This window comes from Bacillus cereus group sp. BfR-BA-01441 (genome assembly GCF_022663075.1).
Taxonomy (GTDB): domain Bacteria; phylum Bacillota; class Bacilli; order Bacillales; family Bacillaceae_G; genus Bacillus_A; species Bacillus_A cereus.
Genome location: NZ_JAKUEU010000022.1, coordinates 1 through 57671 on the forward strand (window position 1 = coordinate 1; position 57671 = coordinate 57671).

The following is a 57671-nucleotide window of genomic DNA, read 5'->3' on the forward strand; positions in this document are numbered from 1 at the left end:
TCAAATTATTTTTAAATGGCTTAATCAACGGATTTTTAAAATATTTACGTACATTCTTTTAAGTTGTACAGGGGGTTATCTTCTTATTGAAAGTTTGAACTTGTTATAGAAGATGCTTTAGATTGCGCCATAACAGATATGTTCAAACAAAATTATTGCTGTATTTTCCGGCAGGGTATTCCATATCAAAACTTAAATAACTTTATTGACAGTTTACAATTAGCAATAATCTTTCTTTCATAAGATAAACATTTCAAATCAAATACTAAATAAAACGATAAAAAGCGGCTATTATGCCGCTTTTACTTACTATTGGCATTTCATTCTCATTTTCTATCACTTTTGTAAAAAATTATTAATTTTTATTTCTATGTATATGATAACAAACAAAATACCTAAGTTCAGAAAGAATAAACAACTTTCTGGCCTTAGGTATTTCTCCTTCCCAAAAAGACAAACCTACATCACAGGTTTGCCTCTTTACTCACTTCTTATTTAATCCTTTTTCACTTAAGAACTCTTTCATATGCATTCTTTTTTCTTTAGACATAAACGAACTCATTGATTCCGTCCATGTTACGTTTTTCTTGTTTGATGATCTTTCTTTATAATACGCGTTCATCGTTTCATCATATTCGTTTAGTAATTCATCATATTTTTGTTCATCATATCCATTTTCATGAAGAACTGCTGCTACCGGTAAACGTGGTTTCACTCCATGATCTTCATCTGGTACGCCGACTGTCATTCCGAATACAGGATATACTTTATCAGGTAAATGAAGCAGTTCACTCACTTCTCTCGGATTATTACGAATACCACCAATATAACAAATACCGTATCCTAACGATTCTGCTGCTAGCGCTAAGTTTTGCGCAAAAAGTGAAGCATCTACTGTCGCAACGATAAAATCTTCTACTCCTTCATGCTTTATCTCGGTACCATGTTTTTCACATGCCATTTCAAGTCGTTTTAAATCTGCACAACAAACAAAGAATGCTGCACAGTCTTTCACGTGACGATTTCCGGATAGCTCTGCTAGTTTAATCTTTAGGTCTTGATCTGTTACATATATAACAGAATAAGCCTGTACAAAATGCGAGGACGCAGCATGCTGCGCAGCTTGCACCATTCTTTCTACTACATCTTTCGGAATAGGTTCTTCTTTATATTTACGAACTGAAACGTGTTGCTCCATTTTATGTATCATCTCATTCATGAAAATCACTCCTTTTTCTCTTCCTAATGAAAAATTAACATATCTTTTTCAATATTCACAACTTATAAGCACAAAAAGAGCAATTCTTTTTGAATTGCTCTTTTTAAAACGTTTATTAATACGGTAAATGAAATTATACCGACAGATTTACATCATATTATTTCTTATCTTATTACGCCGTTTTCAAAACTTTAATACCTTTTACGATATTCCAAATGAAGTAGTAAATTCCTACAAGAATGAACACTGCATATGTGATCATCATTCCAATTCCAGCACCGTCAGATTGATTGAAACCTAAACCGTACATACCTGATACTGCTAGTCCTCCAAATAAGATTGCGTATGGGAAAACATGTGACCAAAATGCTTTTTTCGCGTGATACTTCACTTCATCTTCTGCAACAAAGTACACGATAATTGGTAGTAAAAATGGTGCAAAAAAGATACTAAAGTAACATAACGAAGATAAAATATTATTTCCTTTCATCCGATTCACCTCTAAATAGTTTTTGTTACCTTCATTATGTCAGGAAATCATTCTAGAAACTATCGCTTTACCTTTCACGAACGTGACATATTTGTAAGATTTTCCTCAAACTAAATCCCGCCTGAAGTTTCAGCCGGGATCACTTTCACTATATTCGATTCATAAACCAGTACTGTGTGATTGCTAAATATTCTCGTACATTCGATGGAATGATGATTGGTTTCGGTGTTTTTGCCGGAAGACCTTCTAATTGTAAACCTTGTTTTGCCGCTATTTTTTTCGCTCTAAACATGTGAAAATCGTTTGTTACAATCATACCTTTTTTCATATCGGCTGGAATTAACGGTTTTGAGAATGTAATATTCTCATCTGTACTCGTAGATTTGTCCTCCATTATAATGCGGTCTTCTGCGATATTTTGTTTTATTAGTCCTTGTTTCATTGCTAATGCTTCTGAAATGTCTTCGCCTTTTCCTTGTCCTCCAGATACGATAGCGATTGTTTTCTCATGTGATTTTAAATATTCAGCTGCTTTATCAATACGATATTGCAATGAATAAGATGGTTTCGTCCCATTTACTTTCGATCCTAGTACAATTATGTAATCAGCATCGTAGGTTGCATTCATATGCCCATGCTTATAAATGTGATATTGTAAAAACCCCGCATACACGGCGCAAATCATTATAACAACTAAAATGCCCTTCATTATTTTCTTCTTTCTCATATTCATATACTCCTATTTTCTTTTACTTCCTTCATGATAATATCCATTTATTTGTTTGTATACAGACAGATTCCAATAAACCCTAATTTATCCTCTGAAAGGTAATATTTATATTACTTTCGGGAATAGTAAGTACAACTTTACACGAAGGAGTGTCTCTATTGCTTCTCTTTTTATGTAACGTGTCGTTCTTTTTTATCTTATTTTTACTATCGCTTAAGTTACTCGGTAAATCCGCGTTAGCACAACTAACTCCTCATGATTTTGGGGCTATAATCTTTTTATCTTATTTAGCTTTCCAGGCCATACCCGTCTCTGGTGCTTTACAAGCATTTCTCGGTATGGTTGTTATCACATGTTTACATTTACTCCTTACAAAATTAAGCCTATTCAACAAACTAAATCGTTTTATTCTTGGACACCCTATCATTTTAATTAAACATGGTGATATTATTTTTGAGAACTTACAAAAAAGTAGATACCCCATTGCAGAACTACTTTCTAATCTTCGCGTTGCAGGATATCCAAGTGTTCATGAAATTGAATACGCTATTTTAGAAGCGAACGGCGCTATTAGTATTTTACCAAAAAGAGAACTTGTACCATTAACTCCAAAAGATTTAAACATAGAAGTTAAGTATGCTGGATTACCAATTGCACTTATCGTCGATTCACAAATTCAATATGATAACTTAAAGTTAATACATAAAGATGAAAAATGGTTATATAAAGAATTAAAGGAAAAAGGAATTACAAATATTAAAAACGTTGCCTTTGCTTCTGTTCAAGAAACGGATGGATCTTTTGCGATTAGTTTAAAGGAATAAAAAAATCCCCTTAATTGCTTAAGGGGATTTTCTTCATCATATCGCTTCTTTCTCTCCTGCCATATTTAATGGAACAGGATGTTTCATACGATTCATCGTAAATACGATAATCGCTGTCATTACTTCTGCAACTGGCATAACGAGCCAAATTCCGTTTATCCCAAATAATTTCGGCATAATCCATAACAATGGAATAATAAATAGTAATCCTCTGCTCATTATAATAAGTACTGATTTCTTCGTTTGTCGCACTGATTGGAAATACTCTCCATACACAATGTTATAACCTAAAAATACGTATTGGATAAAGAATAAGCTAATACCTGTTAAGGTTAACTCCAATAATTCTGGAGATTGAACATCAAATAAACCAATGATATATTTCCCGAAGAATAATCCGACAATTATCGCAATGCCTCCGAGGACAACTGCAATTTTCACAGCAAACTTCAATCCTTCACGAAGTCTCTCTGATAAATTTGCCCCATAATGGAAACTAGCAATTGGCTGTAATGCTGCTCCAACACCAAAGAATAATAGTAATGTCATTGCATGAATACTATTCACCATCGCATAGGAAGCTACTCCTACTTCTCCTGCATATTGGACGAATGCGATATTAAAACCAATCGTTACGATTGCAACCGTACTTTCTGCTGTAAAACTTGGGAAACCAATCACCATAATTTGTTTGACAGTATCCCATTCAAAATGGAATTTCGTCCACTTTAAAATACTACTTTTTCTAAAGAAATGAGTTAATAATACAAGGAAACCAATCGCTGCCGAAAGAATAGTCGCTGAAGCAGCACCTGTTACGCCCCATCCAAAGATAAAAATAAAGATATAGTCAAACACTATATTTAATACAGCTGTTACAACAAGACCAGCCATTGCTAAATTAGGATTTCCATCATTTCGTATGAATGTACTTAAAATATTTTCTAAAACGTATATCATTCCAAATGTTAATAATACGTGTAAATAGTCTAACGCATATGGTAGAATCACTTCATTTGCACCAAATAAGTATGCTAAATCTTCTATTCTCCATAAGCAAATCGCTGCTAAAATCCCTACGATAACAACTGCTACCGTCATGGATTGAGTAAAAATAGACCTTGCTCTTTCTCGTTTATTTTCGCCTAATGCAATGGAGTATAACGTTGCCCCGCCCATTCCGATCCATAATGAAATAGAGAAGAAAATCGAAAATGCTGGAATAGCCACGTTCACTCCTGCTAAACCGTTCGCCCCAACTCCTCTACTAATCATGACCGCGTCAATTACAATATTCACTGACATTAATACCATTCCAAGAACGGCTGGTATTAAATAAGAAATAAATAAGCTTTTTATCGGTTTTTCTCTTAATTTTTCTGTTGCTTCCATACTCTAATATGCTCCTTTTTTTCAACTCTCTTTTCTTAGTTTAAACCTTCAAGTAACTTGAAGGTCAAGAGAGAATTAAAAAAACAGGTAACTGACTTATACTAATGAATGTAAATTTGTAATCAATTCAAAGGTGTTCATCTTATTTTTTCACTACAGGAATTTGAATTTCTGTTACTTGCTCCTCTGGATTTTCTGTTACAGACCAATCAATCAATCCAATCTCAATCGAATCTCCATGTACTTCGTAACCTGCTTTATCAATGTATGTAAGTAACTCCTTGTACGTTGCATCTGTTTCTTCATACGGTCCATGATGATAAGAGCAAGCATATAAACCTTCTTTAATTTCATCTGAAGTATGCACTTCATACGGCATATAATCCAAAAGAATAAATACACTGCTATATGCTTGAAACTCATTTTGCATTAATCCTTTTTTCGCAACAGTTACACCAATATCCCCAGAAAATAAACTATCATCCATTTGCCTCATATTTTTTTGTAACGAATGAATGTAGTACTCAAACATATCATCCGTCGTATTTGGAGCAACCGCAATTGCTGTAATTTTTCGCTGCGGAATCTCTTTAATTACCATTTGTTCAGCTTTTGCTTTTGTTGCTTTCTTAATTAAATGAATTCTATGCTCCATTTTCGCCAAAGCATACTCAATTTCTCTTTGTTTCTTCAGCATCATCTCTTGTTGTTTTTCCAGTAAATTGAGTGCGTATGCTGGATTTCTTTCATCAATATATTTCTTAATTTCCTTTAACGGAATATTTAACTGGCGTAAAAATTTAATCGTATCTAACAGTGAAAATTGATCGATTGTATAATAACGATAATTCGTTTGAGGATCCACAATGGACGGATGAAAAATTCCTTTTTCATCATAATACCTTAATGTAGATTCTGCGATATTATGCATTTTCGCCATTTCTCCAATTGTAAAACGTTTATTTAATAACATCTTTTATTTCCTTCCATTTCTATTTATTTCATTATATGTTCATTCTCTCTTCAAAACAAAAAAGAATTCCCATACGAGAATTCTTTTTTACTATTAAACCTCTATTATTATAGGAAGAATCATCGGCTTTCGTTTTGTATTTGTATATATATACTTCCCTAATGCTTCTCTTACCTCCCTTTTCAAAATACCCCAGCTATTCACATTCTCTTTCTTTAAATTATTAATCGTAATAACAGCTAATTTATTTAATTCTCTTAGAAATTCTTCTGAATCACGGACATAGACAAATCCACGAGAAATAATATCTGGACCTGAAATTATTTCTCCATCCACTTTATTAAAAGTAATAACTATAACGAGCATTCCATCTTCTGAAAGTTGTTTACGATCACGTAATAATGCATTTCCAACATCTCCAATTCCTAATCCATCTACATATATATTTCCTGCCTGTATTCTTCTAGATTGAATTGCCACTTCATTACTTATATCTACAACATCTCCATTACGTACAATAAAGATATTTCCCTTTTCAATACCAATTGATTCTGCTAACAAACTATGGTGGTGTAGCATTCTAAACTCTCCATGAATTGGAATAAAATATTTTGGCTTCATTAATGTAAGCATTAACTTCAACTCTTCTTGATATGCATGACCGGATACATGCACTCCAGTAGAACTACCTGATCCGTAAATCACCTTTGCTCCTAATGCAAATAAATTATCGATAATTCGAGAAACGTTACGTTCATTTCCTGGGATAGGGGTCGCGGCTATAATAACCGTATCTTCTGGTAAAATATCCACTTGTCTATAGTTTCCACTAGCTAAACGCGCTAAAGCTGCCATTGGTTCTCCTTGACTTCCTGTACAAAGTATTGCAACCTGCTTTGGATCTAAACGATTTACCTCATTTGCTTCAATCAACATACCTTCTGGAATATGTAAATAACCTTTCTCTAGAGCAACCTCTACTACATTTACCATACTTCTCCCTAGCAAAGCTAGTTTTCGATTTGTTTTTATACATGCTTCAACTATTTGCTGAACACGATTCACATTAGAAGCAAACGTAGAAATAATTACTTTTCTATTTGCTTTCATAAATATTTCCTCTATCCGTTCTCCTACTGACCTTTCTGATGGAGTAAAACCTGGGCGTTCTGCATTTGTACTTTCAGATAATAAAGCTAGTACACCTTCACTTCCTATTTTAGCCATTTTATGAATATCAGGATGTTGATTATTTACTGGTGTTAAATCAAATTTAAAATCACCTGTATGTACTACAGTACCTTCTGGTGTATGAAAAACAATACCGAGACAATCCGGAATACTGTGGTTCGTTTTAAAAAAAGTTGCCTTAATAGAACCACAATCAATTTCTGATTCTGAATGAATAACGATTAATTCCGTATCATTTTGAAGATTGTGTTCCTTTAATTTAATTTCAATTAAACCTAACGTTAACTTTGTTGCATAGATTGGTACATTTAGTTGTTTTAAAAAATATGGTATTCCGCCAATATGGTCCTCATGCCCGTGCGTTACTATTAAACCGCGAATTTTTTCTTTATTTTCTTGCAAATATGTGACGTCTGGAATTATTAAATCAATCCCTAATAAACTTTCATCTGGAAATTTAGATCCACAATCAATGACGACAATATCATTTTCATATTGGATAGCATACATATTTTTTCCTATTTCATTTACTCCACCTAAAGCAACAATAGACAAGTTATTTTTTAATGCCTTCAAATTATAAATCCTCCCTTTCACAGTTATAGTTCGTAAAATAGTATGTAGAATTTATTATTTGTAATGGAAAAGGACTTCATACTATTTTATACATATAAAATTCACACACTACTCTTACATCTATATCCCAATAAGACAGCTTCTTCCTCAAAAAGCTCCCATTTTTTCATTGATTTTTTATAAAATCTATTATATATTAATTACAGGTTCAAATTACGAGTTCAAAAGAACTTGTAATCAGACCCTTTTGTTTAATGGGTTTTACATATTTTCATTAGGCAAATTCCGAGAAATCGTATGATAAAATTAAAAATGACGAGGAGAGGATCAGATGGAATTCGAATTTTTCTTTCAAATTGCACTTATTTTATTAAGTACAAAGCTTGCTGGTGATCTTAGTGTTAGATTAGGTCAACCTTCTGTACTAGGTAAATTAATTGTCGGTATCGTTATCGGTCCAGCTGTATTAGGTTGGATTGAAAATTCAGAGCTTCTAACTCAATTAAGTAATGTCGGGGTTATTCTTTTAATGTTTATGGCTGGACTTGAAACAGACTTAGAAGAATTAAACGCAAATCGTAATTCTTCTTTAGCAGTTGCACTCGGAGGTATCATTCTTCCATTCGTAGGTGGTTACGTTTCCGGTCTTGTGATGGGAATGGAACAAGGAAACGCTGTATTCTTAGGATTACTTCTATGTGCGACAAGTGTTAGTATTTCCGTACAAACACTTCGTGATTTAGGTAAAATGAAAACACGTGAAAGTACGACGATGCTTGGAGCCGCTGTATTTGATGATATTCTTGTTGTTATTTTATTAGCATTTGCAATGAGCTTCTTAGGTACTGATGATGTTAACTTAACAATGGTTATCTTGAAGAAAGTAGTATTCTTCGCTTCTATTATTTTAATCGGATGGAAAGGTGTTCCTGCGATTATGCGCTGGTTATCACCACTGCGCGTATCTGAGTCTATCGTGAGCGCGGCTCTTATCATCTGTTTCTCATTCGCATATTTCGGCGAATTATTAGGAATTGCTGGTATTATCGGTGCTTTCGCTGCTGGTATTGCAATTTCTCAAACAAACTACAAACATGAAGTAGAAAAGAAAGTAGAACCAATTGCTTACGCTATGTTCGTTCCCGTATTCTTCGTTAGTATCGGTATGAATATTACATTTGACGGTATCGGCAATCAAATTTGGTTCATCTTAGCATTAACCGTTATCGCTGTATTAACGAAATTAATCGGCTGTGGATTCGGTGCACGAATGACTGGATTTGACGCTAAGTCTTCTGCAATTATCGGTGCTGGAATGGTTTCTCGTGGTGAAGTTGCACTTATCATCGCAGGAACAGGACTTTCTTCAGGTCTATTGGCACAAGATTACTTTACAGCAATCGTTATTGTCGTTATTTTAACTACAATGATTACACCACCAATGTTAAAATACACTTTTGGTGCAAAAGATAAAGCAATGAAAGCAAGTAAATAAATTTACTATAATAAAAGGAGATTGCTATTTTATAAGATAGCAATCTCCTTTTTGTTTTATCTTTAAACAATCCCGTTCTTTTTTAACCATTTTTCAAAAATAATTCGTGCTTCATCATCATTAATATCATTACTAAATGAATACACCTTAATACCATAATCATCTATATATTCACCCAATTTCATTTCCTCCACTTTCTTATAAAAATCGTCTGCCTCATAGTGCGGAATATAAGCATCCCAAACTGGTTCATTTATTCTTTTGTACGCCGTCACTTCTAAATCATATCCGTCTTCATAATATCCGATGTGATAATGTTTGTTAGGATCATATTTCTCCATTAAAAGTCCCCTCCTACTAAACAAGAGCGAGCCTTATATTACAGCTCGCTCCTCTCTCTATTTATTAAATACGCTCCATCGCTGTCTTCAACGTTCCAACAACGAAAGCAATCTCTTCACTTGAAATAACAAGAGGCGGCGCTAATGTTAAAACGTTATTATATCCTGCTGTTGTCATACCGTTTCGTCCTATAATTAAGCCCTTTTCTTTACAAGCATTTACAACACTTGCTATTTTATCATTATCAATTGGCTCTTTCGTCTCTTTATCATTTACTAATTCAATCCCAACTAATAGACCTTTTCCTCTAATATTCCCAACAAGTGGATGTTCCCCAATTTCATCTTTTAGTTGCTCTAATAAAAGGGAACCCATTTGTGCAGATCGCTCAATTAAATTTTCATTTTCCATAATCTCTAAATTTTTAAGTGCTAATGCACAAGCTGCTGGATTTCCACCAAATGTATTAATATGGCGGAAAAATTCATATTCTCCTTTACCTTTAAAAGCCTCATATATTTCTTTTTTCACAGCTGTTGCAGATAATGGTAAATATGCGCTCGTAATACCTTTTGCCATTGTAATAATATCTGGCTTCACATCATAATTCATAAATCCGAATGCTTTTCCTGTACGTCCAAAACCGCAAATCACTTCATCACTAATAAGCAAGGCACCGTGTTTTTGACACGTCTCATGAACAGCTTTCATATAGTCTTGTGGTGGCATTAATATGCCCCCGCCTGTAATAATAGGTTCCATAATAAACGCAGCAATTGTTTCACTTAATTCCCACGTCATAACACGATCGACTTCTTTCACACATTCTACATCATAAATATGCTGCCCTTCAATTTCAGGCATACGGTAACAATCCGGTGGTGTTACATGTAAAAAACCTGAAGCAAACGGCTCATATTGATATCTACGCTGCGCTTGTCCCGTCGCTGCCATTGTCGCCATTGTATTCCCGTGATACCCACGGTAACGTGACATAAATTTATAACGATGTGGTTCACCTTTTTGAGCATAGTATTGTCTTGCTATTTTAAAAGCTGTTTCGTTCGCTTCTGAACCACTATTTGAGAAGAAAATAACATACTCTCCCCCAAGCCACTCATTTAACTTTTCAGCAAGCTTTATAGCTGGCTCATGGGATTGTGACATTGGAAAGTATGATAATGTTTGTAATTGCTTATAAGCCGCTTCTGCGAGCTCTTTTCTTCCATATCCACTATTGACACACCAAAGGCCACTCATACCATCTAAATATCTTTTTCCTTGTATATCTTCAACCCAGCACCCTTCAGCTTTTGCCCCTACCATTGTACTATTTGGACTAAAGGGACGCATTCCGTGCCAAACATATTGCTCATCTTTTGCTAATAATTCATCAGTTTGCTTCGTTTTCATCATTACTTCCACCTTCCATAACAACTTATTTTTCACAAAAGCTGCGCTGGTACCATGATGACTTAAATTTCTCCCTGCTATTTTCATTCCACAAAATTAAGACAAATCCTACTTACAAATCAGTAATATTTACAAGAAAATGACAAAAGAAAAAAGAGCTTTTCTTATCTATCGAAAAGCTCCTCTTTTATTTAATGTGAAGACGCATCGCTAATACCGTGACCAGTATTAGATTTCACGAGAATTTCATCAAATTTCGCTGCATCTTCTTTCTTACTAGATAAAACAGTTCCTAAATATGCTGCAAGAAATCCGAGCGGAATTGAAATAATTCCTGGTGTCGTATATGGGAATAACGCTTCCCCAACAAAAATAGCTTTTCCAGCTACAGGGTTCCAAACATTCGGACTCAACGCTACGAGAACAATAGCTGATACGAGACCTACAATCATACCAGAAATAGCACCCGTTGTATTAAAACGCTTCCAATATATTGTAAATAAAATCACTGGTAGATTTGCACTCGCTGCAACTGCAAATGCTAATGATACTAAAAATGCTACGTTTAATGTTTGGGCAAATAATGCAAGTATGATAGATAGTATCGCTACTCCAATAGATGCATAACGAGCCATGGATACTTGCTCTTTTTCCGTTGATTTTCCTTTACGAATGATTTCATTATAAAAATCATGAGCGAATGCTGATGCTGCTGTTAATACAAGACCTGCCACTACAGCCAAAATCGTTGCAAAAGCAATTGCTGATACGAAAGCAAATAAGAAGTCTCCACCTAACGCTTTGGCTAATAAAGGTGCCGCCATATTACCAGCTGGGTTTGCTTTAATAATCGCTTCATTTCCTACAAACGCTGCCGCACCAAATCCTAAGAAAATCGTCATAATATAAAATGCACCAATTAACCACGTCGCATATACGACAGATTGACGTGCAGTTTTTGCATCACGTACTGTAAAAAAGCGGACAAGTATATGTGGTAATCCAGCTGTACCAAGTACTAGTCCTAAATTTAAAGAAAGTGTATCAAGACCATCCTTATACTTTACACCTGGATTTAAAAATGAATCTTTTAAAGGTGTAGCTGTTTTCATTTGAGCGAACATTTCAGTCACACTGAAGTTGAATTTTGCGAAAACGATAACAGAAATAATAAAAGTACCAGCCATAAGTAATACAGCCTTTACAATTTGTACCCAGCTCGTTGCTGTCATACCACCAAAAATAACATACACCGTCATAAGTGTTCCAACGATTAATACAGATGTCGTATATTCAATCCCTAATAATAATTTAATAAGTGCACCCGCGCCAACTAATTGTGCAATCATATAAAAAATAGAAATCGTCATCGTATTAAGAGCTGCAACTCCGCGAACTTTTTTCGCATCAAAGCGTGCTGCAATCATATCCGCCAAAGTGTACTTTCCTAAATTTCTAAGCGGTTCTGCAACAAGATATAGTACAACTAGATAAGCAACTAAAAAACCGATACTATAAAAGAATCCATCAAACCCAGTTAATGCGATTGCTCCAGCTATACCGAGAAATGAAGCAGCAGACATGTAATCTCCAGCAATGGCCAGACCATTTTGCCAACCAGTTAATCCCCCTCCAGCCGTATAAAATTCACTCGCATTTTTCGTTTTTTTCGATGCAAAATAGGTTATGACGAGCGTACCAAGAACAATAATTAAAAATAGTGCAAATGCAGTAGTATTCAAGTTCAGCCCCTCCCTTTTTGCATATCTTGCAGAATTTTTCGGGAGATTTCATCAAATGATTCTGCTTTTTTGCTATAAATCATACATAGTGCCCATGTCATGATAAATTGGGAAAAAGCAAATACCCACGCCCATGTAACGTCTCCAAATGCAGGTGTATTAAGCACCTTTGAATACGATGTTAGAATAGGTAATGCGATAAAAAAACTAAAAAAGAAAATACTCATTGGAATGATAAACTTCTTTTTCGTATTTAATAACAATTGAAATTCTTCCGACTGAACGACCTCTGTATAATTCACCTCATTTTGCAACTTACGTGCTGACGTATCGTCTCGTTTCATTAACCGATCCCCTCTCTTACTTGAAATACACTTCCCCCTTGCATACCTAAAGACTAAATTTTATAAATATTCAGAAACTTATATTCATTTTAGACAATCCATGCATTCATGCAAAGATTTTTTGATAGACATTTTTCGGCAATTTCCCCTAAATTTTTAATATACTTTTTCAAAATAAAGTGACACTTTACTTATTTATCCTCATTAAGACAAAAGCAGTGCTTAACGCACTACTTTTGTCTTTTTTTCCTTTTCTAAATTACGAGCCGTTTCGCTTAGCTCAACATCTTTTCCGTCTTTCAGTGTTCCAAATATAAAATCGAATACTGGATTTGAAACACCAAACCAAAACTTTTCATTTTTATAATGGTGTAATATATGTTGTTTTTTTAGCCATCTTCCAAACTTAGTGACGGGACGAATCGGTCTATGAGCAATATAATGTTTCCATTCGTAAACAAGCAGCATAATAATCATTCCGATTCCAAATGAAAGTGTAATAGTAACACTTTTTGTAATACCATATGCTATAAGTAAATATATAGTAAAACTAGGTATACTAAACCATACAGGTAAAAACAAAAGTTTTAAATCATCTGGATATACGTGGTGATCATAATGCAACCTTCTTAACATTTTTAATAGAAATGTGTTTTTAGGTGGCTTTATATGGAATAAAAAACGATGTGTCATATATTCATTAAGTGTATAGAAAACAATCCCAAACATACATGCTAACATGCCAAACCACGTAAAAAATTGCATTTTTAAAATAATAATGAAAACAAATAGAATGCTATACATAATAACGATATCATGTTGTAAAAAGAACTCTTTTCCCACTTTCTTCATCTTGTTTCCCCCTTTTCCAAAAAAACAGCCGCAACATATCGTTACGACTATTTCTTTTCTATTCTTATTCTATTCACTTTACAAATTTGCCTGCTGTTCTATTGTCGAGAAAAAATTGTTTGGTCCAAATATATTTTGCTTCGGAATAATATGTTCCACTGCAAACACTGTTACTTCTCCTCTTTGCACTTCTCCAATAATGAGCCCAAATATTTCATGATTTACTGCAAACGTCGGTTGCTTTGTTTGTAACAATCTTGCAGCATTATGAAATACCGCTTCATATAGTGGATTTCTATCAGTAATTTCTTTTCGGATTTTTGGCGCTAACGTAATTATAATTTCTTTTCCGTCAATAGTGGTTCGATACATAAAAATCTCCCCTTCAATCTTATGTGAACAACTGTAAAGCTTTGTATGCAAAATGTATAGAGTAACCTACTAAAATAATACCTGCTCCGGCTGTTATGTAGCCAAGCGCTTTTGGTTTTAATAAAGTTCTTCCAAAATGTACAGAAAAAGCAATATTTAAATTCCATAAAATAATACCAACAATAATGCAAAGACTGTACAAAAAAGCTTCTTGTTTCGTTACCTTCGTAAGTAATGAGCTAAGTGTACTTCCGTATATACCAAACCAAAAAACAAGATTTAATGGATTGGATATCGCAATTAAAAATCCTGCCATAAACGATTGCTTAAGGCCACCTACCTCTTCTTTTTTATATTCCATATTCGAGTCGAAAATTCCTTGTTTTACACTTTGAAATCCTAAATAAAATAACAAGAAAAAACCCGTGCAATACATGAAGGCTTGTACATATGTATACATAAACACAGAAGATAAACCGAAATAAATGAGAAGCATAAATAAAACATCTGCAGTCATTCCACCAATTCCAACAACCCAAGCGTGCCAAAACCCACGTTCAATTCCTCGTTTTAACATTTCAATATTAATCGGCCCTACTGGCGCAGCTAATGATATACCTAATACGATTTGCTGTATAATTGCTCCAAACATCGCTCTATCCTTTCTACTCTCTTTACTACTAGTTAATGATGTAATTTGAAAAAATAGACTAGCTTTCATAATAAAATACCCTTTTTTATCCAAAATATACAAAAGAGCCATCTAGGTGATGGCTCTTACTTTTCTATCCTATGAAGAAAAGGACATTTCCCTTTTATTGGCTCTACATCGTCTCCTATGAAATATTGTTTCCATTCACGATGCTCTGGGTCACCATAATGACTAATGTTAGGATGTTTCGGCAATTGATCCCACTTTTCAACTCGCTCACGAACCATTTGTCTTGAATATGCTCCTTTAGGACGATCTCCCTCTAATCCATCAAAAATAGTGCGTGGCTGAAACCCAATAACGAGAGAATTCCCTAAATGTCTAGTTTTTCGTTGTTTATAAGCTGGCGCATTTCCAAATGCGAATATTGGCTCACCACCAAATGAAAATTCCCATAAATAATGGTCTGGATCTTCAGGAATTTGCTTTGGCCATGCTTGATTATCGTTTTCATGTAAATACTGTAACACTTTCCAAAAGGAATCACGGTAATATTCGAGTGGCTGTTCTTCACATTCCGGTTCTACAAAAAGGAAAAAGCCCCTTCTTACAATCGGCCTCTCTTTCATTAACTCTAAAAAAGATAACATTGTATGTGGTAAATGACTCCAATCATTATGAGAAAGAAATGAATAACGAAGTTCATTCTTTTTCAAAGCTGTTAAACCGAAATAACATGGAAAAGTTGGTTCTAACACAACATTTGAAAAAATCTCAAATTCTTTTGCAACCCAATCCGGTATGTCGGTTCTCGTTCTCATTCCTTCATTATCTAATAAGTAAGACTTATTCATTCTTTCACCTCATTATGTATAGCATTCAATTAAGAATATTATATACTCAGCCTGTCCTATACCTATTTAAAAATTTGACTGAAAAATTATTTAAAAATACAAAAAAATAAAATCGCTTACTTGACTAAATTCTCCCAATTCGTGTATATTTAAATTAATCATTTAGCAGAATATTCAAGAATATAGCATTTTTAGTTTATATTATTTTTTTAAAATGAATTTCACTAAATGAAAATAGTAAACGCTTTTAGGAGGAATTGTAACATGCAAGGAAAAGTAAAATGGTTTAACAACGAAAAAGGTTTTGGATTTATCGAAATGGAAGGCGCTGACGATGTATTCGTACATTTCTCTGCTATTCAAGGCGACGGCTACAAAGCTTTAGAAGAAGGTCAAGAAGTATCTTTCGACATTACTGAAGGTAACCGCGGACCTCAAGCTGCTAACGTAGTAAAACTTTAATCCAACATATAACAGGAGGTTACCTTACTTGGTAACCTCCTTTGTTATTCCTTTGTATATTTCCGTTTTACAGAGCAAAAACTATGTGAAATGCGCACTATACAAAGGAGGAATTATTAATGGGATCAGAAGTAAATGATTTTGAAGAAGTGAAATTCCGTGTAGAAACAGCACAAAAAATGGTAGGATCAGCAACAATTTCAATGGATCCAGATACATTAGAACATGCTACTACTGCTGTAGATGCAGCTCGCTCTCAGCTTGAAATTATGAAATCTGTTGCAACTGATTTAGATGAGCCATTTTTAATGAATGAGGAAAAAAAATTAAATAAATGTGAGCATCAACTAAACGAAGCAAGACACTAAAAAACATCCAGAGAATTTTCTCTGGATGTTTTTTCATGACAACTGTTCCCCATACTTTTTCAATGTTTCTCCCACTGTACATTGCCTTATACAAAATGAATGAGCGTAATACTTACTATTTGTCTTTCGATTATGTTCTCGCAAAAAACATCCTTCACAATACGTTTCTAATAAGTCATTTACCTCTGTAATGAGTTGCTTTTTATCCACCTTTGCACCTCTCTATTCGGTTATTTCTTTATGACTATCAATACTTGTTCCTTCTAATGCTTGCGTAGCTAATTGATGTGCTTCTTTATTTTGTTTTCTAGATATCGGCTCACATATAAGTTTTAATTTCATTTGCTTCGCCTTTTGCTCAATTTGGTCTAAATAATGATTTAAATGTTCATCATAACAAGGCCATTCTCCGGCTAATTGCTGCAGTACCACTTGTGAGTCTCCGCGAAGTGTAACTGCTTCATACTTAATCCCTAGTTCCTCGAGTATATTCATACCGTATAATAATGATGCATATTCCGCTTCATTATTATCATATATACCTTCTATATATGCATTGCGGCGAATGCGGTAGTTTGTATTTCCTTTTTTATAATACACACATATACCAACGCCAGCTTCTTTCGTTTGCACATCATACCCCCCATCAAAATAAACGAGTATTTCTTGGGGCTCTTCCTCTACTTGCTTACTTAACTTTTTCATCTCTTTTAATGACCATTCTGCGTCCATTTCATCGTAAAATAAAAGTTCCTTAGCTCTTCCTGTTTTCTCAAAATCCTCTGCAAATTGAAGTACTTCTTCTATGTTCATATACTCTGTTGTTAATTCCGTCTGCAATCCACGCTTCGTTTTATACAACCAATGAATTTTATATTTCATACTACATTCCCCTTATGTAAGACTTCTTATATATATCCGGCTAATTGAAGCCTCACTTTATTTTATTATATTTTATCTAGAGTCACAGCATTATATTCAATATGATTACATACAAAAAGAGCTATCCCTATAGGAATAGCTCTTTCATCTATTACATAAATCTTTCAAATTGTACTCGCTTATTAATCCAGTACATTACAGGCATACCGATCGCCATGACAACAAATTCACCAATTGCACAAGTTAACCAAGACAACATAAATGGTAAACCCAATGCAAGATGAAGTTCAATTGCAATCATAAACATTGTAATTGTAAAGATAACTGTATTAAAAATCATACGAGCCCAAACACCTTTAATAAATCGCATAGAAATAATCGTTGCAACTAACGCAAGAATAGATTGCCCTACTCCAAATACTAAATCGTAAGCGATCATAGGTGAGAAAAAGAGATTCGTTAAAAATACACCTAATACAATTCCGTAAATTGCTTTCTTGTTAAATACAACGAGATGATTAAACATCTCTGAAATACGAAATTGTACATTCGTAAAGCCAAATGGCTGAATAAGCATAGAAACAGCAATATATAATGCCGCTAAAATACCATTACCGACTAAAGTTCTAATATTCATGACAAAATCTCCTTAGTTTTTTTACGTGGGATGGTTTCGAACCACGTTATTCGTTTTTTAAGCAACAAGATTATATTTTACGTGGTAGCCCCTCTTTCGTCAATAGATTCCTATCATAAACTACCTTTTTCCTTTTAGACAACGTATAATGAAACATATGAAAGATTTAGGAGGTTTCACTTCATGACAGCAACAATTCAAAATGAAAAAGTGATCGTTTCCATTTCTGACAAAGGTGCAGAATTACAGAGCGTTCGCTTAAAAGAAGACAACACAGAATATTTATGGCAAGGTGATTCTACTTATTGGGGACGCCGTGCACCAATTTTGTTCCCAATTGTCGGCCGATTAGTAGATAATACATACTACGTAGACGGTAAACCATATTCATTAACACAACACGGTTTCGCTCGTGATCTTACTTTCTCTGTGAAAGAACAAAGCGAAACAAAAATCACTTATATCGTTACTAGTAATGAAGAAACATTAAAAAAATACCCATACGAATTCGAATTACTCGTTTCTTATGAGCTAAATGGACAAAGCGTTCATATAACATATGAAGTAAACAATCCTACTTCAAAAGAGATGTTCTTCTCAATCGGAGCACATCCTGGATTCAACTTCCCTTTATTGGACGGTGAATCATTTACAGATTATCACTTATCGTTTAATGGTTCGGAACGCTTAGAAACAAGCGTATTAGAAGGACCTTATCTTTCAAACAAAAAGCAATTAATCGCTGAAAATACGACTGAATTGCCACTTACATATGATTTATTCAAAAATGATGCACTTATTTTTGAACATATGAATACGAATGAAATTTCGATTCGTTCTCATAAACATAATAAATTTGTAAAAGTAGAATTTGATGGATTCCCATTTGTTGGCGTATGGACACCAGGGGATAACGCACCTTTCTTATGTATTGAACCTTGGTATGGCATCGCTGATGAAGTAAATCCAGCAAAAGATTTCAAGAACAAAAAGGGAATTCAATCTTTACAAGCGAATGAAACATTTACATGTCGTTACAGCATCACAATCGGATAACTACTCTATCCCCTACTTCAAAAAAATATTTAAGTAGGGGATCATCTTATAATTTGGAGGTTTCTCATTTTGATTGAAGTATATATTGATGGTGCATCAAAAGGAAATCCTGGTCCTTCTGGTGCAGGAGTGTTTATTAAAGGCGTTCAGCCACCTGTACAATTATCAGTACCACTTGGAACAATGTCCAATCATGAAGCAGAATACCGCGCTTTACTTTTAGCATTAAAATATTGCATCGAGCATAATTATAGCACTGTCTCTTTTCGTACAGATTCGCAGCTTGTTGAGCGGGCTGTTGAAAAGGAATACGCAAAAAATAAAATATTTGCACCTCTTTTAGATGAAGCACTGCAGTACATAAAAAACTTCGATCTCTTTTTTATTAAGTGGATTCCAAGTAGTCAAAATAAAGTAGCTGATGAATTAGCTAGAAAAGCTATCTTACAAAATTAACGGGGGTATGAGTGTGAAAAAAGAGTGGATTGCTCCTCTTGCTTTATTATTTGTCTCTTTTATTTGGGGAGCTACGTTTGTTGTCGTTCAAAACGCTATGTCTTTCGTTGGTCCATTTACGTTTAATGGTATTCGCTTTTTATTCGCTGGAATTATTTTATTATTCGTTCAAATTATTTTCTCACAGAAAACTTCAAAACAAGAATTAAAACATAGTAGTTTAGCTGGATTAATGGTTGGGTTCTTCTTATTTGTCGGCTATTTATTACAAACATTTGGCTTACTTTATACAACTTCTTCAAAAGCAGGTTTCTTAACTGGGCTAAGCATTGTTATGGTCCCAATCTTATCATTTATCTTTTTAAAACAAAAAGCCACCATTTTCATCGTACTTGGTATTGCTGTAGCTACAACAGGTTTGTACTTATTAACAGCTGCTGATTCTTTCCAATTAAATATAGGAGATATACTTGTTCTTGGTTGTGCAGTCGCTTTCGCTGCCCATATTCTTATTAACGGCTTCTTTTCTAAAAAAATATCACCTTTATTATTAAGCACATCTCAAGTATTAGCTGTTGGTATATTTTCTTCTATTTGCGCTTTCTTGTTTGAAGATTGGGAAAAGTTATTTTCAGTATCACTATGGACGAATCAATCCTTTTTATTCGCACTCTTTCTAACTGCCCTGTTTGCAACATCTATTGCTTTTTTCATTCAAACATCGGCACAAAAACACACTTCTCCAACGAGAGTAGCAATTATTTTCGCAATGGAGCCCGTTTTTGCTGCATTAACAGGCGTTCTCGTTGCAAATGAACAACTTTCTATTTCTGCTATTATCGGATGTCTATGTATTTTTCTAGGCATGATTTTTGTTGAATTACCTTCCAAAACAAAAAAAGAAGCGCAGGCTGCGTGAAGTTACGCTTGTAACTTCCGCATAAAAGCCTTAGCGCTTTTTTTATCTGTAATTTCTTCCTCTTTCAATCGTTCTAATAACGCAACGAAATAACTACCATCAAACTGCAATTGATGTTTAATTGTGGCTTCTATTGCTGCGTTCACAATCCCATCAGACGCACCAGTATATCCTTGTCCAAACATAATAAACCCTTGTGCTTCCTCTGATAATTTAAATCCTTTCGTATGTAAGAATGAAAGATAATCTTCTACTGTTTGCATGTTATTCCCACCTACTCAAAAATTCTCCATCTCCTATCATACATGTTTTTACACGCTATGAGAATGAAATTTCTTTGACAACTTTGTAAATCAATCTTCTACTTCGCTTACAATGGAGGATTTTCTAACAATCTGAAGGAATATGTACAGTGGAACTTATTTCATATTAAAGGGGAGACACGATGAAACAAGCACTATTAATTATTGACGCTCAGCAAGAATTAATTGATGGAAATGAGCAAGAAAATGAAGTTTTTCGTAAAACCGAGCTATTATCTACACTAAATATAGCCCTGCAGAAAGCAATAGATTCAAATGCCCTTATTGTTTTCGTAAGAGATATCGATGTTGCTTCTGGTAGTGGCGAAGGATTTGAAGTACATAATCAAATTCAAATACCTCAGTCTGCAATCTTTATTAATAAAGCAGCAACCAATTCATTCTACGGCACTTCTTTACTTGAACTTTTAAAAGAAGAAAACATTAATCATATTGTTATAGGCGGATGTAAAACAGAACATTGCATTGACACTGCAGTTAGAGCAGCAACTGTACAAGGATTTGACGTTACATTAATTAAAAACGGTCATTCAACAACTGATTCTAACGTATTGTCTGCAGAACAAATTATTAGTCATCACAATAAAACTTTACACGGTCATTATAACGTTGATCATTTTTCTATGGTGAGAGATATCGAGGAAGACCTCTTTCAGCCGACTCATGATCAATATCGTGATTAGCGAAAAAGAATCCTTCATTCAGAAGGATTCTTTTTCACCCAAAAATTTGTGCTGCAATGCTATATAGCTCATTATTCCTTTTTAATAATTGACCGCTATTTTTCATCATAATTGGTGGTGTATTCACCTTTTTAAAACCAGCAATCTCTAATACTTTCATAAAATCTTTCTTTCCTTCTAGTACATCAATTCTTAATTTACCATTATGCCCTTTTGCTAAATCATGTACAATTCTCATTGCCATCTCATCATTTTTAGCAACAACCGGCCCTATTATCTTATTTTCTGGTGTTTGTATGCTTAAACCGTAACCTAATACATTTTGTTCCTTGTCCTTTACAACGATACACTGTTCACTTTGCATAATTCTTTTCTTTAAAAACTCTTTTCTATTTGTTCCAAACGCATATTCATCTATTTTTATTATTTTTTCTAAATCACCCTCTTCATAATTCATCACATAATCTTCATTTCTTACACAATAATCTTTCGCATTGTATGAGTTACATATGTATTTAGAAACATAACTTACTGCCCTAAATCCTAACTTTTCATATAAAGGTTTCCCTTCATCCGTAGCAATAAGCATAATTGGAGTATGAGCTGATACGCTTTTAACGCACGCTTCCGTTATTATCTTTCCAATCCCTCTCCCCTTATAATCTGGATGTACAATCACCATTCCGATAGATGCTAATTTCTCCCCATATAATATTATTGCCGCGCTAGCTATTAGTTCCTCTTTCTCATTCCAAACACCGTATACAATCCCTGCGTTAAAAATAGTCTCAATTTCTTCTCTGTTATAATCCCAACCAATATAAGAAGATAATGATACAATATTGCCTATTTGTTCTTCCCTAAGACGCTCCAACCTAATTTCTAATTCACTCATACTCCATCCCCTTATCTAGACATTTAAATCATTATTACGAAATCAACTTGTACATGTTTCCCTTTATTTGTCACACACATATGTTATTTTGACCAAGACTATATTGTAAATGAGGTGACAACATGCCCATTACGAATCGATTTTCTACCACCACTAACGGCGCACTCGCTATTACAGGTAATACTTTAGGCTTAAGTAAAATCAGCAATCAAAACCGTGCTGGTACAATCGGGGCAATTGGTGCATTCGCAACTACGAATACCGCTTTACAAGTAACTACTTTTCCTGCTGGTACAACATTAAACTATACACAAAATAGTTCTACCGCTATTTTAAATATCCCTGCTGGTAGTACTATTCTTTACGCAGAACTCGTTTGGGGTGGAAACTATTTATCTCGTGATCAAAACATTACGAGTGTATTAGGAAACCCAGTTTCTTTTACAACACCTGTTTCAACATACTCGATTACTCCTTCAGCTGTTACGGCTTCAAATCAAACTTTCGTTTCAAACTCTATTACATTTGGCTTTTACACTCGTTCAGCAGACGTAACAACTCTTATTCAAGCGGGAGGTGCTGGTTCCTATACTACAGGAGCGGTTCCTGGACTTGTAGATCCTATAGATGCTTCTAATGGAACAATTAATTCGGCTGGATGGACGCTTATCGTTGCTTATCAAAATGGGACATTGCCAGCAAGAAACTTAACCATTTATGTAGCTGGTAACCGTGTTTCTGCAGAAACTGGTAGTGCCGATGTATCTGTTTCTGGATTTTTAACACCTTCAGGAGGACCAGTAAGCGGGAGATTATTTTTAAGTTCTACCGAAGGAGATGCAGATTTAACCGGGGATCAAGCTTTATTTGGACCAAATTTCAGTTCATTAAATGCTTTATCTGGGCCAAATAATGCCATAAATAATTTCTTCGGTTCTCAAGTTAATAATGCTGCAGGAAACTTAGATACAACAGGGACATTTGGAACGCGAAATCAAAGTGCTTCTACAAGTACAAACATCTCAGCAGGAAGACAGGGCTGGGATATTACTTCTATTGATATTTCTCCTTATTTAACAAACTCACAAGTATCCGCTGCAATCCGTTTAACTACTAACGGAGATGCATATATGTTAAATACAGTCGGCTTACAAATTAATATAAACTCCCCAAATATACAAGCAACGAAAAGCGTAAATAAAAGTGTTGCTGCAATTGGAGATATTCTCACTTATACAGTTACTATCCCTAACACCGGGCTTCTTCCTGCCAATAACGCTATTTTTATAGATAGTCTCCCTAACGGTACTTCTTTTATACCCGGCACTGTAACAGTAGATAACGTACCACAAACAAATGCAAATCCTGCGGCTGGTATATCTCTTGGAACAATTAATAATGGTGCTTCTCGTATAGTAACTTTCCAAGCTACTGTCGTTTCTCTTCCAAGTCAAAATCCTATCTCTAACACTGCTAATATTACATTTCAATATACACCAATCGCCGGAGGAACAACTTTTAATGGTCTTGCAACAAGTAACTCTGCTGGAACACAAATTAACCTTGCAGATATTAATGGAACAAAATCAGTTAACAAACTTTTTACCGATATTGGTGAAACATTAACTTACAGTATTGCCTTAGCTAATATAGGAAATATCGCTGCAACGAATGTGATATATACGGATCCGATTCCTAGCGGGACTACTTTCATTCCAGGGAGTGTAACTGTGAACGGAGTTACTCAAGCTGGCGCAAATCCCGCTAATGGTATAACAATTGGTTCAATTGCCGCAAATTCCACTACTACTATTTCATTCCAAGTGCTCGTTCCTTCTATCCCTCAAACAAACCCAATATTAAATAGTGGAACAACAACATATCAATACATTCCTGTACCTAATCAACCAGCAGTAAGTGGGACTGATACGACAAATATTGTCTCCACTCAAGTGAATAATGCTACTGTAACAATGACGAAAGCAGTAGATAAAAATTTTGCAGATATTGGTGATACACTAACGTACACCGTTTCCTTTACAGGTACAGGTAATACAAATGCGAACAATGTTATTTTTACAGATATCATCCCTACTGGAACAACTTTCGTTCTAAACAGTTTAACAATAGATGGCACGACACAAGTGGGTGCAAATCCCGCTACCGGCGTGAACATTGGATCCATAACAAGCGGCACAACAAAAAATGTTGCATTTCAAGTAGTAGTAAACACAATACCCACGTCAAATGTCGTATCTAACGGATCAAGCGCTTCTTATCAATATACTGTCAATCCTAGCCAATCACCTGTTACAAAAAATATTTCTTCGAATCTCGTTTCCACTCAAATTAACAATGCGAATGTAACATTAACAAAATCAACAAATAAACAATTTGCTACAATTGGCGAAACAATAAGTTATACAATCCTTATTACAAACAGTGGAAATACAGCCGCTAATAACGTGCAACTAACAGATCCACTTCCAAACGGAACGATATTGACTCCTGGTACTGTAACACTAAACGGAGTTTTACAAAATGTAGATTCTCTCGTTGCTTTACCTATCGGCACAATTCCTGGTGGGGCTACTGTTACCCTTTCTTTCCAAGTAACAGTCATCAATATTACGACCCAAAATCCTATCATTAATAACGCCTTCGCTTCTTATCTATATACTGTAAATCCAAGTTTGCCACCGACTTCAAAAACAGCAAATTCTAATTCTGTTACATCAACAATTAGACTAGCAAATCTCCATGTTAATAAATCTGTAGATAAAACGTTTGCGGAAGTTGGCGATGTATTAACTTACACCTTTGCTCTTACTAACGATGGAAATGTTGCAGCGAACAATATATTACTATCTGATTCAATTGCGAATGGAACCGCCTTTGTCCCAAACAGCGTTATAGTTAACAGTGTTACTCAGCCAGGCGTTACACCAGCTAGCATCAATATTGGTAGCATCAATGCTAATACTACAATTACAGCTTCATTCCAAGTAGTAATAACTAGTATTCCAAATCCAAACCCTATTTCAAATAGCGCTTCCATCTCCTATAACTTTATCGTTGATCCAAACGCTTCACCTGTAAGTAAGAACACTACTTCAACTACTACATTTACTCAAGTAAACGATGCAAATGTCATTTCAGCCAAAACAGTGGACCGAGCGTTCGCTACCGTAGGGGATATATTAACTTATACTGTTACTTTGACGAATGCAGGAAGTGTTTCTGCTGATAGTCCTACTTTCGTAGATACGAATCCAGACGGTACTACCTTTATCCCAAACACTTTTCTTATTAATGGTGTACTCCAAAATAACGCAGATCCAAATATAGGTGTTCCACTACCTTCCATTGCTGCTAATGGCTCACTTACTGTCTCTTATCAAGTAACCGTCACCTCTTTACCAACACAAAACCCAACATTAAATTCATCTAGTACACAGTATAGCTTTATTCTAAATCCGGGCGATCCACCAACTATAGAAACATCTGTAAGTAATACTGTAAGTACACAAATTAATTTAGCAAATGTAGTGATTGTCAAAGAAGTAGATTTAACTATCGCCGATGTCGGGCAACCAATCACATATACAATTTCTTTAGCTAATCTTGGCAATACTACAGCAAATAATGTTATTGTTACCGATATAATCCCTAATGGCTCCACTATCGTACCAAATAGTATTTTTATAGGTGGTACTTTACAACAAAGTGCAGACCCTAGTACCGGTCTTCAAGTCGGCTCCATTCCTTCAGGTGGTTTTACAACGATTGTTTTTCAAATAAGTGCAAATAGGCTACCTTCACCAAACCCAATTCAAAACAGCGCTTCACTTCAATATAGCTTTATCGCTGATCCAAACTTACCCGCTCTCGTTAGAAACACTGCTAGCAATATAGTAACTACACAAATTAATACTGCTAATATCGTTGCTACAAAACTCACAAACACAAACTTCGCTGATGTTGGTGATGTCATACTATATGCAACTATTTTAACAAATAACGGGAATATCTCTGCTACTAATGTAACGTTTACAGATATCATTCCAGCGGGTACCCTCTTCATTCCTAATACTGTAACGATTAATAATGTCCCTGTAGCTAACGCAAATCCTGCCACCGGCATTTCAATTGGTACGATAGGAGCGAATTCATCACGCACCGTTGCATTTCAAGTTTTTGTACCAACTATCCCTGCTGTAAACCCAATTACAAATCAATCAAGCACAACATTCCAATATACGTATGATCCATCCAAACCTGCTGTGATGCAGATGGTTGCTTCTAACACTGTACAGACAACTATTAATAACGCCTCAATTGCCGCTACTAAATCTGCAGATAAACAGTTTGCTAACGTAAATGATATTATTACGTACACGACTACTTTAACGAATAACGGGAACACACTTGCATCAAATGTAATATTTACAGATGTAATTCCAAACGGAACATCGTTTATTCCTAATAGTGTTACTGTAAATGGGAATACACTGCCTAATGTCAATCCAGCAAGCGGAATTGCAATCGACCCAATAAATCCGAATGCAAATACAATCATCTCATTCCAAGTACAAGTAAATTCTATCCCGAATCCAAATCCAATCCCGAACCAAAGTAATACAACGTACCAGTATGTCGTAGATCCTAACTTACCTCCAGCATCCGCCAATACGTTAAGTAACGTAATAACAACTCAAATTAATAACGCTACTATTGTCGCTACTAAGTCTGTGAATACACCGACAGCTGCAATTGGTGATATTGTTACTTATACGATTGCAGTAACAAATACAGGTAATATCCCTGCTAGTGCAACTGTTTTAACAGATGGGCTTGGCGCAGGAGCTTCATTTATCCAAAACTCCGTAACGATCAATAATGTTCCACAACCAGGATTAGATCCATCACTTGGTGTTCACTTGGCAGATATTTCGCCAGGAGATACTGTATTCATTACTTTTCAAGCACAAATTTTAGTGATACCACCTAGTGGCACATTAACAAATAATGCTCTTGTAAATTATGAATATACCGTAAATCCAAACCAATCCCCTGCTGTTGGTAGCACTGTAACAAATACAACAGTTACACCAATTATTGACGCTACTTTAGTAATAAATAAAAGCGCTAGTACAACTTTCGCTACAATTGGTGATACAATTACATTCACTTCAGCTGTTACAAACAACGGAAATACTACTGCGAACAACATTATTTTTACTGATACAATTCCAAACGGTACTACCTTTATCCCAAATAGCTTTAAGATAAATGGTGTAACCGTTCCGAATGCAAATCCACAAAACGGTATCAATATTGGTAACTTGAATTCAAATGCATCTGCTACACTCAGTTTTCAAGTAAACATTACAACACTTCCAAACCCTAATCCAATCCCGAATAAATCATCGCTTCAATATAGCTTTATTGTAGATATAAATGAACCGCCAGTTTCACGAACAGTTCAATCTAATAAAACCTTTACACAAGTAAATACTGCTTCTGTCATCGCAACAAAAACTGCAAGCAGTGCTTTTGCTGCTGTTGGAGATACAATTACGTATACAACTACCCTCACCAATAGCGGAAATACTGCCGCAAACACACCTGTTTTTATCGATATATTACCACCTGAACTTTCATTCGTTCCTGATAGCGTACAAATTAATACCATCCCACAACTTGGATTTAGACCAGATAGCGGGATTTCTTTAGACTCAATTCCAGTTGGAGGAACGACAACAATTAGCTTTCAAGCTATCGTTGGCTCAATACCAGTTACAAATCCAACTTTGAACCAGTCTAGCACGACATACTCGATCATTGTTGATCCTACCCAGCCGCCGGTGACAGAAACAGCTACAAGTAATCCAACTTTAGTTCAAATTAACGAAGCGATTATTCAAGCAACGAAAAGTGTGGATCGGCTATTTTCTGACATAGCACCTGGAAATTCATTTTTAACGTATACAGTTTTATTAGAAAATGTAGGAAACACAACTGCTACGAATATCATTTTTACAGATCCGATTCCAAATAACGCAGTATTTATAGAAGATAGCGTTCGAGTAGGCGGAGTTTTATTACCTGGAGTAAATCCAGCGAACGGGATACCAATTGGAGATATTATTGCAGGAGATTTTATAAATGTTACCTTTCGTGTGCAAGTAGTTAGCATTCCAAATCCAATTTTCACAATTGGACCAGGCGGACCAAACTCACCGGTTGTAAACGGCGCTTCTATTGATTATAAATTTATGACAGGACCTAATTTACCACTTGTTTCACGAAATACGACATCTAATTCTGTTTCGACACAAATAAATTCTGGAGAAATTGTGGCAATCAAATCTGTAGATAAAACTTTCGCAACGATTGGTGATACAATTTCTTATACAATTACATTAAGTAACCCTGGAAATGTCACTTCACAAAATATAATTTTCACGGATACTTTACCTGATGGGACGACATTCATATCTGGCACTCTTACAAACGATTCTGGTACACAGCAAATCGGAAATCCATCTAAAGGGATTCAGATTGGAAATATAAACCCAAATGGAACGGCCGTGATTACTCTCAACGTACTTGTTACAAACATTCCAAGTATAAATCCAATTTCTAATTTTAGTTCTGTACAATTTCAGCATATTGTCGATCCAAATCAACCAGTTATAACTCAAACTGCTTCATCGAATACCGTTACTACGACAATAAATAGCGCAATATTAACTACCACAAAAAATGCTGATAAATCCATTATTTCTGTTGGCGATACGATTACGTATACATCTACTATTACAAATACAGGAAATACAACAGCAACCAATATTACATTCACAAGCGCTATTCCAGCTAACACTACATTTATACCAAATTCTTTCACAATCAATGGTATACCGCAATTTGGTGCACGGCCAGCGCTCGGAGTAACTATACCAAATATCGCTCCTGGTAAAACAGTAACCGTTACTTTCCAAGTAAATGTTATTTCTGTGCCTCCTTCAAGTTCAATTATGGATAACGATACAATTTTATACTCTTATACTGTTGATCCAAGTGCCGCTCCTATTACAACTTCTACTTCAACGAATATCGTTACAAATCCGGTACTAGATGCTATGATAACGATGGTAAAATCGGTCGATCAAACAATTGTTACACTAGGTGATACTATTACCTATACAACCATTTTAACGAATAATGGCAATACAAATGCAACGAATATTACTTTCACTGATCTTATTCCAGACGGCACAACTTTCATTCCGAATAGTGTCACAATCAATGGCAGTACACACATCGGACTCGATCCTAATACAGGTATAACAATCGGATCAATTGCTCCTAACAACTCAATATCTATCGTATTTCAAGTTACTGCTACTTCTACACCAAACCAAAATCCTGTAGCCAATTCCGCTACTGCTTCTTACACATTTATCGCTGATCCAAATGCACCGATCGTTTCAAGAAACGTTACTTCAAACACAGTGTTTACTACGATTAATACAGCTAACATTCTTTCATTAAAACAAGTCGATAAATCCTTTAGCCGTATTGGAGACACACTCACTTATACTGTCGTTTTAACAAACAATGGAAACTCATCTGCACAAAATGTTATATTTACAGATACCGTGCCAAGTGTCACTACATTTATTGCAAACACATTTTCTATTAATGGAGTTCCTCAAAGTGGGGCGGATCCATCGAACGGTGTGAATATTGGGACAATAACAGCCGGGACTACAGTAACAGTTTCGTTCCAAGTTACTGTAACATCATTACCAACCCAAAACCCAATTGTAAATTTCTCATCAACATCGTATCAATTAGTCTCACCGCCTGATGCAGAAACTTCAATTAGTAATCCTGTTTCAACCCAAATTAACGAAGCAATATTGTCTATGACGAAAAATGAAAGTGTATCCTTTGCAGATATCGGGCAAACTGCTTTTTATACTACTTCTATTACCAATGTAGGCAATACCGATGCAACTAATATTGTATTCACAGATGCATTACCAAGTGGACTCACATTTGTTCCTAACACATTAACTATCGATGGCGTTTTACAACCTAACGCGGATCCAAATACAGGTGTATTACTTGCAACACTTCCACCAAATGAAATATATAGTATCGTCTTTCAAGTTACAGTAAACAATATTCCCCCTAGTAACCCAGCACCAAATACAGCATCAACGACGTATGAATTTACTGTTGATCCTGTTAATCCTCCCGTTTCAAGTGCAGCTACTTCCAACACTACACTCCTTCAAATAAACAACGCAACTATTATTAGCACCAAAACAGCAGATCTTACTTTTGCGGATGTTGGTAATACAATAACATTTACACTTAACCTTCCTAATACCGGAAATGTGACCGCAACTGATGTAACTATTATCGATATTCTTGATAGCAATTTAAGTTTCGTTCCAAATAGTTTCACAGCTAATGGGCAAACCATTCCAAACGCCGATTTATCAACTGGTGTAAATATTGGTTCCATTAATGGTGGTAATACGGCAAACGTTACATTCCAAGCAACTGTTATTACACTTCCAACACTTAATCCCATTTCTAACTCTGCTTCTACCACATATCATTATGTCGTTGATCCTAGCCAGCCACTTATTACAACTTCCAATCAATCTAATACAACGACAACACAAATTAATAGCGCTATCCTTACTGCACAAAAAAATTCAAATGTATCTACGGTAGATATCGGGCAGGATATTACCTACACCGTTACAATTACAAATAGCGGAAATGTAAGTGCAACGAATGTTATTTTTACCGACCTTATTCCAGACGGAACTTCCTTTGAACCGAATAGCTTTACACTGAACGGAACTAGCATCCCAAATGCAGATATCATTACAGGCGTTCCAATCGGTGATATCGCGCCAAACGAATCTGTCATCGTAGCATTTAACATTATCGCCAATGAAATTCCGCCTATAAATCCAATTACTAATCAAGCTAGCGTTAGCTTTCAACATATCGTTAATCCAGCTAATCCCCCAGTTTCAAAAAATATTATTTCTAACAACGTTACAACAAAAATTGAAAGTGCTATTTTAAATACTATTAAAATAGGAGATAAAACTTTTGCAACGATTGGTGATACGATTACGTATACAACGACTATTACGAACACAGGCAATATTCCTGCTAACAACGCTATATTCTCAGACCCTTTACCATCGTGGACACAATTTGTTGCAGGATCAGTTATTGTTGATGGCACTCCATTACCATCCGCTTCGATTATTAACGGTGTTGGCATAAATACAATCAATCCAAATCAAACTGTTACAATCATATTCCAAGTACAAATCGTAAGTAATCCAACAACGTTCACACCTGAACTCCAAAACTTAGGATTTGTTAACTTCCAATATAACGTAGGCAATGCATTACTGGCTCAACCTGGCAATGTGGAAACGAATGTCTTCGTTACTTCTATTAATACAGCAATACTTTCAGCTGTAAAAACTGCTAATACAGCCTTTGCAAATATTGGAGATACGATCACTTATACAGTTTTGATTCAAAATAGCGGCAATACAAACGCTACGAATGTAAATTTCTCAGACCCAGTTCCAGCAGGAACAACCTTTGTTGAAAATAGTTTTGCTGTAAATGGAAGTACCATTCCAGGTGCAAATCCAAATAACGGAGTGAATATCGGAACAATTAGCTCGGATAGTTCCTTAACCGTTACTTTCCAAGTCATAGTTACATCAACTCCACCTTCAAATCCGATTACAAACGTAGCATCTATTCAATACACATTCATCGTTGATCCGGCCTCTCCTCCTGTTACAGGCACGATAAATTCTAATAGCGCTTCAACACAAATTAATAACGCGACTGTTACAACTGTTTTACAAGCAAATCGTTCAATTGTGTCTATCGGGGATATAATTACGTATACAGCAACATTAACGAATACTGGAAACTTCCCTGCAAACTCTGTATTACTCATTAATGGAGTTCCTGAAGGAGCATTATTTGTTCCAAATAGTGTTACGCTCAACGGGATTTCACTTCCAGATGCAAGTCCAACTCTCGGTATTCCCGTTGGTATTATCGCACCAGGTGATTCCGCTACTATTACGTTCCAATTTCTTGCAAGTTCTATTCCACCACAAGGAGCAATTATAAATCAAGCACTTACAAGTTACACGTATATTGTCGATCCAAGTCAACCTCCTGTTACAGCAACATCCTCGTCTAATACGGTTAATACAGCTGTTGTTGATGCATCGTTATCCGTAATTAAAAGTACAGATTCTCTCGTACAATCTACTGACGGTACAATCACTTACACAGTAGTCGTTCAAAATAACGGAAATACTACTGCAAATACAGTTACTTTAACAGATTTGGTCCCCGAAGGAACTGCCTTTATTCCGAATAGCGTAACTATTAATAGCGTTTCCGTTCCAGATGCTGATCCTAACGTAGGAATACCATTAAACTCCATCACACCGTCAGAAATCGTCACTGTAACATTCCAGGTTATCGTTCAATCTATTCCAAGCGTAAACCCAATTTCTAATACAGCCCGTATTGACTATACTTTTATCGCCGATCCAACTGCTCCTATCATCTCTCGAACAATTACGTCTAATCCTGCTTTCACACAAATTTCGAATGCGACTATCCTTTCTTTAAAAGCAGTCAATGCACAGCAAGCAACAACAGGTGATATTTTGACTTACACAATAACACTAGAAAATACCGGAAATATTCCAGCTACGAATCTCATATTTTCAGATACGATCCCCCAAGATACTACATTCGTAGAAAATAGTTTTACACTTAACGGAACAACTATACTTGATGCCAATCCAAATGTAGGTGTTACTTTACCTACTTTAGCAGCAAACGCTACTCACCTTATTTCGTTCCAAATTCTTATTAACGATTCATTCTCCCAAGAATCGATTACAAATCAATCCAATACAACATATACAATCCAACCAGACCCAGGGCAACCGCCTATTACTGAAATATCTACTAGTAATATCGTTATTACAAATTTCGTGCAAGCACAATTGGCAATTACAAAAACATCCAATCCAACAACTGTAGATATCGGTGGAACTATACTTTATATTTCTGAAGTGAAAAATATCGGTAATGTTGACGCAATAAATATTAATTTCACAGATTCTATCCCTGCTGGGACTACATTCGTTCCCGATAGTGTCACAATTAATGGTGTCCTTCAGCCAGGTGTAAATCCTGAAAACGGAATACCGATTGGAACAATTCCAGCAAACAGTTCCAAAACGATACTATTTCAAGTGCAAACAAATAATCCACCGAATGAAACTGAAATTGTAAATCAATCTTCAGCAACTTACCAATATGTAAGTATTCCTACAGCCCCACCAGTAAATCGCTCTGCAAATTCTAACATTGTTACAACATCACTTCAAAATGCAAATATTATTTCTGTTAAAAGTGCGGATGTAAATTTCGTATCAATCGGGCAAATGATTACCTACACAAATACACTTCAAAATATAGGAACCGTTCCGGCTAACAATATCGTGTTCATTGATAATATTCCAGAAGGTACTATATTCATTGAAGATAGCTTAGCAATAAATAATGTAATTCAGCCTGGCGTGAATCCTGAAAACGGAGTAACTCTCGGCACGATACAACCAAATGAAACAGTCACTATTTCATTCCAAGTACAACTTACAAATATATTAGAGGGCAATACAGTCATTAATATTTCAGACACTTCGTACGAATACCAAATTGACCCTAGTTCTCCAATTATTCAGCGTAGATCGTTATCAAATGCAGTAAATACTGAAGTGCGAACGGCAAATGTTAGTGCAATTAAATCCGCTAACAGATCCATTACACGTATCGGTCAAATCATCACATATACAGTCGCAGTTACAAACGCCGGTACAATACCTATTACAAATACTCTCCTACTTGACGCAATTGCTTCTGGCACCACATTCGTTCCAAATAGCATTCTTGTAGATGGCGTACCAAGACCTAACGAAAATCCAATTACCGGTATCAATCTTGATATAATTCTTCCAAATAATACGATTATTGTTACGTTCCAAGTAAGCGTAGTTTCTATACCGCCACAAAATAACATTAATAATATCGCCGTCATTCACTATGAGTATCGACGAGACCCAAGCACACCACCAATTTCAGAAACGACCTCTTCCAATGCTACAAACATACAATTTATTGATGCTATTCTTATTACTACAAAATCTGCTAATACTGTATTAGCTACTATTGATGAAACCATTGAATATACAGTATTCATTCAAAATAATGGATCGGCTACAACTAACTCCATCTTTTTTACAGATACTATAGCAGATGGAACAGTATTTATTCCAGGAAGTGTAATAGTTAATAATACTGTACTTCCTGCAGCAGATCCGAATATCGGCTTTTCCATTCCTAATGTCGCAGCAGGTCAAATGACTACAATAACATTCCAAGTTTCCGTTACGAATTTACCTACTGTAAATCCAAAACCTAATACTGCAAACATTGTCTACGACTTTATTTTCAATCCTGACTTTGCACCAATTCAAAAATCTACTACTTCCAATACTACTTTCGTTCAAATTAATGATGCTGATATCGTTTCACTTAAAACCGTTGATTTAACCTCTGTAACGATTGGTGACATTTTAACTTATACAACAACTTTAACGAATACAGGGAATACGGATGCCACTGCTGTTGTATTTACAGACAATATACCTGATGGAACAACCTTTATTGACGGTAGCGTTTTAGTAAATAACATTCCTCAGCTTAACGCCAATCCAAGTGTAGGTATACTTGTAGGAACGATTGCTCCTAACATTTCTATCCCAGTCACATTTTCTGTTACCGTCGTAGCTCTTCCTGCTAGCGGTCATGTTCAAAATCAATCAACTTCTCGTTATACAATTAACGTGGAAGAACAAATATCGACTAGCAATATTACCTTCACTGAAGTTATTTCCGCTAATGTAATTGCGACAAAAACAACACCTATCCAATATGCTGACTTACAAACTATCATCCCTTATACAATTTCCATCATAAATAACGGAAATATACAAGTCGAAAACATTATTGTTACAGATATTATCCCAGCAAATACGAGCTTTATAGAGAATAGTGTTATCGTGAACGGCAACGCTCGGCCAAATGACAATCCTCTTAACGGTATACAAATTGATACCATTCCACCTAATACGACAGCAACTATTCTATTCCAAGTAAGGGTTACTTCGATTCCACAAACAAATCCAATCTCTAACACGAGTACAATTGAATATGAATACACGTTACCAGATCGACCACCTATTACCGAAACTATTATTTCATCAGCTGCCGCAACAGAAATTAATCACGCAAATTTGAATAGTAATAAAGCTGTTGACCTTGCATTTGCAACGGTTGGTGATACGTTAACGTATACGATTACACTAAATCAAACCGGTAATGTTGCAGTAAATGATGTAATCATTCAAGATATTATTCCTCAAGGTACTACGTTTATAGAAAATAGCGTCATTGTAAACGGAGAAACTCTTTCAGGAGTGAATCCAGTAAGCGGCATACCAATTGGTACTATAACTATTGGTGAAGATGCTATCGTTTCATTCCAAGTAACTGTGACTTCTATTCCAACACCAAATGAACTAAACAACAACGCAATTACTACTTTTAACTATATAGTCAACCCAAATAACGTACCTGTTACAAATACGACTACAACAAACACCGTCACAACTACTGTCCAAAATGATAATGTCATTGCGATAAAAGCTGTTGATTTCACAAGTGCCTTACCCGGTCAAACTTTAACGTATACCATCACGATTACTAATAATGGTAATATCATTATCGAAGACCTTCTTTTAGTAGACACAGCACCAGCAGATACGACATTTGTTATTGGTAGTGTTACGATTAACGGAATCAATCAACCTAATGCGAATCCGGAAAATGGTATTACGTTAGGAAATCTTGCTCCAAATGAATCTGTTATTATTACATTCCAAGTGACAATTTCTTCTTCTACTCTTCAATCTACAATCAATAACGATGCTACTATTTCCTATACGCCTATTGTCGGTCCAATCCAACCTCCTATTACGATTACAAAGCAAACAAATACCGTTACAACGACAGTCGTTGATCCGATGGTTGACATTGAAAAAACAGCTGACAAATCTATTGTCGTTATAGGAGATATCATTACATTCACATTAGCGGTATTTAATCACTCCCCAATTCCGACAATCAGTACTTCTGTTATAGACAGCATTCCAGCTGGTACAACATTTATAGAAAACAGCGTAACAATTAACGGTACTCCCGTTACAAATGTTCGTCCAGACACTGGTATTAATATCGGCTCTTTACCTGCAGATTCAGTAGCAACTATAACATTTCAAGTTCTCGCAACTTCTATTCCTTCAAACAGTACAATTATAAATTCTGCAACAGTTACCGCTGCTTTTCAGTTGACACCACAGGATCCAATTATTACTTTCATTGTTAATTCAAATATCGTTCGTATACCAGTTCAATTTATAACTGCAACAGTCACGAAAAATGCTTCCGTCAGCTCAGCTTATTTAAATCAATATTTTGATTACACGGTACGCATTACAAATACTTCTGAAATTTCACTCTCAAATATTTCGTTACAAGATACTATTCCAGCAGGTTTACAATTTATAAATGGCACTGTCTTTATTAACGGTGAACGCTCTCCACTAGCGAATCCGAATATCGGTTTCCTAGTCGCTACTAATTTGGAACCAAACGAAACAATTATCGTGTTATTCACAGTACAAGTGATAAGCCCCCCTGTTAATAATCCCTTTAAAAATACGGCCAATATTTCGTTACAACTTCAAGTCTCGCCTACCGACCCACCAATTACAGTAACCGTTACAAGTAACGAAAACATCGTCACCTTTGTTCCAGAAAATCCAGATGAAGCACTTCCAAATTTAAATTGCTTCTTTGACGGTGAACGCTTCATTCGCATTACTCCTCGAAATGTACGAAATTACCTTTGGACTTGGATTTGGTGGAAGTAATTGAAACAAAAAAGAGATTGTAGTTTGGTTGAAACCAAATTACAATCTCTTTTTCATTACCTATATCCCACTACGTTGTAACTCGTCCAAGGATATACGATTAAACACCATCTCAAGTTATTTTAGTCGTAATAAGTTGGCCAGCTTCATTAATAGTAACTTTCCATTTCACTCCACTAGCAGTCTTCATGATTATACCTTTACTTGCCTCTATTTCAATATCTCCAAACATTCTTCCGCCAGTCGTCGCTAACCAAGCACTCCCATTTTCCATAGAAGATCTTGCAAAGATACGATTAATTCGAAAACGTTTATGATCTTGAGAATAACCACTTAATGTAATTCTAACTTTATATAACTGACTGGCCTTCATATTCGATATAATTGTATCGCCAACATTTAATGGAACATCCAACGCGATAACCCAACTTCCAGTTGCACTTAATGCATATTCAATTTTAATTTTCTTTGGGCTCTCTCCCCATCCAAAATACATTCCAAAACAATTTAACATTTGTATTGGTTTTTTCGTAAAATCCATTTCAATTACAACTGGATTACTATCTGGAACGTCAATATAGTTTACACTTTGTTCATCTATTAAATTAAAGCAATTTGTGAGATTTCCCCCGTACGGCACTTTTCCACTTACTTGCTTAACGTTATATTTCTGCTGAGCATTTACTAAAATATCATCTTGATTTCCTATTAAATGAGGTCTATTTAACGTCAAAGGTAACTGAATTCGTAGGGATTCTTCATAAGTAGACTTACAAACATTGTATTGCCCTTTATCTACAATAGTTGTCGAAAGCAGATTTGAAAAAAGGTAGTTACGATGAGAATTGGAAGAAAATTCAATAACAATTTGTTCACTACTCATCCGGTACGTATCCCAGATCATACAATCAAATGTATTATACGCACCTGAACAACGAATTACTTTTTCCGTTTGTTGTCTACATTGCACTTGAATATCATGAAACGTATTTCCTGAACTTTCATTTGGCAAATCACTATTTCCATCTACTTCAATCCCATACACACATCCATCAATAAATATAGATTGAAATACATTGGCGTTAATCCAGCAAGGTGTATTGATATCATTTATATATTCTGTCTTCAAATGTATTGCAGTTTGAAAGTTTTTAATTTGAATAAATTTAACTTGAAAGAAACTAATAAAATCCCATGCCTTTTGACAATAAAAATGTATTGCTTTTCCTTTATACGATGGAGTTGTATTTATTATATTTATATTTGATATAACAGATTGATTAGGTACTTCGATTTGTTGTGAACCAGAAACATAAATAACAGCAGATTGAAACAATGGATTTATAACTTGAAGAGTACCACCAACTATCGAAGCGTTACTTTGTAGCTCAAATGCATTAAAATCCCCATCAATTTGCAGTGTTACGGTAGGATCCAACTCTAATCTTACGTTTGATTTAATAACAATCGGCTTTACAATTTTGTACGTATTTATCCCTGTAGTTCTAACCGTCGAAATTCGATTCGCTACACAATAATCAATAGCTTGCTGAATTGCTAATGAGCTATCATTTCCCGAGTTTGGAACTGCGCCAAAACAATCAATATGAACGCTACTTTCTGGCGCACAATCTTCTTGGGATGAAATATATTCTGACAAAATAAATTCACTCCTCATATTACCTTTTTCATATAATATGTGAGTTGTCTCTTAAAAGTTTCTATAATAAAAAAAACAAACGACCTACTCGGTCATTTGTTTAATTCATATATATTTTTCGTTTCCTCTATCATTTTAGTTAACGAGAAATATCTCATTGCTTTCTCTCGTGCTTTCAATCTAATAGCAGTTACCTTTTCTTCATTCCCTTGTAGTTCCTCAAGCGCACTTGCGAATTCCGATTCGCAATATTCAGATATCAAAACACCTGACTCTCCATCTATTACCGCTTCATGTATTCCACCAACATCTATTGAAACAATTGGTGTCCCTGTAGCCATCGCTTCAATTACTACCATTGGAAACACTTCACGAAAAGATAATAAAAGTAAGGCGTCCATATTCCCTATAAACTCATGCGGCTCTGAAATATTCCCTAGCATCTTCACCCTTTGCTGCAATCCATATTTTTCTATTTCTTTCATAATCGATTCTTTCTCTGGTCCATCACCAGCAATATAAAACATAAAATCATTTCTCTTTTTCAACACATTTGCAATTTTGACAAATAGTTGATGGTTTTTCTCTTTGGATAATCTAGCTAATATCCCTATTTTATATGTAGATTCTTTCTTTTTCTGCTGGAATAAAAACTTTTCAATATCAACACCGTTATAAATTGTATTTATTTTTTCTTCTGCTACATGAATTGAAATTAAATTATTCTTCTCAAACTCACTTACTGTAATAATATTGTTCACATATTTATTCATGAAATACCGAAAAAGCGTTGGCATTTTCTTTTCTAATATCGTTACATTGTGTTTCGTATAAACAATTTTCATCTTTTTTTTAATAAACTTTTGAAGTAGAAGAGCATATAATACCATTCGCAAACTATTTGCATGAATAAGTTCTATCTTTCGTTTACAAATTTCGTTTCGTAAATAATAAATATTTCTCAAATGATTCCATCGACTAAGTAAGATAAAATTTTCTTTTCTAGTAAGGGATTCATATAGTTCTCCATCACCTGCAGCTGTATAAATCTTAAAATCCTCATAATGCAAATTATTTTCTAATTTACAGAAATAATTTTCGGCTCCGCCAGTTATCAATTTATCAGTCATCAACAGTATATTCATAATTGCGTCTTCCCAACTACATTGATTTTATTTTTTTTATAAGCATGATAAGCATACTTACTAAAATAGTAAAAGCTTTGCACTGCATTAAGACTTTTTTGGTCCCTTAATAATTTCCAATACCGAAAAGCTGCTCTAACTTTATTTCTCGAAACAGAATTTGCTACAATTCGATACTTCGCTAATACTTGCTGTATCCCTTTTGCTTCATGCCCTTCATGTAATAAGTTCAGCCATAACGCTGTATCTTCCGGCTGTACACTAGGCATTTCGACATACGGAATTTTTTCACGATCAATCATCACCGTTAAACACCCGATAATTGTATTTCCTACTAAATAATGATAGTCAACAGATTTTGGTACACTCACTTCGCGATTTAATTCATTACCATTTTCATCAATTAAACTATACGACGCATATGAAAAAGCAATATTCATTTCTTCCATAAATAACAATTGTGTCTTCAATTTATGCGGCAACCATATATCATCGCTATCTAAAAAGGCAATGTACCTTCCTCTCGCCTCTCGAATCGCTAAATTCCGAGCTTTAGCAGCACCAACATTTTCTTTTAATGATAATAACCTAATACGTGAGTCTCCTTCTATTATCTCTTTAATTTTTGCGGCAGATTGGTCGGTTGAACAGTCATCAACGATAATCATTTCCCAGTTTTCATACGATTGATTCTGTACAGATAAAATTGTCTCACCTATAAATCGTCTACTATTATAAGAAGGTGTTATTACAGAAACATGAGGCGCCTTATTATGTGCTGATAGACATTTTACCATCTATCTTTCCCCTTCCTTCATATATTGAAATATACTTCACAACAACTGCTAAAAATAAAAAGAACGCTTCGTTAATAATGAGTGACAATGACATCATCTGAAATAAAAATGCAATCATAGTCAATAGAAGGTATGGTTTTTCACGAAACAAAGTATGCTGCGCTAACTTAAACATTAATATGAATAAAAACGCACTATATAGAAGAAAACCAATTGTACCCGACTCAGACAAAATTTCTAAAAATGTATTGTGTACATATAATTTTTCATTAAATTGATACTCATAATAATTCGAGAAGTTAAACGCACCAATTCCGATATATGGATTGGATAAATAATATTTAAAAGCAGCTTCCCATAATGTAAATCTACCACTTCCATTATCATGGGAAAAATCAGAAATTCGTTTATTTAATATGTCATCTAATTGGCCCCCCATTACACTATTCGATAAACTAAAAATAACTACACTAAACAATACTAAACTCATAATTATTTTTATTTTTTTAGCGAAACTAGACATACATATATATACAAAAATGACAAGCACAAGCGCTAATATTCCCCCTCTTGAAAAGGTTAATAGACTCGTCGTAACACATAAAATTAACCCTAAGATGTTAGTGATATTTTGCAAATTCGTCATATAGTACATAAAAAATATTGTATTATAGAAAATAAAAATGTTAGGATCATCTAGCAATCCAATTAACCGTGGATATCCTCTATCAACTAATAATCCAGCAAAAATTTCTCTCTCTTCTCCACCGTATAAACTAAAGTATTGTAAACCGATTATATAGAGTAGTAGACTTACAACATTAAATACTATTCCTACATAAGCAATAGATGATTCAAGTACCACTATTTCAGTATTCCCCAATAAATTTCTCATTATAAAATAGCATCCTAAAACAAGTAGCACGCCAAAAATCATACGAATACTAGCATTTAAATACATAGAAAGAATTCCGCTTAAACAATAAATGAAATAAAACAGTAAAAATATAACTTCATGAAAATATAACTTTTGAATATGAAAGTCTTTAATTGTTAAACAAAAATATATGACTAAAAAAATCATATATATCTTCAATGAAAATCCAATATATAAATTGTATTTACTTAACATGACAAATAATATTAGAAGAATAATCCATCCCATTGATACTTTCATATTATTTTCCATAGGCTATATCCCCTGTTTCGTAATATAATCCTTTTTGCGTATTTTTCTTATAAAAGAAAGAAGAAGTTTTTTTAGCTCATAATCATATAGGAATATGGCAGCTACTACAATTAGTATATTAAGAACAAGCGCAATTAAATGATATGTATGCAATATATATTGCACTCCAATAAAGGTTACACCAAAATAAATTGTATACGGTATTACAATTTGGAATACAATTTTTTTCTTCACTACACTTACCGCTATATATCCCACTAAAGCGACTATTTCAAATAAAACCATAGCGTATGCCGCTCCTCTCACTCCACCAAGACTACTAAAGCTATACAGCATAACCCCACCTATCACCAATGCTACACACTGCACAACAGTCCTCTTATTTTGACAACCACTCGTCGTTAAACCGTCAGCAATGGCAATATTTAAACTTTGTAGCACAATAAGAAATGATAATATTTGGAGTGGTTCTACTGCATTCCTCCATTCTTCATGAAAAAATATAGAAATAAAGTATGGTGCTAAATGATATAAACCGATCGTCATACATATTCCTACAATCGCCATTGATTTAATTTGAAGTAAATTTAATTTCGTATGCTCTTCTATATTATTCTGGTTATAATGCTTAAAGAGCACCGGAAAAAATGCACCTGCAATTACCCCTGGTACTTGATATAAAGCTGCCGGCATCCGGTACGCCACTGCAAAAACACCTACCATACTTAATGGCAATGTATAGTTAAGCAAGATAGGCGCTAATTGTGGCGTACTCATTATTAAAAAACCGCTAATAATAAAGGGAGTTAATTGCCAAAATAACGCTTTATGAATTACGACTTTCATATTCATTTTCGTCTTTCTTCTCATGATATATATACTGAATAAACCACCAATCATATACCCAAAAGCATATAAGCGAGCTGTTACATACACCGGTAACTCTCCGAAAATACAAAAACATGTAATTATAATGACAACTGATGCTGATACAACTTTTATGAGCGCTATATACTTCATACGTTCCGTCAGTTGAAAATAGGCAATCCCTATGTTTTGCCAAGTTAATCCTATTAACATGAAAAACATTACGTTTATCATCATATAAATTAAATTTTTATCCGCATACATATAATGAATAGCAATATAACCGATGATAGAAATAAAAATAAGTAGAATCATCCTTATTTTTATATACGATGATAAAATCTTCTCTAAATCTGCTCCATCCTTTGCCCCTTCTCGAAGAAACGTATTACTAAGTCCTAAGTCTGTAAAAAATAACATAACAAACGTCACTGCTATGGCAACACTAAACATCCCATAATGTTGTGCGTTAAAAAAGTTTGCTAAAACAATTAAACTGACGGCCTGAAGAAGGTTAGCTAAAATCGTACTATAAAATAGATGGATAATATTGCTTAGAATAGATCTACCCATACAAGTTCTCCTTTGCAAGTAACCTACTTACATATGTTGTTTGTTTACATATATATTTATCTTGCACCATTACCGTTCAATACAATTAAAACGGTTTTACATAAAATACGGATGTCCATCCGAAATGTTTTCATTTCAATATACTCCATGTCCAGCCTCAACTTTTCCTTTGGATCAAGATTATACCCTCCATTTATTTGTGCCCATCCTGTTAATCCTGGTTTTACTATTAAACGTTCCTTAAATTCTGGAATATACGCATCAAACTCATTATAAAAAAACTCTCTCTCTGGTCTAGGGCCTACAAAAGACATATCTCCTCTTAAAATGTTTAAGAGCTGTGGTAATTCATCAATTCTCGTTTTTCTTATAAACAATCCAACTTTTGTAATTCTTTGATCATGTTCTTTTGCCCATTGTGGTCCGTTCATTTCAGCATCCTTTACCATCGACCTTAATTTAAATACATTAAACTTCTTCCCGTTTATACCTAAACGTTCTTGAAAGTATATTGGAGCCCCTGATGTTTCTAAGGTAATCATAATACAAAAGAACAACATAATTGGTATTGTTAATAGTAACAATATGATTGAAAATATAATATCAAACAAGCGTTTTACACTTCGATTCAATATGCTAGGCTTTTCTTGAGCCGGAATCGTATACAACTTGGCTTGATTTGTTTCACGAATCATGGATCGTTACCCCCACATTCAAGAATATAAAATTATACCTATTAATTCACATTCTTTCCTATTTATATCCGCTATTACTTTTTGCACTGTACGTAATGAATCTTTTTGCTTTTTAACTGCTAAAACCACTCCATCGCATTTCCCTGCAATAATGTGCGTAGCAGGAAGTTCAAATACTTCAGAAGAATAAACGAAAATGTAATCAAAATCTTCTTTCCACTTAGCAATCGCATTATCAAATTCATCCATAGCAACTAAAGGCGTCCCTGTATGTACTGTTTTTTTTGCAGGAATACAATATAAGTAATTAGACAAATTACTAGAAAAAGATTCATAATTGCAGGAGGAAGAGCTTATTATATCGTTTACTGTTATCATGTGATCACTTTGTAATAATACATGTAGTTTAGGGTCAGAAAAATTCACATCAATAAGTAACACCTTTTTTTTCATTTCCGCAAACACTAGACCCATATTTACTATAAGCGAGGCAACAACACCTCTGTCCTTCGTTGAACTAACTGTGAACAGTTGTTTTCCGGATTTTTTCAGCTCGTGATACACCGTATAAAACTGCTCTTTCATCAGATCATCATGCAAATTGAATGGAAGCTGCTTCTTTGTCCTAAACATCGACATGTTCACCTCGATATATAGATGATTTTTTATCAACCTCTGTAGGTTTCTTTTTTCTATTTGGTTCCATATTTATGTGACCAATAACAGAGACTGTTGTTATTTTCTCTAAATCTTGTTCCGTGTATATACGTTCATCAAAATAATCTTGAAATACAGCTAAACCTATCCCAACAAAAAAACTAACAATTAAAGAAATAGGAATGATCAGTTGAAATTTCGGAAACAATTTTTCAGCCTGTTCCTGTAACTCAGGATCAGTTAATACTTTCACCCCTTGTACATTTGTGTACTGTTGAAAGCTTTTTTGTGATTGCTCTGCCAATGTCTTTACAATGTCTTTCACGATTTTCGGATTGGAATCTTTTACTGTAACAGTTACAATTTGTGAGTTGTCCGTATTCACAACCGAGATTTTTTGTGCTAATTCATAACTTGATTGCTCTAATTTCAAAGTTTTTTTGACTGTTGAAATAATTAATGGGCTTTTTAAAATATCAACATACGATGTTACTAGTTGCTTATTTTCTTGTGTTTTATTTGTTGAATTTTCCTTATTAAACTCATCTAAATTCCCAACAAGAATTTGCGTTGAATATTGATATGACGGCTTTAAAACATACATAGAGATAAGAACTAAAGAAGCGGTTAAACAACACATCGTTAAAATAATCGTTACGAATCTTCTTTTCAGTAATTGTTGAAAATCTTTTATACTCATTTCTTGCTTCAATTATTTCACCGCCCTTTTCTGAATAACATCCTGCAATTCACTCTTTACAGATAACCCTTTCTCTCTTCTATCCACTTGTTTTGTTACATACTTTCCGACTCCGAATGCAAATTTTTCTACATATACATACGAAAGCATTGCAAGTATAAACGAAAAAACAAATGAAAAAATTAAAATAATAGGCAACGGTAATATTTCATGGAGCATGTATATAAGGGAAAACAACGATATAATATGGTATAAATAAAGACTGTAAGAAATCTTCCCCAAATATAACAAATATTTATTATGTAGCAAGGACGACAAAGTTGATATTGACAAACTTAATATGACAAATAAACATGCACTTATCGCCACTACGTAGTCTCGAAATATAAAATTATTGAGCACTTTCATTTCTCCAATAAGTCCTTCGTACATAAAAAGTAAAATCGCAAATAAAAACCATGCAATTTTCGTGTTTTTAGTACAATTACTATAAAAAACTATTAATTTATTTTTATACTTCGCAATTAGTGCCCCTAGTAAAAACAGCACCGTATAATGCAATGTTAATGCATAGCTTGTTAATGTTAAGCCCGAGCGAAACAAAAATAATATTACGACAGAACATATACTAAAACTAAACAATAATAGTAATGAACACCTTAACGTTTTTCGTAAGCAAATCATCAAAATTAACGGGAAAATTATTGATATTCGCATTTCATGGACAAGTGACCAAATCACACCGTTATATGCATCTGTATTATATTTCCCAACCAATAAAATATGTTGTGCGATTAAGCTTGAAGAACTTTCAATCGTCCATGAGCGATTAAACCATTCACTTAAATAAGAAATACCATATTCACTAATTGTAATCTGGCATACAATAGCTATAATTATTGCCACAATATAAGGAATATATATTCTGCATATACGTTTTAAAAGGTATGACCCATAGCTACTATAGTTTTTTTGAATAGATTCATACAAAACAAATCCGCTCAAAACAAAAAAGATAATAACTGATTCGTTACCACTACTAAAAATTAGACGAGCAGGCGTTTCTTTTAATAGATACACAACAAATGGTTTATTATCTTCATAACTGTAATTTTGAAATGCTGAAAAAATCATTAAATGATGACCAATCATTACTACTAATGAAGAAATCCCTCTTATAGAGTCCAATTCTTCGTATCTTTTCATCTTTTTACATCAACTCCTAATGAAATGATAATAATCATTTCAAAGCGACATCTTTATTCATATTCCTCTCCTTTCTTTTCATTCCAATTTTTCATATTAAAATGATTTTATAGTATAAATTTGAGTGTATTGTAACATTTTTTGTAATATTTTGAATAGAAAATCTCAAAAATTGGTATATACCAATTTCAACCTCGAAAAATGAGTAATATTGATAGAAAAACGCTATAAAAATATCTTGCATATTTACAAAATTAAAGAGCTGAATAGCGTTTTTTCAATATAAAATAAAAAAGATAGCCTACATAGGCTATCTTTTTTATTTTATTTAATTACTGGCACCACTATATGCTACATGTCGTTTCTCAATTCTCTCTTCAATTTCTTTCATATTTTCTTTATTATTTAATAGTGATTGTTTATTTTCAATTAATAATTGTTTAAACGATTTTCTCACTTTTTTTCTCATTTTCATTGTCCTCCTTGGGGGATGGTTTATATAAAAGATAAAGAATTATCTGTGTGTTCTTATAATAATTGATCGTTGTGAATTCTATTTGAACTTCATATGAAAATCTCGTTTATTTTCTGACAACTTTGTGAACACGAAAAAATGATTATCTAAAACTATGTTGAAATTAATTCACTTCATGATAAAAGTTATTATTTTCATCAACTTTTATCATTATATCTTGTCGAAATATTTATATATTTAAAATTGAGTTCGACATAATTTTATTTATTATCATACTGTTTACAAAAACAAAAAGAAGGTGTCACCAAGTCAAAGTTCGACTTATGCAACATCCCTCTTCCCAAACTATTTATAGCATATTTATTAATATTTCAGGTCTTCCCCAATTCATTTCTTCACAAACAAATCTAAGTTTTTCTTCATCCATTGTGTGTAATCCTTCTTCTAGTGAACATGAAATTGGAACTTCACAGTGAATTTGGGCTAATTGTAACGAAATATTTAAGTTCTCTAAATCACTTTCAATCTTCGTACGCTGCGCTTTTGTTAATGATTCTACATTTTCTAGTACAGCGGATACTGTTCCGTGCTCTTGAATAAGCTTATACGCTGTTTTTTCACCGATACCTTTTACCCCTGGATAATTATCACTTGTATCTCCCATGAAAGCTTTTGCATGGACGATTTGCCACGGCTCTACACCTTTTTCTTCCATGATTTTCTCCGGTGTGTAATATTCGTAATTTCCAATTCCTTTACGCAGAAGCATGACTGTAACGCTCTTATCAACAAGTTGAAGTAAATCCGTATCACCTGTTAAAATATAAACTTCAGCTTCATTGCAATATTGTTTTGCAAGCGTACCGATACAATCATCGGCTTCGTAGCCTTTCATACCGATAACTGGAATGGATAATTTTGCAGTCATTTCTTGCACTAAATCAAATTGAGGAATTAATTCTTCTGGTGGCGCTGCACGATTTGCTTTATAATTCGAGAACGATTCTGTTCTAAATGTCGTACTTCCCATATCCCAGCATGTAACGATATGTGTTGGTTCGATCGCTTGCGTAGCTGTTAATAAGTGTTTCATATAACCATGAATCCCGTTCGTAGGGGTTCCATCTTGTCGTTTCATAAATTGTCCGTAGACACTTGTTGCGTAAAAAGCACGAAATAATAGTGCCATACCATCAACTAATAATACTTTTTTCATAATTCCTCTCCTATTAAAAAAATAATAACCTTACGTTATCACGTAAGGTTATATAAATAGATTACCATTCTACGTTTTTGCTCAACTTTGTCTATTATACATTGTTTTTGTATATTTAGCATCATTAACACATTAAGACGTTCTACTACAACAAGTATGCAAGATGCCTGAATACGTATTTTTTCCAGTAGAAACAACGATAGCTTTTGCATTTCCACTAACAATATGCGAACCTTTAAAACATACATTTTCAAGCTCAAGTGGATTATAATCTTTCATCCGTTTTAATGGAATAAACCGTTTACGTTCAAGGTGATAGCAGCTCTCAAACTTCTCTATATTCGCTTCGTTTCCCGTTAACACAGACTCATTCACTAATAAATCATCTGCATAAATAATACGTACATCAGCTGGCACAGCATCTCCAGCCGAAAGAAAAATCATATCTCCAGGTACAAGTTCTTGCACAGGTATCTCCATCATTTTCAGTTCACTATTTAGCCCTGTACTACTAGAACATTCTACTCTAGATACAGTAATCGTTTCACGTTGTAATTCATCACACACACGTTGTTTTGAAAAACCTGGAATCATGCCACCTAGCTTCATCATTACTTCTGCAAGAAGTGCTCTTTTTGAAGTTAGTTCATTTCGGCCATATACTTGAATACGTTTTTGTGCCTCTTTCATTGATAGTCCGTCTCTTGTTGTTTTAAAATATGCAAATACAGATTTTACATCTCTTGTTGCAATTTCAATTAATAAATCTTTATTTTTTTGGAGCATTGTTTGTTCTTTTATTGATTTTTTACTTAGTTTATATGACGTGTTACCCACAGTTTTGTTTGCATATAACATATTATCGTCTCCTCCTTTACAACATAGGAAGAAACGCTTTGTTTCTCAATTTATCCACTTTACTGTGAAAGTGTCTCGCGCTTTATAAACGCTATATTGTGATAAATATAGAGGGAGGAACAAATCGTTTCCTGCCTACATCATATATTTTTGATTTGAAGTATATGGGTAACGGAACCGAGTCAGAATTTGACATGCTCCTCACCTCCTCGTTTAATTTTATAGTTTATAATATGAAATTACTCATAGCTTGGTAACAAAAAAGACCCCTACCCTTAAGAGAGTAGCGGCCATTACATACACAAATAAACGATTTCTAATATAATTAGAAATCTACGGACCTCTCCCTCACCGAGTTTTAGCACTGTATAGCATAGGTACATTACCAGCTACGTTAAGAAAAACCTTAATTCGATCATTCCTGTTGACCCATTGGCGTCTCTCGACATTTTTGGGCAGTAGCATTTCTCTATACAGGAGCCTCACCTAACAGAGACTTATTTTCATTACATTGAAAATGTTACTCTTATTTAAAATAGATGTCAACCGTAGCCTACAATTTTTTCAAATGGTATGGCAAACTAACGTATATAAAGTGAAACTTTAATCAGTGGGGGTTTTGTTCATCCCCCACTGATTATTAGCCCTCACCAATCGGGCTTTTACGGAATAAAATAAAAAACTTTACGTTTAAACGTAAAGTTTTTAATAAGTTATACAACCAGCAATTACAATCCCAATTGAAAGCGATAAAAACATAAGAAAAAGACCGACTGCTTGATTATCTTCTTCGAGACTTTTGTTTATATTAAAGCGTGGTGTAAGCCACTCAGCTAAATAAAAGACGATAATTTGAGCCAAAATCCCAACTGCTCCCCACGAAATCATATCAAGAAGTGAAATTGAATTAGCTGCTGTCGAATATAAAACGATAGCTAACCCAAGTAATCGCCCTCCAAGCACATAGCTTACCGCCTTATTACCTTGAGCCATTAACTTAAATTCCTTAACTTTCGTTGTCACTTCCATCAAGAACAGACCAATACATAAAAGGCCGAGTGTTACTGCTAAATATAATAAAAAATTAATCATTTTTTCCCCTCCTTTTTATACCTACCGGTAAATAGTACGATTCATTTCCTGTAATCTTTTCTCCCGCGCGAATACCGATACTACTCGCTTTTCCAGCAATTAAAAACGAACCAAACACATATGACAGTTTCTCGATCCCTTTTTCTGTTTCCAAGGATACGACTGGCAGTTCGATATACTTTTGAAATATCGGTAGTGACGCTTTATATGTTTGGTGTGCATTTTGAAGCATAATATTTTCGTCTTTATCGCGAATCGTAATTGTATCTCCTTCTCTCCCAAATGAAGGTTTTTGAACGAAAGAACCTTTTCCTAAAAATAAATCTGGTTCTAAATATGTAGGTAACATATATTCTTTAATCCACTGTTGTTCCTCGTTTGTATAAAAGACCTCTTCTTCTGCTAACCCCCAAATAAGACACTGAATTGATTTTGGCTGAAGTAAAAATGCTGACAAAGGATTTATTATAAAAAGCTTTCCGGCTTTTACAAGTTGCAGCAGTTCCACACCTACCAAATCTCCTGTTTCAGGATCTTGATCCTCAATTAAATCTTCTATCGGATATGTTTGGCGATATAAAACATCAATCTTCGCCCCATCTTTATCGACTAGAGCATCTTTTGTAATTCTAAGTTCTGACATTGGCACTACTTTATTTTCAACATGGCATAGCTGACTTAAATACATAGTGGTATTCCAATCCTCGATATGTTCATGATGTGCTGTAAAAACAACATTTGGATTATCTAATCCCTTTGTCGCTTCCATTACTGCTTTCGTTACACCAGAAGATAGCAATCGTTCTTGATCTGAGTTTGGATCATCATAGCCTAGATTTCCACATACTTTCCCATTCATTTGAAAGCATTCCATAATAAAAGTTGGTGTATCACTATTAAACTCAAGCATTTTGATTTGGTTATCCTCTGTTACGGCAAAATCAAATCGCGAAATTACAGATTCAGGATAAAGCCCTTTCATTCTAATGAATGATAAGCTCGCAGGAGGAAAACCAAGCTCAAGAAGCTGTTCGTCACTTAAATTTCGCAAAAGTCTAGCAGTCTTAAAAAATATTTTACCCATTCGTTCAGTCGCTAAGTGTAATTGTTCCAAAGTCTGATTTGTTATAGAAAAAACATGAAACAAACTATACTCACATTCATATAAATCCGACCAAAAATTCGGATATTTTAAATAAAATTCTTTTCTATCCCTTATGTATTGCGACATATTTTAGCCCCCAAATCCTCCCTTTGAACCGCTTCCAATTCCACCTTTAAATTCAGCAGACGATTGATACGATTTAAACGCCGATGAATTTTTAAAAGTGGATTTATTTTGATAGTATCGCCCACCATAGAAGTAATGCCCACGATAACCTGAACTACTATCATCACACTGCCATACCCCAAGTTCATCATCCCAATCCCAATCAGAACAACTATTATCATTCGGTTTTGGGGGAAGATCTTGTGCGCAACCAAATAAAGTGCCAGTCATTAAAGACGTTACGACACCACCTACTAGCCATTTCGTTTTTGTCACCTTCGCACTCCCCTTTTTAAATTCTATTCCTATTATATAGGATGGCATGATAAAGTAGAAGAAAAAGGAAGAAGAGGGATTAAATGCGCTTAGAATATCGACTTAATGATGAAACGAAAGGGTATCCTGCTTTATGGAACTACGCCAATATTTCTAATTCTGAAATTATCGCACGCATGACTTGTGAATATTTTATTAAAGAGAAAAATACTTATATTGTTACTGCAACTTCGGTTGATCCAGACGGAACAGCAGTTATTTATATTCAAAAAGAAGTTTTCGCAAATGACCCTTCAGACCCTACATACTCCTACATCGGTTTTGAAATTAGAGAACTAAGTGAAACGAGTTCAAACATAATAGATAGTCAAGATGTATGGAACTATGAAGAAATTTTACCATCTCTTCATTCAGATATTATATATATTCAGCGAGACGGCATGTCTATGGAGTTCTCCTTAGATTCAAGAGAGATTGATGAAGACAGAAAGTGCTACATTTATTACGGAAACTTCACAGGTGAATCAAGATAATATTGATATATCTATGCAACAAAAAAACCTTACGTATAAAACGTAAGGTTTTTATATAGCCCCACATATGCCGTTCTCTCTAGATGTCCATAAACCTGCTCTCACAGGTGGATGCTCTCACAAATGTTTGTAACTTCCTTCTTAAAAAGATGGCATGTTAGCTACATTTAAATATTGAACTTCCATATTAAACTTATTGGTTTAAGACATGCATAAGCTACGTACACCGTAGGAATTTTATATAAGGTTAGTTGAAATAAGACCCCCGCACGTGCCGCTCCTCGTAAATGTCCAAAAACCCGCTACTCGCAGGTGGATGCCCTCACAGTTACCGTACATCTTCCTCCACAAGGAAGGCTTGATGATGGTCGCTAAATATTGAGCTTCCGTATAACTAACATCGGTTTTAGACATAAATAAGTTACGTACACCGCAGGATGTATTATTTACTTGTCGTTATATTATCACATTGTTTCCAATGTGTAAAATACAAAGTTTTTCGAGCAATCTCTTGCTTGTGACCTTATTTTAATACAAATTATTTTTGCATGCAAGTGATTAATCTTCTTCTTTTGCAATTTGATTTTCTGGATAAGAAATCCAATCACTCCAGCTACCTGCATACAATTTAACATTTTGGAATCCAGCTAATTTTAATGCAACGATATTTGGGCACGCTGTAACACCAGAACCACAATATACAATGGTTTCCTTATCTTTCGAAAGATTTTGGAAGCGTTCTTGTTGCCCAGCTCCATTCTTAAATTGTCCTGATTGCAACATTCCATCCTTCCAAAAATGGTTTACCGCTGTCGGAATATGACCTGCTTTATGATCGACAAGTTCCTCGACACCAGCATAACGCTTTGGCTCTCTAGAATCAATTAATGTAACATCCGCACCTGCACGGATATTCTCTCTGACCGTTTCCATCGTTACAAGCATATGATCTTGTATGTTTGTTTTGAATGTTTTTCGTATAACAACAGGAATTTCCGTTGTTGTCGGTAGTCCATTCTCTTTCCAAGCCGGGAAACCACCATCTAATATATATACTTTCTCATGTCCTACATAGTTACATAACCACCATAAACGAGCAGCATTTGCACCGGCTTGACTGTCATACGCAATTACTTTCGTATGTTCATCAATACCAGCCTCCGAAAGCTTGTCTGCAAACTCCTCAATATTTGGTAAAGGATGGCGGCCACCATGTTCTGCTATAGGACTTGATAAATCTAAATTCAAATCAAAATATAACGCATGAGGAATATGTCCTTCTTCATACTTTTCTCTACCCCAATTAGGATTTGCTAAATCAAAACGACAATCGATTATACGGACATTCTCATCTTCTATATGCTCACGTAACCATTCGACTGTAACTATCATCTTTAAAGACCTTCTTTCTCTTTCAAACGACTTACATACTCCATAACCATTTCTTCTGTAACATATTTACGCTGCAAGGTAACACCATTTTTTGCAAGATCATTAATTTGCTTCGTTACAACATTAATGACATCAACCGAAAATTCTTTCCCATTTGACGCAAGAGATACGGCAGCTTCAATAGCTGCTTCACGCTGTGCATCTAATTGTAAACATGCTTTTACACTTTCATTTTGTTTACGAGAATGTGCTGTAATTGCTTTATGTACTTCCATCTTCTCTTCCCCCTAAATAGTTATACGTTTTTATTCAATTCCATTGCAAGCCGGATCATATCACGACATACAATCCCATTTTCAATAATCTCTTCTTCATAATGCTTCGAAAAGTAATCAAAATCAATAGAAAAAATACGAAATCCACATTTTTGATATAAAGCAAGTTGTGAAACACTAGAATTGCCTGTACCAACTTCAAGTTTTGACATACCATATCCTTTAGCAGTTTCTACAGCATGCCTTAATAGCTTCTTCCCAATCCCTTTTCCTTGTAAATGCTCTGCAACCGCAATATTCATGATTTCCATCGTCTTTGGCCTTGTTTCCAAAAGAACATATACACCGATAACGCTCCCCCCCTGCTTAGCTACGTATGTTAATCCTCTTTGTACATATGTAGCTATTTGCCGTTCACTTGGATCAGCAAGTAGCAATAAAGACTTCGGTATAGCCTCTTTTGGAATACGTTCTATTACAACAGACATAAAAAATTCCCCCTTCTCTATTGTTCTAAACCCTCCTTGTCTACCATAAGTAATAGAAAGGAGGGATTCACCATGGACAACAATGAGAAAAAATGCAACGTCATCTCTATTGATGGAAAGAAGAAGAAAAGCGACACGTATTCCTATCCAAAATTAGTAGTTGAAAACAAAACATATGAATTTTCTTCATTCGTCTTATGCGGTGAAACACCAGATGGCAGACGACTCGTTCTTACTCATATGATTTCTACCGATGAATTTGCTGGATTTGTAAAATCTTTAGATACTGTACTGCAAAAGAAAATTGAACGAATCTTTTTCTCATAACGACTATATAACATAAATTTCTTTTTCAATCTCTACTAACTGCTTTTGCAATTGTTCTTTACTTTGTTCATATAGAGATACATCGATCGTTTCAGCCAATGCAAACAATATACTTTCATAATAGTTCATCACATCTTGCTGCATCACTTTTTGGAATAAGTTCCACTTCATATCCCACTCTTGCTTATAATGATGAACAAATAAATCTTTTTCATCAGCTACATAGTTTGATACGAACGGTTCTAATACAGATTTAGCGTCTTCTTGCATAAAAGCTTTGTCATTCTTTTCAAAAAAGCTTTTCTCATTTTTAAAATGTGCCAGTGCTTTTTTGAAATCTTTTATTTCAACTGAAGGGAACGGTTCTTTATGTGTAATATCTTTATATTCATACTCCACTATTCTATTCATAGAAATTGATTCATTTTCTACTTTACAGTTCACTACAATTTCGTCCTTTGCACGCTTCATCGCTTCGTCTATCCATTTTTCAAGGCGTAATGATGTCGCACGCATTTCTTGCAATAAATCATGCTGAATAAATGCTACTAATTCCATAACACACTGTTGCAATTGTGTTTTCACATTTCCATCCGTTCGAAGTGACGCCGGATTAATAAATTCAGTAAACACATCGTTATAGCGCAGGAATAGACGCTGTTGCACGTAATAAAGCAACTCTTTCACTTCATTTTGCATCGCCTGTTCTTCAGCAAGTACACTATATGATGAAATGATATGAAGTAGTTGATCACGCTCTGCTTCATATTTTTTCGTTTGCTTCTCTTTCTCTTCATTCCCCTGTTTTGCACCCTTTATCATGTTTACTAAAAGCTGATCTGCCCCTTGCAAAGCACCATATAGAGCATGCACAGAAACAAGCATTAAATCTCTCATCATAAAGGACGTAAATGATTCCTCAAACTTCGTAATCCCAGAGTTTTGTAAAATACCATACTTCTCTTTTTCAACATTCTTTCCTTGTTTCTCTTCAAGCGCACATAAACTTGAAATTGCAAATAAACGCGGATTTCTAATACCGTATTGCAGCAGCTGATCTGCGATATAACCTTTTACCATTTCAAGTTCTTCTTCAGACTCTGCTAAATCCGCCGCATTAATTAAGAAGAACATTTTATCAAGGGCAAAAGTATCCTTTACACGACCAAGCTGAATTAAAAATTCACGGTCAGCACGAGAGAATACATGATTATAATATGTTACAAATAAAATAGCATCTGCGTTTTTAATATACTGGAATGCAACATCCGTATGGCGAGCATTAATAGAATCCGCTCCAGGTGTGTCTACAAGCGCTACTCCCTGCCTTGTTAAAGCACAATCATAATAAAGTTCCATATACTCAACGAAGCATGATTTCTCTTCATTCGCTACATAATCAGAGAACTCTTCTAATGTAACTTGTACTTGTTCTCCTAAATAAGTAGAAACTGCATCATATCCTTTTTGTACCGCTCGTAAAAAGCTAAATGTTGTTTTTTGCTTCCCAGTTGGTGAAGGATATTTCATAACTTTATCAATTTGTGCTAACGCTTCATCTAACGTAGCAATCTCATAATGAAACAGCTTATAAACAGCTTTCATATCTTCTAATAACGCTTGCTTTGATTTAAACTGAACAATTACTGTTCCGTGTGGTTTTTCCTCTGTAACCGGCAAAATTTGATTAATCGTTGCCGTCGTCGGGTTTGGTGATACAGGAAGTACTTTCTCACCGAGTAAGGCATTGGCAAATGATGATTTTCCAGCACTAAATGCCCCGAATAACGCTACTGTAAATTGTTTTGTTTCCACACGTCTTCTTTTCTCTATTACCTCTTGCTGTACATGTTTCAGCGCTGGCAATGGCTCTAATATCGTTTCAGCTTTTTTCACTTTCTCTAATATCCGCTGAATATTTAAAGCCGCCGTTCCTTTCAGCTCTTCTTCATGAACCGCTACGTTATCGCTTACGATTTCCTGCTCTTGTAGTGTAAATTTCTCACTAACAATTTGCTTTTCCCTTTGCAATATCTCATCTATTTGCAGCCCTTCAGGCGTAGCAACATGATCGTGCCAAACATTTCGTAAATAGTCTTCATATGCCTCCAAATTGTTACTGTATTGTAATTGTGTTTCTTTCGCCGTTTGCAACATCGTATATGTTTCAATCTCTTCTTCAATACGAGCAACTGCTTCCCTCACCTTTTGCTTTAAAACGACCGCACTTTTATCAAAAATTTGCTGTGCTTTTATAAAATAACGTTTCTTCAGTTCATTCGCTACATCCGCTGTATAAAGAAGTAAGTAATCACCTGTGAAACCTGCACCTTGTTTAATTACTTCGGCCAACATTTCTGGTCCGAAAGCAATTTCTAACCCATATATGTCTTTCCCAATTTCCTCCGTGAACAATCCTTCTTCTTTTAAGAAGGCTACAATAAATTCCTTCACATGAAAATCAAGCTGCGTTTCAACAGTCTTTTGAAGGGCAGAATAAAACGCCTCTACACGTCTTTGTTTTTCTTGCTCCGTCTTTCCTTTCGAAAATAGCAAACCGACCTTAAATTTTGTTAATTTCGTTTCTAAATATGCATTTGCCAATTCTCTCATTTCAAATGGCATTAAATAAGCGTTATCTAATATAGCTTGTAAACCTTTTATAAATTCGTTTCTCACATGA

At 34.7% G+C, this 57671-nt stretch carries 49 protein-coding genes, 2 other RNA genes, 1 pseudogene and 2 riboswitches (1 of these 54 running past the window's edge); of the genes and pseudogenes, 12 read left to right on the top strand and 40 right to left on the bottom strand.

Going from position 1 to position 57671, the window contains the following annotated elements; translation table 11 throughout:
- A pseudogene (locus MR107_RS11690) lies at positions 1-109 on the top strand (sulfite exporter TauE/SafE family protein); the annotation flags it as partial.
- A 375-nt stretch (positions 110-484) separates the two neighbouring features.
- Here MR107_RS11690 and nfsA read toward each other — a convergent pair.
- From nfsA to MR107_RS11705, 3 genes are all read right to left on the bottom strand, one after another.
- On the bottom strand, positions 485-1219 hold the full coding sequence (nfsA, locus tag MR107_RS11695; protein WP_001004524.1) for an oxygen-insensitive NADPH nitroreductase: 735 nt from the start codon (positions 1217-1219) through the stop codon (positions 485-487).
- A gap of 172 nt (positions 1220-1391) precedes the next feature.
- Positions 1392-1709, bottom strand: coding sequence for a magnetosome magnetite crystal formation protein family (locus MR107_RS11700; RefSeq protein WP_074554089.1), 318 nt, complete (start codon positions 1707-1709; stop codon positions 1392-1394).
- A 148-nt stretch (positions 1710-1857) separates the two neighbouring features.
- Complete coding sequence (locus MR107_RS11705) at positions 1858-2436, bottom strand: YdcF family protein (RefSeq protein ID WP_001227676.1); 579 nt, start codon at positions 2434-2436, stop codon at positions 1858-1860.
- Positions 2437-2597: 161 nt separating this feature from the next.
- On the opposite strand from MR107_RS11705, the gene MR107_RS11710 reads away from it, so the two are divergent.
- Positions 2598-3263: a DUF421 domain-containing protein gene (locus tag MR107_RS11710; RefSeq protein WP_000923924.1), complete on the top strand. Its 666-nt coding sequence runs from the start codon at positions 2598-2600 to the stop codon at positions 3261-3263.
- Positions 3264-3299: 36 nt separating this feature from the next.
- Here the strand turns inward: MR107_RS11710 and MR107_RS11715 are convergent, their stop codons facing one another.
- The 3 genes from MR107_RS11715 to MR107_RS11725 form a co-directional block, all read right to left on the bottom strand.
- A complete protein-coding gene (locus MR107_RS11715) occupies positions 3300-4655 on the bottom strand; it encodes an MATE family efflux transporter (protein ID WP_000388389.1) in 1356 nt (451 codons plus the stop codon).
- 142 nt (positions 4656-4797) lie between these two features.
- A complete protein-coding gene (locus tag MR107_RS11720; RefSeq protein ID WP_000925934.1) occupies positions 4798-5628 on the bottom strand; it encodes a MerR family transcriptional regulator in 831 nt (276 codons plus the stop codon).
- 93 nt (positions 5629-5721) lie between these two features.
- Positions 5722-7395, bottom strand: coding sequence for a ribonuclease J (locus MR107_RS11725; protein WP_242292387.1), 1674 nt, complete (start codon positions 7393-7395; stop codon positions 5722-5724).
- A 331-nt stretch (positions 7396-7726) separates the two neighbouring features.
- Between MR107_RS11725 and MR107_RS11730 the strand changes: the two genes are divergently transcribed.
- Complete coding sequence (locus MR107_RS11730) at positions 7727-8890, top strand: cation:proton antiporter (protein WP_000393901.1); 1164 nt, start codon at positions 7727-7729, stop codon at positions 8888-8890.
- A 62-nt stretch (positions 8891-8952) separates the two neighbouring features.
- Here the strand turns inward: MR107_RS11730 and MR107_RS11735 are convergent, their stop codons facing one another.
- The 8 genes from MR107_RS11735 to MR107_RS11770 all read right to left on the bottom strand — a co-directional run bounded on the left by MR107_RS11735 (position 8953) and on the right by MR107_RS11770 (position 15461).
- Positions 8953-9231, bottom strand: a complete 279-nt coding sequence (locus tag MR107_RS11735) for a DUF3986 family protein (protein ID WP_119683167.1) — start codon at positions 9229-9231, stop codon at positions 8953-8955.
- A gap of 64 nt (positions 9232-9295) precedes the next feature.
- A complete protein-coding gene (locus tag MR107_RS11740) occupies positions 9296-10645 on the bottom strand; it encodes an aspartate aminotransferase family protein (RefSeq protein ID WP_000850962.1) in 1350 nt (449 codons plus the stop codon).
- A gap of 191 nt (positions 10646-10836) precedes the next feature.
- On the bottom strand, positions 10837-12387 hold the full coding sequence (locus tag MR107_RS11745; RefSeq protein ID WP_001098239.1) for a solute symporter family protein: 1551 nt from the start codon (positions 12385-12387) through the stop codon (positions 10837-10839).
- Positions 12388-12389: 2 nt separating this feature from the next.
- Entirely contained in the window at positions 12390-12731 is a 342-nt protein-coding gene (locus MR107_RS11750) for a DUF485 domain-containing protein (RefSeq protein ID WP_000817366.1), read from the bottom strand.
- Positions 12732-12953: 222 nt separating this feature from the next.
- Entirely contained in the window at positions 12954-13583 is a 630-nt protein-coding gene (locus MR107_RS11755; RefSeq protein WP_000755401.1) for a sterol desaturase family protein, read from the bottom strand.
- A gap of 78 nt (positions 13584-13661) precedes the next feature.
- On the bottom strand, positions 13662-13955 hold the full coding sequence (locus MR107_RS11760; RefSeq protein WP_000286361.1) for a hypothetical protein: 294 nt from the start codon (positions 13953-13955) through the stop codon (positions 13662-13664).
- Between the two features lie 19 nt (positions 13956-13974).
- Positions 13975-14718 carry a LysE family transporter gene (locus tag MR107_RS11765; protein ID WP_001196841.1) on the bottom strand — a complete coding sequence of 248 codons (744 nt, stop codon included), beginning with the start codon at positions 14716-14718 and terminating at the stop codon, positions 13975-13977.
- Between the two features lie 14 nt (positions 14719-14732).
- Positions 14733-15461 (bottom strand): YqcI/YcgG family protein, encoded by a 729-nt coding sequence (locus tag MR107_RS11770; RefSeq protein ID WP_001043767.1) that lies wholly within the window; start codon positions 15459-15461, stop codon positions 14733-14735.
- A gap of 264 nt (positions 15462-15725) precedes the next feature.
- Between MR107_RS11770 and cspB the strand changes: the two genes are divergently transcribed.
- Together cspB and MR107_RS11780 are read left to right on the top strand one after the other, a co-directional pair.
- Positions 15726-15923 (top strand): cold shock-like protein CspB, encoded by a 198-nt coding sequence (gene cspB, locus MR107_RS11775; protein ID WP_001161731.1) that lies wholly within the window; start codon positions 15726-15728, stop codon positions 15921-15923.
- 119 nt (positions 15924-16042) lie between these two features.
- Positions 16043-16291 carry a DUF2564 family protein gene (locus tag MR107_RS11780; protein WP_242292388.1) on the top strand — a complete coding sequence of 83 codons (249 nt, stop codon included), beginning with the start codon at positions 16043-16045 and terminating at the stop codon, positions 16289-16291.
- Positions 16292-16324: 33 nt separating this feature from the next.
- On the opposite strand, the gene MR107_RS11785 is transcribed toward MR107_RS11780, so the two are convergent.
- The 3 genes from MR107_RS11785 to MR107_RS11795 all read right to left on the bottom strand — a co-directional run bounded on the left by MR107_RS11785 (position 16325) and on the right by MR107_RS11795 (position 17810).
- Complete coding sequence (locus MR107_RS11785) at positions 16325-16501, bottom strand: zinc-finger domain-containing protein (RefSeq protein WP_000358801.1); 177 nt, start codon at positions 16499-16501, stop codon at positions 16325-16327.
- Positions 16502-16513: 12 nt separating this feature from the next.
- Positions 16514-17173 carry a ribonuclease H family protein gene (locus tag MR107_RS11790; RefSeq protein ID WP_000875547.1) on the bottom strand — a complete coding sequence of 220 codons (660 nt, stop codon included), beginning with the start codon at positions 17171-17173 and terminating at the stop codon, positions 16514-16516.
- A gap of 151 nt (positions 17174-17324) precedes the next feature.
- On the bottom strand, positions 17325-17810 hold the full coding sequence (locus MR107_RS11795; RefSeq protein ID WP_001026474.1) for a QueT transporter family protein: 486 nt from the start codon (positions 17808-17810) through the stop codon (positions 17325-17327).
- A 6-nt stretch (positions 17811-17816) separates the two neighbouring features.
- Positions 17817-17861, bottom strand: a riboswitch (PreQ1 riboswitch).
- Positions 17862-17993: 132 nt separating this feature from the next.
- Between MR107_RS11795 and MR107_RS11800 the strand changes: the two genes are divergently transcribed.
- The 3 genes from MR107_RS11800 (at position 17994) to MR107_RS11810 (ending at position 20241) form a co-directional block, all read left to right on the top strand.
- Entirely contained in the window at positions 17994-18866 is an 873-nt protein-coding gene (locus MR107_RS11800; RefSeq protein ID WP_000127417.1) for an aldose 1-epimerase family protein, read from the top strand.
- Positions 18867-18935: 69 nt separating this feature from the next.
- Positions 18936-19322, top strand: coding sequence for a reverse transcriptase-like protein (locus tag MR107_RS11805; protein WP_000573880.1), 387 nt, complete (start codon positions 18936-18938; stop codon positions 19320-19322).
- Positions 19323-19335: 13 nt separating this feature from the next.
- Entirely contained in the window at positions 19336-20241 is a 906-nt protein-coding gene (locus MR107_RS11810) for a DMT family transporter (protein ID WP_140335646.1), read from the top strand.
- Positions 20242-20243: 2 nt separating this feature from the next.
- On the opposite strand, the gene MR107_RS11815 is transcribed toward MR107_RS11810, so the two are convergent.
- Entirely contained in the window at positions 20244-20504 is a 261-nt protein-coding gene (locus MR107_RS11815; protein WP_001195212.1) for a DUF6123 family protein, read from the bottom strand.
- Between the two features lie 182 nt (positions 20505-20686).
- Here MR107_RS11815 and MR107_RS11820 point away from each other — a divergent pair, with 182 nt between their 5' ends.
- Positions 20687-21247, top strand: coding sequence for a cysteine hydrolase family protein (locus MR107_RS11820; protein ID WP_025688374.1), 561 nt, complete (start codon positions 20687-20689; stop codon positions 21245-21247).
- 34 nt (positions 21248-21281) lie between these two features.
- Here the strand turns inward: MR107_RS11820 and MR107_RS11825 are convergent, their stop codons facing one another.
- Positions 21282-22142: a GNAT family N-acetyltransferase gene (locus MR107_RS11825; RefSeq protein WP_163093194.1), complete on the bottom strand. Its 861-nt coding sequence runs from the start codon at positions 22140-22142 to the stop codon at positions 21282-21284.
- Positions 22143-22264: 122 nt separating this feature from the next.
- Here MR107_RS11825 and MR107_RS11830 point away from each other — a divergent pair, with 122 nt between their 5' ends.
- On the top strand, positions 22265-37297 hold the full coding sequence (locus tag MR107_RS11830) for a DUF7507 domain-containing protein (RefSeq protein ID WP_242292389.1): 15033 nt from the start codon (positions 22265-22267) through the stop codon (positions 37295-37297).
- 112 nt (positions 37298-37409) lie between these two features.
- Here MR107_RS11830 and MR107_RS11835 read toward each other — a convergent pair whose 3' ends face one another.
- From MR107_RS11835 to MR107_RS11905, 15 genes are all read right to left on the bottom strand, one after another.
- Positions 37410-38957 carry a hypothetical protein gene (locus MR107_RS11835; RefSeq protein ID WP_071739866.1) on the bottom strand — a complete coding sequence of 516 codons (1548 nt, stop codon included), beginning with the start codon at positions 38955-38957 and terminating at the stop codon, positions 37410-37412.
- A 92-nt stretch (positions 38958-39049) separates the two neighbouring features.
- Positions 39050-40102 (bottom strand): glycosyltransferase family 4 protein, encoded by a 1053-nt coding sequence (locus MR107_RS11840; protein WP_242292390.1) that lies wholly within the window; start codon positions 40100-40102, stop codon positions 39050-39052.
- Positions 40099-40899, bottom strand: a complete 801-nt coding sequence (locus tag MR107_RS11845) for a glycosyltransferase family 2 protein (protein ID WP_000237694.1) — start codon at positions 40897-40899, stop codon at positions 40099-40101. Before MR107_RS11845 ends, MR107_RS11840 begins: the two co-directional genes overlap by 4 nt.
- Complete coding sequence (locus tag MR107_RS11850) at positions 40874-42088, bottom strand: O-antigen ligase family protein (RefSeq protein WP_000429870.1); 1215 nt, start codon at positions 42086-42088, stop codon at positions 40874-40876. The genes MR107_RS11845 and MR107_RS11850 overlap by 26 nt, the downstream gene beginning before the upstream one ends.
- 3 nt (positions 42089-42091) lie before the next feature.
- Positions 42092-43528: an oligosaccharide flippase family protein gene (locus MR107_RS11855; protein WP_242292391.1), complete on the bottom strand. Its 1437-nt coding sequence runs from the start codon at positions 43526-43528 to the stop codon at positions 42092-42094.
- 56 nt (positions 43529-43584) lie between these two features.
- Positions 43585-44223 carry a sugar transferase gene (locus MR107_RS11860; protein ID WP_000617648.1) on the bottom strand — a complete coding sequence of 213 codons (639 nt, stop codon included), beginning with the start codon at positions 44221-44223 and terminating at the stop codon, positions 43585-43587.
- Between the two features lie 18 nt (positions 44224-44241).
- A complete protein-coding gene (locus tag MR107_RS11865) occupies positions 44242-44862 on the bottom strand; it encodes a CpsD/CapB family tyrosine-protein kinase (RefSeq protein ID WP_002100874.1) in 621 nt (206 codons plus the stop codon).
- Positions 44849-45592 carry a YveK family protein gene (locus MR107_RS11870; RefSeq protein WP_000807054.1) on the bottom strand — a complete coding sequence of 248 codons (744 nt, stop codon included), beginning with the start codon at positions 45590-45592 and terminating at the stop codon, positions 44849-44851. The genes MR107_RS11865 and MR107_RS11870 overlap by 14 nt, the downstream gene beginning before the upstream one ends.
- A complete protein-coding gene (locus MR107_RS11875; protein WP_211477990.1) occupies positions 45593-46786 on the bottom strand; it encodes an acyltransferase family protein in 1194 nt (397 codons plus the stop codon). It abuts the gene before it with no gap.
- Between the two features lie 328 nt (positions 46787-47114).
- On the bottom strand, positions 47115-47255 hold the full coding sequence (locus MR107_RS11880) for an FbpB family small basic protein (RefSeq protein WP_001228048.1): 141 nt from the start codon (positions 47253-47255) through the stop codon (positions 47115-47117).
- 355 nt (positions 47256-47610) lie between these two features.
- Positions 47611-48477 carry a 5'-3' exonuclease gene (locus MR107_RS11885; RefSeq protein ID WP_000757075.1) on the bottom strand — a complete coding sequence of 289 codons (867 nt, stop codon included), beginning with the start codon at positions 48475-48477 and terminating at the stop codon, positions 47611-47613.
- 132 nt (positions 48478-48609) lie between these two features.
- Positions 48610-49335: a P-type ATPase actuator domain-containing protein gene (locus MR107_RS11890; RefSeq protein ID WP_000964949.1), complete on the bottom strand. Its 726-nt coding sequence runs from the start codon at positions 49333-49335 to the stop codon at positions 48610-48612.
- A gap of 335 nt (positions 49336-49670) precedes the next feature.
- A riboswitch (M-box (ykoK) riboswitch) is annotated at positions 49671-49836 on the bottom strand.
- 204 nt (positions 49837-50040) lie between these two features.
- Positions 50041-50427 carry a DUF350 domain-containing protein gene (locus MR107_RS11895; RefSeq protein ID WP_000606857.1) on the bottom strand — a complete coding sequence of 129 codons (387 nt, stop codon included), beginning with the start codon at positions 50425-50427 and terminating at the stop codon, positions 50041-50043.
- Positions 50420-51658 carry a glutathionylspermidine synthase family protein gene (locus tag MR107_RS11900; RefSeq protein WP_086395963.1) on the bottom strand — a complete coding sequence of 413 codons (1239 nt, stop codon included), beginning with the start codon at positions 51656-51658 and terminating at the stop codon, positions 50420-50422. The genes MR107_RS11895 and MR107_RS11900 overlap by 8 nt, the downstream gene beginning before the upstream one ends.
- Positions 51659-51661: 3 nt before the next feature.
- On the bottom strand, positions 51662-51973 hold the full coding sequence (locus MR107_RS11905; RefSeq protein WP_000169030.1) for a hypothetical protein: 312 nt from the start codon (positions 51971-51973) through the stop codon (positions 51662-51664).
- An 83-nt stretch (positions 51974-52056) separates the two neighbouring features.
- On the opposite strand from MR107_RS11905, the gene MR107_RS11910 reads away from it, so the two are divergent.
- Complete coding sequence (locus MR107_RS11910) at positions 52057-52506, top strand: hypothetical protein (protein WP_086395962.1); 450 nt, start codon at positions 52057-52059, stop codon at positions 52504-52506.
- A 54-nt stretch (positions 52507-52560) separates the two neighbouring features.
- Here the strand turns inward: MR107_RS11910 and ssrS (MR107_RS11915) are convergent.
- The 5 genes from ssrS (MR107_RS11915) to MR107_RS11935 all read right to left on the bottom strand — a co-directional run bounded on the left by ssrS (MR107_RS11915) (position 52561) and on the right by MR107_RS11935 (position 54661).
- Positions 52561-52744: non-coding RNA, 6S RNA (gene ssrS / locus MR107_RS11915), on the bottom strand.
- A gap of 21 nt (positions 52745-52765) precedes the next feature.
- Positions 52766-52948: non-coding RNA, 6S RNA (gene ssrS / locus MR107_RS11920), on the bottom strand.
- A 116-nt stretch (positions 52949-53064) separates the two neighbouring features.
- Positions 53065-53898: a sulfurtransferase gene (locus MR107_RS11925; RefSeq protein WP_071740361.1), complete on the bottom strand. Its 834-nt coding sequence runs from the start codon at positions 53896-53898 to the stop codon at positions 53065-53067.
- Positions 53899-53900: 2 nt separating this feature from the next.
- Positions 53901-54173 carry a YpbS family protein gene (locus MR107_RS11930; RefSeq protein WP_000451817.1) on the bottom strand — a complete coding sequence of 91 codons (273 nt, stop codon included), beginning with the start codon at positions 54171-54173 and terminating at the stop codon, positions 53901-53903.
- Between the two features lie 20 nt (positions 54174-54193).
- Complete coding sequence (locus tag MR107_RS11935) at positions 54194-54661, bottom strand: GNAT family N-acetyltransferase (protein ID WP_000117689.1); 468 nt, start codon at positions 54659-54661, stop codon at positions 54194-54196.
- 72 nt (positions 54662-54733) lie between these two features.
- Between MR107_RS11935 and MR107_RS11940 the strand changes: the two genes are divergently transcribed.
- On the top strand, positions 54734-54988 hold the full coding sequence (locus MR107_RS11940) for a DUF3931 domain-containing protein (protein WP_000369740.1): 255 nt from the start codon (positions 54734-54736) through the stop codon (positions 54986-54988).
- A 3-nt stretch (positions 54989-54991) separates the two neighbouring features.
- Here MR107_RS11940 and MR107_RS11945 read toward each other — a convergent pair whose 3' ends face one another.
- A protein-coding gene (locus MR107_RS11945) for a dynamin family protein (RefSeq protein ID WP_242292392.1) crosses the window boundary here: on the bottom strand, positions 54992-57671 show its 3' portion. 980 nt of this gene lie beyond the right edge of the window; only the last 2680 of its 3660 coding nucleotides appear in the window; the start codon falls outside the window, past its right edge; its stop codon occupies positions 54992-54994.

Bases quoted from the DNA above. Each gene is read 5' to 3' on its own strand.
- MR107_RS11910 (WP_086395962.1), top strand. From the start codon at position 52,057: ATGCGCTTAGAATATCGACTTAATGATGAAACGAAAGGGTATCCTGCT.
- cspB (WP_001161731.1), top strand. From the start codon at position 15,726: ATGCAAGGAAAAGTAAAATGGTTTAACAACGAAAAAGGTTTTGGATTT.
- MR107_RS11885 (WP_000757075.1), bottom strand. From the start codon at position 48,477: ATGAAAAAAGTATTATTAGTTGATGGTATGGCACTATTATTTCGTGCT.
- MR107_RS11935 (WP_000117689.1), bottom strand. From the start codon at position 54,661: ATGTCTGTTGTAATAGAACGTATTCCAAAAGAGGCTATACCGAAGTCT.
- MR107_RS11845 (WP_000237694.1), bottom strand. From the start codon at position 40,899: ATGGTAAAATGTCTATCAGCACATAATAAGGCGCCTCATGTTTCTGTA.
- MR107_RS11755 (WP_000755401.1), bottom strand. From the start codon at position 13,583: ATGAAGAAAGTGGGAAAAGAGTTCTTTTTACAACATGATATCGTTATT.
- MR107_RS11705 (WP_001227676.1), bottom strand. From the start codon at position 2,436: ATGAGAAAGAAGAAAATAATGAAGGGCATTTTAGTTGTTATAATGATT.
- MR107_RS11815 (WP_001195212.1), bottom strand. From the start codon at position 20,504: ATGCAAACAGTAGAAGATTATCTTTCATTCTTACATACGAAAGGATTT.
- MR107_RS11750 (WP_000817366.1), bottom strand. From the start codon at position 12,731: ATGAAACGAGACGATACGTCAGCACGTAAGTTGCAAAATGAGGTGAAT.
- MR107_RS11700 (WP_074554089.1), bottom strand. From the start codon at position 1,709: ATGAAAGGAAATAATATTTTATCTTCGTTATGTTACTTTAGTATCTTT.
- MR107_RS11715 (WP_000388389.1), bottom strand. From the start codon at position 4,655: ATGGAAGCAACAGAAAAATTAAGAGAAAAACCGATAAAAAGCTTATTT.
- MR107_RS11895 (WP_000606857.1), bottom strand. From the start codon at position 50,427: ATGATTAATTTTTTATTATATTTAGCAGTAACACTCGGCCTTTTATGT.
- MR107_RS11740 (WP_000850962.1), bottom strand. From the start codon at position 10,645: ATGAAAACGAAGCAAACTGATGAATTATTAGCAAAAGATGAGCAATAT.
- MR107_RS11830 (WP_242292389.1), top strand. From the start codon at position 22,265: ATGCCCATTACGAATCGATTTTCTACCACCACTAACGGCGCACTCGCT.
- MR107_RS11720 (WP_000925934.1), bottom strand. From the start codon at position 5,628: ATGTTATTAAATAAACGTTTTACAATTGGAGAAATGGCGAAAATGCAT.
- MR107_RS11855 (WP_242292391.1), bottom strand. From the start codon at position 43,528: ATGGGTAGATCTATTCTAAGCAATATTATCCATCTATTTTATAGTACG.
- nfsA (WP_001004524.1), bottom strand. From the start codon at position 1,219: ATGAATGAGATGATACATAAAATGGAGCAACACGTTTCAGTTCGTAAA.
- MR107_RS11735 (WP_119683167.1), bottom strand. From the start codon at position 9,231: ATGGAGAAATATGATCCTAACAAACATTATCACATCGGATATTATGAA.
- MR107_RS11765 (WP_001196841.1), bottom strand. From the start codon at position 14,718: ATGGCTCTTTTGTATATTTTGGATAAAAAAGGGTATTTTATTATGAAA.
- MR107_RS11820 (WP_025688374.1), top strand. From the start codon at position 20,687: ATGAAACAAGCACTATTAATTATTGACGCTCAGCAAGAATTAATTGAT.
- MR107_RS11925 (WP_071740361.1), bottom strand. From the start codon at position 53,898: ATGATAGTTACAGTCGAATGGTTACGTGAGCATATAGAAGATGAGAAT.
- MR107_RS11770 (WP_001043767.1), bottom strand. From the start codon at position 15,461: ATGAATAAGTCTTACTTATTAGATAATGAAGGAATGAGAACGAGAACC.
- MR107_RS11860 (WP_000617648.1), bottom strand. From the start codon at position 44,223: ATGATTCGTGAAACAAATCAAGCCAAGTTGTATACGATTCCGGCTCAA.
- MR107_RS11825 (WP_163093194.1), bottom strand. From the start codon at position 22,142: ATGAGTGAATTAGAAATTAGGTTGGAGCGTCTTAGGGAAGAACAAATA.
- MR107_RS11790 (WP_000875547.1), bottom strand. From the start codon at position 17,173: ATGAAATATAAAATTCATTGGTTGTATAAAACGAAGCGTGGATTGCAG.
- MR107_RS11890 (WP_000964949.1), bottom strand. From the start codon at position 49,335: ATGTTATATGCAAACAAAACTGTGGGTAACACGTCATATAAACTAAGT.
- MR107_RS11850 (WP_000429870.1), bottom strand. From the start codon at position 42,088: ATGGAAAATAATATGAAAGTATCAATGGGATGGATTATTCTTCTAATA.
- MR107_RS11795 (WP_001026474.1), bottom strand. From the start codon at position 17,810: ATGAATATTAGAACTTTAGTCGGTAATGGTATTTTAGCGGCATTATAT.
- MR107_RS11865 (WP_002100874.1), bottom strand. From the start codon at position 44,862: ATGTCGATGTTTAGGACAAAGAAGCAGCTTCCATTCAATTTGCATGAT.
- MR107_RS11800 (WP_000127417.1), top strand. From the start codon at position 17,994: ATGACAGCAACAATTCAAAATGAAAAAGTGATCGTTTCCATTTCTGAC.
- MR107_RS11940 (WP_000369740.1), top strand. From the start codon at position 54,734: ATGGACAACAATGAGAAAAAATGCAACGTCATCTCTATTGATGGAAAG.
- MR107_RS11875 (WP_211477990.1), bottom strand. From the start codon at position 46,786: ATGAAAAGATACGAAGAATTGGACTCTATAAGAGGGATTTCTTCATTA.
- MR107_RS11900 (WP_086395963.1), bottom strand. From the start codon at position 51,658: ATGTCGCAATACATAAGGGATAGAAAAGAATTTTATTTAAAATATCCG.
- MR107_RS11730 (WP_000393901.1), top strand. From the start codon at position 7,727: ATGGAATTCGAATTTTTCTTTCAAATTGCACTTATTTTATTAAGTACA.
- MR107_RS11840 (WP_242292390.1), bottom strand. From the start codon at position 40,102: ATGAATATACTGTTGATGACTGATAAATTGATAACTGGCGGAGCCGAA.
- MR107_RS11760 (WP_000286361.1), bottom strand. From the start codon at position 13,955: ATGTATCGAACCACTATTGACGGAAAAGAAATTATAATTACGTTAGCG.
- MR107_RS11780 (WP_242292388.1), top strand. From the start codon at position 16,043: ATGGGATCAGAAGTAAATGATTTTGAAGAAGTGAAATTCCGTGTAGAA.
- MR107_RS11930 (WP_000451817.1), bottom strand. From the start codon at position 54,173: ATGGAAGTACATAAAGCAATTACAGCACATTCTCGTAAACAAAATGAA.
- MR107_RS11880 (WP_001228048.1), bottom strand. From the start codon at position 47,255: ATGAGAAAAAAAGTGAGAAAATCGTTTAAACAATTATTAATTGAAAAT.